Source organism: Streptomyces sp. MUM 2J (genome assembly GCF_022414535.1).
Lineage (GTDB): Bacteria > Actinomycetota > Actinomycetes > Streptomycetales > Streptomycetaceae > Streptomyces.
On the sequence record NZ_JADWYM010000018.1, the window covers coordinates 1 to 57671 of the forward strand.

At 71.3% G+C, this 57671-nt stretch carries 42 protein-coding genes and 1 CRISPR repeat array (1 of these 43 running past the window's edge); of the genes, 31 read left to right on the plus strand and 11 right to left on the minus strand.

Features of this window, described 5'->3' with window-relative positions:
• Window positions 1-179: 179 nt before the first annotated feature.
• On the minus strand, window positions 180-2888 hold the full coding sequence (locus I3F54_RS16640; RefSeq protein ID WP_240119570.1) for an AAA family ATPase: 2709 nt from the start codon (window positions 2886-2888) through the stop codon (window positions 180-182).
• Between the two features lie 750 nt (window positions 2889-3638).
• On the opposite strand from I3F54_RS16640, the gene I3F54_RS16645 reads away from it, so the two are divergent.
• The 7 genes from I3F54_RS16645 to I3F54_RS16675 all read left to right on the plus strand — a co-directional run bounded on the left by I3F54_RS16645 (window position 3639) and on the right by I3F54_RS16675 (window position 13341).
• Window positions 3639-4907, plus strand: coding sequence for a sensor histidine kinase (locus tag I3F54_RS16645; protein WP_240119571.1), 1269 nt, complete (start codon window positions 3639-3641; stop codon window positions 4905-4907).
• A 234-nt stretch (window positions 4908-5141) separates the two neighbouring features.
• Window positions 5142-7118, plus strand: coding sequence for a hypothetical protein (locus I3F54_RS16650; protein WP_240119572.1), 1977 nt, complete (start codon window positions 5142-5144; stop codon window positions 7116-7118).
• 33 nt (window positions 7119-7151) lie between these two features.
• Window positions 7152-8672: an ABC transporter substrate-binding protein gene (locus I3F54_RS16655; RefSeq protein WP_240119573.1), complete on the plus strand. Its 1521-nt coding sequence runs from the start codon at window positions 7152-7154 to the stop codon at window positions 8670-8672.
• Window positions 8673-9037: 365 nt separating this feature from the next.
• Complete coding sequence (locus I3F54_RS16660) at window positions 9038-10480, plus strand: AMP-binding protein (RefSeq protein ID WP_240119574.1); 1443 nt, start codon at window positions 9038-9040, stop codon at window positions 10478-10480.
• Window positions 10477-11268 (plus strand): SDR family oxidoreductase, encoded by a 792-nt coding sequence (locus tag I3F54_RS16665; RefSeq protein WP_240119575.1) that lies wholly within the window; start codon window positions 10477-10479, stop codon window positions 11266-11268. Before I3F54_RS16660 ends, I3F54_RS16665 begins: the two co-directional genes overlap by 4 nt.
• Before the next feature lie 207 nt (window positions 11269-11475).
• Entirely contained in the window at window positions 11476-12846 is a 1371-nt protein-coding gene (locus I3F54_RS16670; protein WP_240119576.1) for an NAD(P)-binding domain-containing protein, read from the plus strand.
• A 27-nt stretch (window positions 12847-12873) separates the two neighbouring features.
• Window positions 12874-13341 (plus strand): ArsI/CadI family heavy metal resistance metalloenzyme, encoded by a 468-nt coding sequence (locus I3F54_RS16675; protein WP_240119577.1) that lies wholly within the window; start codon window positions 12874-12876, stop codon window positions 13339-13341.
• A 174-nt stretch (window positions 13342-13515) separates the two neighbouring features.
• Here I3F54_RS16675 and I3F54_RS16680 read toward each other — a convergent pair whose 3' ends face one another.
• Window positions 13516-13950, minus strand: a complete 435-nt coding sequence (locus I3F54_RS16680) for a hypothetical protein (protein ID WP_240119578.1) — start codon at window positions 13948-13950, stop codon at window positions 13516-13518.
• A gap of 212 nt (window positions 13951-14162) precedes the next feature.
• Here I3F54_RS16680 and I3F54_RS16685 point away from each other — a divergent pair, with 212 nt between their 5' ends.
• Window positions 14163-15794: a helix-turn-helix domain-containing protein gene (locus tag I3F54_RS16685; RefSeq protein ID WP_240119579.1), complete on the plus strand. Its 1632-nt coding sequence runs from the start codon at window positions 14163-14165 to the stop codon at window positions 15792-15794.
• Window positions 15795-16048: 254 nt separating this feature from the next.
• Here the strand turns inward: I3F54_RS16685 and I3F54_RS16690 are convergent, their stop codons facing one another.
• Window positions 16049-17479 carry a nucleobase:cation symporter-2 family protein gene (locus tag I3F54_RS16690; protein ID WP_240119580.1) on the minus strand — a complete coding sequence of 477 codons (1431 nt, stop codon included), beginning with the start codon at window positions 17477-17479 and terminating at the stop codon, window positions 16049-16051.
• A 749-nt stretch (window positions 17480-18228) separates the two neighbouring features.
• On the opposite strand from I3F54_RS16690, the gene I3F54_RS16695 reads away from it, so the two are divergent.
• Window positions 18229-18870, plus strand: coding sequence for a cyclase (locus tag I3F54_RS16695; protein WP_240119581.1), 642 nt, complete (start codon window positions 18229-18231; stop codon window positions 18868-18870).
• Window positions 18871-19120: 250 nt separating this feature from the next.
• On the opposite strand, the gene I3F54_RS16700 is transcribed toward I3F54_RS16695, so the two are convergent.
• Window positions 19121-19603 (minus strand): ATP-binding protein, encoded by a 483-nt coding sequence (locus I3F54_RS16700; protein ID WP_240119582.1) that lies wholly within the window; start codon window positions 19601-19603, stop codon window positions 19121-19123.
• 146 nt (window positions 19604-19749) lie between these two features.
• Between I3F54_RS16700 and I3F54_RS16705 the strand changes: the two genes are divergently transcribed.
• The 4 genes from I3F54_RS16705 (at window position 19750) to I3F54_RS16720 (ending at window position 25577) form a co-directional block, all read left to right on the plus strand.
• Window positions 19750-20517, plus strand: coding sequence for an IclR family transcriptional regulator (locus tag I3F54_RS16705; RefSeq protein WP_240119583.1), 768 nt, complete (start codon window positions 19750-19752; stop codon window positions 20515-20517).
• Window positions 20518-20558: 41 nt separating this feature from the next.
• A complete protein-coding gene (gene glpK, locus I3F54_RS16710) occupies window positions 20559-22073 on the plus strand; it encodes a glycerol kinase GlpK (protein WP_240119584.1) in 1515 nt (504 codons plus the stop codon).
• A 504-nt stretch (window positions 22074-22577) separates the two neighbouring features.
• Window positions 22578-23516 (plus strand): TauD/TfdA family dioxygenase, encoded by a 939-nt coding sequence (locus tag I3F54_RS16715; RefSeq protein ID WP_240119585.1) that lies wholly within the window; start codon window positions 22578-22580, stop codon window positions 23514-23516.
• Window positions 23517-24098: 582 nt separating this feature from the next.
• Entirely contained in the window at window positions 24099-25577 is a 1479-nt protein-coding gene (locus I3F54_RS16720; protein ID WP_240119586.1) for an MmgE/PrpD family protein, read from the plus strand.
• A 341-nt stretch (window positions 25578-25918) separates the two neighbouring features.
• Here the strand turns inward: I3F54_RS16720 and I3F54_RS16725 are convergent, their stop codons facing one another.
• The gene (locus tag I3F54_RS16725) at window positions 25919-26518 is read right to left on the minus strand and encodes a TetR/AcrR family transcriptional regulator (RefSeq protein WP_240119587.1); all 600 of its coding nucleotides are present in this window, start codon (window positions 26516-26518) and stop codon (window positions 25919-25921) included.
• Window positions 26519-26659: 141 nt separating this feature from the next.
• Here I3F54_RS16725 and I3F54_RS16730 point away from each other — a divergent pair, with 141 nt between their 5' ends.
• From I3F54_RS16730 to I3F54_RS16745, 4 genes are all read left to right on the plus strand, one after another.
• Window positions 26660-28153 (plus strand): aldehyde dehydrogenase family protein, encoded by a 1494-nt coding sequence (locus tag I3F54_RS16730; RefSeq protein ID WP_240119588.1) that lies wholly within the window; start codon window positions 26660-26662, stop codon window positions 28151-28153.
• Complete coding sequence (gene betA / locus I3F54_RS16735) at window positions 28150-29799, plus strand: choline dehydrogenase (protein WP_240119589.1); 1650 nt, start codon at window positions 28150-28152, stop codon at window positions 29797-29799. Before I3F54_RS16730 ends, betA begins: the two co-directional genes overlap by 4 nt.
• Window positions 29800-30432: 633 nt before the next feature.
• Window positions 30433-32103 (plus strand): serine/threonine-protein kinase, encoded by a 1671-nt coding sequence (locus tag I3F54_RS16740; protein WP_240119590.1) that lies wholly within the window; start codon window positions 30433-30435, stop codon window positions 32101-32103.
• Window positions 32104-32438: 335 nt separating this feature from the next.
• Entirely contained in the window at window positions 32439-33179 is a 741-nt protein-coding gene (locus tag I3F54_RS16745) for a class I SAM-dependent methyltransferase (RefSeq protein WP_240119591.1), read from the plus strand.
• A 163-nt stretch (window positions 33180-33342) separates the two neighbouring features.
• On the opposite strand, the gene snpA is transcribed toward I3F54_RS16745, so the two are convergent.
• On the minus strand, window positions 33343-34041 hold the full coding sequence (gene snpA, locus I3F54_RS16750) for a snapalysin (protein WP_240119592.1): 699 nt from the start codon (window positions 34039-34041) through the stop codon (window positions 33343-33345).
• 222 nt (window positions 34042-34263) lie between these two features.
• On the opposite strand from snpA, the gene I3F54_RS16755 reads away from it, so the two are divergent.
• From I3F54_RS16755 to cas2e, 9 genes are all read left to right on the plus strand, one after another.
• Window positions 34264-35310 (plus strand): LysR family transcriptional regulator, encoded by a 1047-nt coding sequence (locus I3F54_RS16755; RefSeq protein ID WP_240119593.1) that lies wholly within the window; start codon window positions 34264-34266, stop codon window positions 35308-35310.
• Window positions 35311-36273: 963 nt separating this feature from the next.
• Entirely contained in the window at window positions 36274-39081 is a 2808-nt protein-coding gene (cas3, locus tag I3F54_RS16760) for a CRISPR-associated helicase Cas3' (protein WP_240119594.1), read from the plus strand.
• Entirely contained in the window at window positions 39065-40813 is a 1749-nt protein-coding gene (casA, locus tag I3F54_RS16765; protein WP_240119595.1) for a type I-E CRISPR-associated protein Cse1/CasA, read from the plus strand. The genes cas3 and casA overlap by 17 nt, the downstream gene beginning before the upstream one ends.
• A complete protein-coding gene (gene casB, locus I3F54_RS16770) occupies window positions 40810-41511 on the plus strand; it encodes a type I-E CRISPR-associated protein Cse2/CasB (protein ID WP_240119596.1) in 702 nt (233 codons plus the stop codon). The genes casA and casB overlap by 4 nt, the downstream gene beginning before the upstream one ends.
• Window positions 41508-42704, plus strand: a complete 1197-nt coding sequence (gene cas7e / locus I3F54_RS16775; RefSeq protein ID WP_240119597.1) for a type I-E CRISPR-associated protein Cas7/Cse4/CasC — start codon at window positions 41508-41510, stop codon at window positions 42702-42704. Before casB ends, cas7e begins: the two co-directional genes overlap by 4 nt.
• Window positions 42701-43441: a type I-E CRISPR-associated protein Cas5/CasD gene (cas5e, locus tag I3F54_RS16780; RefSeq protein ID WP_240119598.1), complete on the plus strand. Its 741-nt coding sequence runs from the start codon at window positions 42701-42703 to the stop codon at window positions 43439-43441. The genes cas7e and cas5e overlap by 4 nt, the downstream gene beginning before the upstream one ends.
• Complete coding sequence (gene cas6e / locus I3F54_RS16785; protein ID WP_240119599.1) at window positions 43441-44229, plus strand: type I-E CRISPR-associated protein Cas6/Cse3/CasE; 789 nt, start codon at window positions 43441-43443, stop codon at window positions 44227-44229. Before cas5e ends, cas6e begins: the two co-directional genes overlap by 1 nt.
• Window positions 44226-45194: a type I-E CRISPR-associated endonuclease Cas1e gene (cas1e, locus tag I3F54_RS16790; RefSeq protein ID WP_240119600.1), complete on the plus strand. Its 969-nt coding sequence runs from the start codon at window positions 44226-44228 to the stop codon at window positions 45192-45194. Before cas6e ends, cas1e begins: the two co-directional genes overlap by 4 nt.
• The gene (gene cas2e, locus I3F54_RS16795; protein ID WP_240119601.1) at window positions 45191-45553 is read left to right on the plus strand and encodes a type I-E CRISPR-associated endoribonuclease Cas2e; all 363 of its coding nucleotides are present in this window, start codon (window positions 45191-45193) and stop codon (window positions 45551-45553) included. The genes cas1e and cas2e overlap by 4 nt, the downstream gene beginning before the upstream one ends.
• Window positions 45554-45645: 92 nt before the next feature.
• Window positions 45646-48297: a CRISPR direct-repeat array (repeat unit 29 nt; unit sequence CTGCTCCCCGCGCCCGCGGGGATGGTCCC).
• Between the two features lie 345 nt (window positions 48298-48642).
• Here cas2e and I3F54_RS16800 read toward each other — a convergent pair.
• The 3 genes from I3F54_RS16800 to I3F54_RS16810 all read right to left on the minus strand — a co-directional run bounded on the left by I3F54_RS16800 (window position 48643) and on the right by I3F54_RS16810 (window position 50144).
• The gene (locus tag I3F54_RS16800) at window positions 48643-49170 is read right to left on the minus strand and encodes an RICIN domain-containing protein (RefSeq protein WP_240119602.1); all 528 of its coding nucleotides are present in this window, start codon (window positions 49168-49170) and stop codon (window positions 48643-48645) included.
• 55 nt (window positions 49171-49225) lie between these two features.
• Window positions 49226-49639 (minus strand): hypothetical protein, encoded by a 414-nt coding sequence (locus tag I3F54_RS16805; protein WP_240119603.1) that lies wholly within the window; start codon window positions 49637-49639, stop codon window positions 49226-49228.
• 103 nt (window positions 49640-49742) lie between these two features.
• Entirely contained in the window at window positions 49743-50144 is a 402-nt protein-coding gene (locus tag I3F54_RS16810; protein WP_240119604.1) for a hypothetical protein, read from the minus strand.
• A gap of 329 nt (window positions 50145-50473) precedes the next feature.
• Between I3F54_RS16810 and I3F54_RS16815 the strand changes: the two genes are divergently transcribed.
• From I3F54_RS16815 to I3F54_RS16825, 3 genes are all read left to right on the plus strand, one after another.
• The gene (locus I3F54_RS16815) at window positions 50474-53713 is read left to right on the plus strand and encodes a BTAD domain-containing putative transcriptional regulator (RefSeq protein WP_240119605.1); all 3240 of its coding nucleotides are present in this window, start codon (window positions 50474-50476) and stop codon (window positions 53711-53713) included.
• 148 nt (window positions 53714-53861) lie between these two features.
• A complete protein-coding gene (locus tag I3F54_RS16820) occupies window positions 53862-54545 on the plus strand; it encodes a M15 family metallopeptidase (protein WP_240119606.1) in 684 nt (227 codons plus the stop codon).
• A gap of 193 nt (window positions 54546-54738) precedes the next feature.
• Window positions 54739-55284 carry an RNA polymerase sigma factor gene (locus tag I3F54_RS16825; RefSeq protein WP_240119607.1) on the plus strand — a complete coding sequence of 182 codons (546 nt, stop codon included), beginning with the start codon at window positions 54739-54741 and terminating at the stop codon, window positions 55282-55284.
• 68 nt (window positions 55285-55352) lie between these two features.
• On the opposite strand, the gene I3F54_RS16830 is transcribed toward I3F54_RS16825, so the two are convergent.
• Both I3F54_RS16830 and I3F54_RS16835 read right to left on the minus strand, forming a co-directional pair.
• Window positions 55353-56051, minus strand: a complete 699-nt coding sequence (locus I3F54_RS16830; protein ID WP_240119608.1) for a hypothetical protein — start codon at window positions 56049-56051, stop codon at window positions 55353-55355.
• Window positions 56052-56088: 37 nt separating this feature from the next.
• The gene (locus I3F54_RS16835) at window positions 56089-56541 is read right to left on the minus strand and encodes a hypothetical protein (RefSeq protein WP_240119609.1); all 453 of its coding nucleotides are present in this window, start codon (window positions 56539-56541) and stop codon (window positions 56089-56091) included.
• Between I3F54_RS16835 and I3F54_RS16840 the strand changes: the two genes are divergently transcribed.
• Window positions 56540-56677: a hypothetical protein gene (locus tag I3F54_RS16840; protein WP_240119610.1), complete on the plus strand. Its 138-nt coding sequence runs from the start codon at window positions 56540-56542 to the stop codon at window positions 56675-56677. The genes I3F54_RS16835 and I3F54_RS16840 overlap by 2 nt on opposite strands.
• Window positions 56678-56751: 74 nt before the next feature.
• Window positions 56752-57671 carry the 5' portion of a C40 family peptidase gene (locus tag I3F54_RS16845; protein WP_240119611.1) on the plus strand. Its footprint extends 247 nt past the window's final position, so the window shows 920 of its 1167 coding nt (coding positions 1-920); it begins with the start codon at window positions 56752-56754; its stop codon lies off the right edge, out of view.

Sequence of the window (57671 nt, forward strand, 5' to 3'; positions counted from 1 at the left end):
CCACCGTCATGGACCTCATCCAGGCCAAACTCCCCACCCCGCCCACCGAGGACTGAGCCCGCAGGCGGCCGGCCGCCTCGGCGGCGCGGACGGCCCTTTGGCGGTGGTGGCCGGGATGCCGGGAGGCACGAAGGCGCCGGACGGTGATGAACGCCGTCCGGCACCGCGTGCCTCTGTGCTCAGGTGCCGAGGGCGTCGGCCAGTCCCGCGCGGCCGGTGATGCCCAGCTTCCGGTAGGTGCGGCTCAAGTGCATCTCCACGGTGCGCAGTTCCACGAACAGCTCCTCGGCGATCGCTCTGTTCGTCCGGCCCTGCGCGGCCAGGAGGGCGACGCGCCGCTCGGACTGGGTCAGCGCCGCCGCACTCTGAACACCCTTCGCGTCCTGGGACGCGGGGCGGTAGCCGCTGTCGAGCAGTTCCTCCTCGGCGTCCCGGACGATGGACGTCGCCCCGCACCGCCGGGCGACTTTCAGGGCCTGTTGCAGGTGGGTACGGGCCGCGTCCGGCGCCCCCGACCGGACGAGCAGCATGCCGCAGTCCAGGAGTGCCTGCGCGTAGGCGTATCGGCAGTTCGTCGTCTCCAGGAGCGCGACCGCCTCCCCCAGCAGCCGTGTGCCTTCGTCGCCGCCGGCGACGACTCCCGCCGTGCGCAGAGCGGAGCCGATGGTCTCGGGAACCCCCCAGGCGCGGGCCAGCCGGAGCTCCTCGTCGGCGAGCCGACGTGCGGGCTCGTGCTCGTCCAGCAGAGCGTGCGTCAACGCGGCCTCCGAGCGCCACGGCAGGACGGCCGGGTCTCCCATGCCGCGGGCGCAGGACCGTTCCCCGCTGTCCAGGAAGTCGGCGAGCGCCTGACGCAGCCGTCCCTGCGCACGTCGTACCCTGCCGCGTACCAGGGTCGTGAAGTCGTTCGCCCAGTGCGGTGCCAGGGCGCCGTTGAGCCCCTTGTGCTCCAGCAGTCGGTCGGCCTCGTCGGCGCGTCCCTGCCTGACCAGGGCATCGGCCCACATGGCCACGCTGTGGTTCGCCTGCGTCCGCGCGCCCACGCCGCGCAGTGCCTCCAACGCCGTGCGGGCGTCCCGGAGGCAGTCGTCCACGTTGCCGAGGCGGTGGTGGACTCCGGCCCTGAGCGTGTGGACGTATCCCCGGGCGAGTCCGGAGCCCTTGCCCCGCTGCCGCTCCATGCTGGCCTCGACACGGGAGAGGGCGAGTTCCGGACGGCCGGCGACCGCCAGGGCCAGCACCGCACCGGTGTACACGAAGGACGCGTCGCCCTTCGGCGCCACCCCGTGCGCCAGTGCCCGCTGCGCGTGGGTCACGGCGCGCCGTGCCGTGCCGCCGGCCATGATCTCCCGCAGGGCGAGCAGTGCTTCCAGAGCCTGCTCGGATGCGGTGCCCGGGGCCGGCCGGGCGCCGAGGTCCTGAAGGCGGTCCAGCACGGGGGCGTCGAACGAGCCCTGCGTGATCTGGGCGTAGACCAGGTCGACTTCGGCCCGCAGGGCGTGGTCGGGATCGAGTGGCCGGAGGTGATCGACGGCGTCGCGCAGTACCTCGATACCCTCGGGATACCGGTTGAGGGCGAAGAGGGTCGTGGCGAGCGACCGGGTGGCCTGTGCGTGGGTGCGGGGCGGGAGCCTCAGCTGGAGGCTGCAGCGCAGGCTGCGGACGGCGGTGCGGGCACACCGCTCCAGTTCGGCTTCCCCGAGCGAGATGAGGACCGACGCGCGGACGTCGTCCTGCAGCGGCTCGCGCAGCACCCGTCGCAGGCAGGCGATGCTGCTGTCGCCGTCGTGTCCCTTGACCGCTTCGGCGGCCCGCAGCAATGCGTCGGTGACCCACTGCTCTCCCTGGCAGCCGCGCAGCAGATGCGGGGTGAGCGAGTCCCAGGGCGCACCGGTGTCCAGCAGGAAGCGAGCGGCCCGGGTGTGCAGCTCCCTGCGCATGCTGGGCGGCACCGCGTCGGCGACAGCGGTGGTCAACGCGGGGGCGGGGAAGCGCGGCCCCTGCGGGGTGTGCACCAGGATGCCGAGGCGGTCCAGTGTGTGCACGGCGTCTTCGACGGTGCCCTCGTCCAGGGCGGTCGCCCGGGCGAGGAGGCGCAGGGAGGGCTGGCCGGACAGGACCGCGACGGCGAGAGCGGTGCTGCGGACCTCCTCGCCGTGCGTGGCGATGTCGGCCAGCACGGCCCGCCCCAGTTCCCGGGGTACGTGTTCCGAGACACGGGCAGCTGTGAGACCGCCGGGAGCGGTTCCGGAGGCCCGCACGGAGCCCAGGACGCCCTGCACGACGGAGGGGATTCCCGCGGTGGCTTCCCAACAGGCGCGAACGAAGGCGGGCTCCGGATCGGTGCCCAGCTCGCGCTCCGCCATGGCGCGCACCTCGTCCACGCCGAACGGGGTGAGGGTCAGATGGTGGTCGAAGCGGGGGAGCAGTTCCCCGATCACCTCGCGTCCCGGGGCGGCGCCGGCGTTCGGTACCAGTGCGGCGATGACGGCGGGCCGCGACCCCGCTGGGCGCAGCAGGAGACGGCCCAGCAGCCGCAACGAGGCACCGTCTGCGACGTGGAGGTCGTCGATCACCAGGACGCCCGGTCCCTCGCCGGGGGAGCAGAGGCGTTCCTCGGCCCGCACCAGGTTCTCCGCGTCCGTGAGGACGACGGAGCCGTCCCAGGAGGCGAACATGCGGCGGATCAGGTCGAACTCACGGTCCGCCGGGTCACCTGCCGCACGCAGTACCCGCGCCTTGTGACCCGCCGCTCCTTCTGCGAAAGCGCGAAGGAGCGCCGACTTTCCGAACCCCCTGTTGCCCCGCACAAGCACCCTATTGCCGTGAGCGGGCGAGGATATGAGTTCATCCAGGGCCGTGAGCTCCTGCTGTCTTCCAGTCAACACGGTGGTCCATTATGGAGGGTTCATCGGCGCCCTTGGCACGGGCCCGGCCCGTCGGAGTGTCGTGGAACCGAAGTGTTGCGATGCTTCGGTGGGCCTGCGGTGTCCACAGCCCCGTATTCGTGGTGGAATCCATCTGCCGCAGCGGCGGCCCGATGGACAGGGAATCTCGCACCGGCACCGACTGTCACCAGGGCTGTACTGTCCGTTGGCCCAGGTGCCGGTGAAACACATACGGGGGCTACAGGTGAGCGAGAGAAATGCCACCGCATATTGCGTCGGAGCGTGGACTCTTGCGGGGTCGGTGATATTCACCGGATTGGTGATGGGAGGCGTGTACGGCTCCGAAGCCCTGCTGTCCCTCGCTATTCCGGCCGCAGGCTCAGTCGTTGGCGCCTGCATGGTCACACGCAGTTTCAGGCAGTGAATTCACCGCATGGGCACCACGCGACAGCGCTTCGCATTCTGCACGGGCCCGACGCCGACACGGACGGCGCCGGAGGCCGGCCTGACGGAGCGTCGGGTGGACACGGTGTGCACTTGCCGCACCATCGGTGCGACGCTCCGTCCGTTGCCCGCGGCAGCCGATGCCCGGCATGGTGCTGACATGCGCGATACGGCCGAACACGACGCGGGGACGCGTCACCGCATCCGGCGCGGGCCGCGGCCCCGCAGGAGCCCGTCCGAACACCATGAGCCCGCCCAACGGCAGGATGCGATCGTGGGCCGATGGCGCGGTCTCCTGGACGTCACATGAAACCTCCCGCCGCGGCCAGGCGACCACGATTCACCACCGGGCGCGCCCCCCAGAAGATCACCACCACGGACGCGATCCTGTCGGCCCTGGCGGTCGGCTATGCCCTGGTGGTCTACTTCGCCGTCGACACGGACCCGGACGCACCCGGCGCACGGCCGATCACGGACTGGCTCTTCATCTCCTGGGTGAGCGCCGACGTCGTGGCCGGAGCGGCGATCCTGACACGGCGCAGATGGCCCGTCCTCCTGGCGCTGGCCACCACGGCGGCGCGCTTCGTCACCGGATCCGTCATGACCGTCCCCATCGTCTTCTACACACTCGTTTCGCAGCGCCGCTACGCGTGGGCCACGGCCGCTGCGGCAGCCGTGTGCGCCACCTTCGTCCTCGACTTCATGGACATGATGTTCTATGACCCCGGCATCGGCCCGGCCCTGGCAGCCGTCCGCGGATTCGAGGAGATCGGGGTACGGCAAATGGTGCCGTTCGTCATCGTTCCCGCGTTGGTGGCGGTCACCGTGCGGGAGCACCGGCAGCGCATCGACAGCCTTCACACGCACGCGGCACAACTGCGGCGCGAGCAGGAACTCGTCGCCCAGAACGCCGTACTGACCGAACGGGCCCGGATCGCCCGGGAGATGCACGACTCGGTCACCCACTACGTCGGATTGATCATCCTGAGGGCCGGAGCCCTGGAGGTGACCGCCGCCCGCGAGCCGGCCACCGGCGAGGCCGCGCAGCTCATAGGCGAACTGGGCCGCCGCGCGATGCAGGAGCTGCGGGACCTGCTGCAGGTGCTGCGCACCGGTGCCACGGGGCCGCACCCGGCACTGAGCCGGGTGGGGGAGGAACCCTTCGAACCGGACCTGGCCCGGCTGCTGGGCACCGCCCAGGAAGCCGGGATGCGCGTGTCCTGGAGTGTGGACCCACGCATCGAGCAGTGCGATCCGCCCCTCCGCCAAGGTCTCTACCGCATCGTCCAGGAGGCCCTGTCCAACGCCGGCCGCCACGCGCCCGGCGCCGAGGTCGATGTCGCGGCGACCACGGAGGGGGAGGTCCTGAAGCTGACGGTGCGCAACGGCCGCGCCGAGCGGGCGGACGCCGCGCACGGGCCGGCGACCGGCAGCGGGGGACTGGGCCTCAAGGGCATGCGCGAGCGGGCGCAGAGGCTGGGGGGAGAGGTGACGGCCAGGAGCACACCGCAGGGAGACTTCCTGGTGCAGGCGCTCATACCGCTGCGGCGTCTCTCCGGCGCCGGCCAGCCCTGACGCCGCCGTCCGCCCACGGCCGCCGTAACGCCGTGGGCGGACGGCGGCCGGTCGCCGTTCCCGCGCTGTGGCCTGCCCCGGTGACGGATGCGGGGCGCGCGGTCACCGAGGGCGTCGTCGGCCGCGCCCGGATCACGATTGGGAAATGTGGGCACCTGTCACGCGGCGATTCCCTATGGTGACTACGCGTTGCCCGGGCAACGCTCGGTAAGTGTGCGTGCGCAGGGGGGAAGCATGGAAAGAGAGGGGCAGCCGGCCCTCGTACGGTCCGCGGCGGTTCGGGGGGTGCACACGCTGGTGCAGCCGTCGTACCCGCTCCCGCCCGGCCGCCGCAGGCCCATGGTCTTCGTCGAGGGGGGACACGGCACCGGGAAGACGACACTGGTGGACTCCATCGTGTCCCAGGTCAACCAGTACGTGCCCTACGGGCGGGTCGACTTCACCGAGCCCGAGCGCGACGACCTGCCCCAGACCCTCTCCGTCCTGGCACGGCAGCTTGCCTGGTACCGGCCGCGCTACCGCAGACTGCGCTTCCCCCGGCTGCTGATCGGGCTGCTCGTCATGAAGCAGGATCTGAGCGAGTTCGACTTCGAGCGAGCCAGGTCCGAGGTGTCCCAGCTCCTGCAGCAACGGCGCGGCGGCGGCTGGCCGCAGCAGTTCCTGATGGAGATGACCGGCAACCCCGCCGAGGTCGATATCCCCATGGGGTTCGCCACCCTCGCCTTGCAGATACCGCTCAACGCCCTGGTCAACCTCGCGGGTTTCACCTTCCCCGGCCGTGCCCAGCGGTGGTACGGGCACCGGGACCGGGAACTGGTGGACGACCCGATCGACACGCTGCTGGAACTCAACACCTGGGCCCGCGACGCCGAGGCCGACCCGACCAGGGAACCCGGACGATCAGCACGTGGCCGCGTGGACGCGCTGCTGTGCGAAGCGTTTCTGGCCGACCTGCGGGACTGCCCGCGGCGCGTCCACGCACTCCCCACCCCCCTGTTGTTGCTGGACAACGCCGACGCCGCCGCCGGACTGGCCTTTCTGGGCCGGCTGTTGCAGGCCCGCCCCGCACTGCGGCCCCAGGAGCGCCCCGAGCCGCTGACCGTGGTCGCCACCGGAAGGAGCGAGCTGCCCGACATGGCCGAGACCACGACGGCACCGCTGGAGGACCTGCTCGGTGCCGCTCCGGAGAGGCGGGGCGGGGACTCCCCGGCGTGGCTGAGCTACCGGCTCCCGCTGCTGACCCTTGCCGAGGTGCAGACACTGCTGAGCCGGCCGACCGGCCGCGGGGGCGCCGACCGGCGGCTGGCCCGGCTCGTGCACGAGTTCACGGGCGGGCACCCTCAGGCAGTCGGCCTGCTGGCACAGGTCGCGGGACGCCGGGGACCCACGGCCCGCAGTGTCGCCGAACTCCTCGCCCGTCCGGTCACCGAGAACCATGGTGAACCAGCCCCTCCAGGCGCAGGTGGCACCCCGGCGGCGGGCCGGGAGCCGGCAGCCGGAGAGTATCTGCTGCGCCGCCTGCTGCCCGTCGACGAGGCACAGATCGACGCCCATGCCACCTGCTCGGCGGCACGGAGCGAGGAGGACCGGCTGTGGCTGAGCCACCAGAGCGACCTCGTGAACACGGCCTGGGGCGAGACCATCCGCCGGGACGACAGCTGGGACCAGTCCGGCGGCACGAGCCCCGCGGTGCTGCGGCGGCTGCTGCTCCGCGACCTCGCCGCACGCCCCCCGGCGCACCACGCCGACTGGTCGACGGTGCACGACCGGTTGCGGGGTCGCTGCCGACGCAACGGAGACAAGGCGGGCGAGCTGTACCATCGCCTGGCCATGGACGACCTCTCCACGGTCGCCCTGGAACTCGCCCGTCTCCTGCCCGACATGGCGGGCGACTCCTGGCTGGAACTGCTGCAGACGGTGGCGCGATCCCCGTTCCGGGCGGCAGAACACCAGGACCTGAGCCCCAATGACCAGTTCCACGAGCAGGTCAGGGACATACGCGTCACCGCGCCGGACGACACCGTCGCCGAGACCACGCGCCTGCTCGCAGCCCTGCGCATCGTCAGCGACCCCTCGGGCGGCGTGGAACGGAGATTTCTCTATGCCCAGATATCGATCACCCTGGACCAGCTCGCACCTCAGAGCCCGGACGGACTCGTGGCACTGTCACAAGCCGCGGCCGAGTACAGCGCGCAACCGCCGCTGTGGTAACGACGCCGACATCCGAGGAACGCAGGAGCGCACATGTCTGATCTCGTGGGCGGAGCAAGCTTCAAGCCCCGGCCCCGGCGCTACAGGAAGCCGCTCCTGCTCAGTGCCGGAGTCGTCCTCGTGGTACTCGCCGCCTGGCTGATCGTCGCGCTCCCGGACCGCCTCGACTGCGGCGGTTCGCAGCTGACGCGGCACGGCGGCGAATGCGTCGGGGTCACCGACGGTTCCTTCGTCTTCGTGCCGGACGGCGCCGATGACCTGGGGAAGAGGTTCCGGGACATCCAAAAGCTGATCAAGAAGGAGAACGACCGCGTCGCGTCGGAGGAGAAGAACTACGTCAAGGTGGGACTCCTCTCGACCCTGACGCCGACGGACACCGGCCCGCAGTCACCTCGACGCGTACTGCACTCCCTGGAAGGCGCGTACACCGCCCAGATGAGGGCCAACCACACCCAGGAACTCGGCGACCGCGCCCCGCAGGTCCAACTGCTCCTGGCCAACGCGGGCAGCCGCTACGAACACTGGGAACCAGCGGTCGACCAACTGATCTCCATGACCGACGACAGTGCCCCTCTGGTCGCCGTGGTCGGACTCAGCATCAGCACCACGGACACCCAGGCCGCCGCGAAGCGGCTGTCCGAGCACCGGATACCGATCATCGCTTCGTCGGCGAGTGCCGACGGCCTGAACGCGAGCACGATTCCCGGGCTGATCCGTGTCACGGGGAGCAACACCGACTTCGTCAGCGCACTGCGTCACTACGTACGGGACCACGACAACCTGAGCAAGGCCATCCTGGTGGCGGACGACGACCCCCCCGACCTGTACGTCGCCACCCTGACCGACGCCTTCGAGAAGTTGATGAAGCGCGAACTGGGCTCCAGGCCCGTCCAGCCCTTCCACGGCACCACCATCGAGGAGGACGCCCCGCCCGCTCTGGTCGACACCGCGGTGCGCAACATCTGCCAGGCCCATGTCGACATGGTGCTCTTCTCGGGCCGTACCGGCGACCTGGACAAGTTCGTCGAGGCGCTCCACCACCGCACCTGCCGCCCGGATCCGATCTCCGTGCTGTTCGTGGAGACCGGGCCGGCCATCGCGAAGGACGAATGGGCGCGTCTGGGACAGGACGGCATCACCGTCGTCCAGGCGTCGGCCATGGATCCGGCATGGACGCGGGACTCCGGTACGGGACCCGGCGCTCCGAGGGGTTTCCACGATTTCTACGAGCAGTACCGCACCAGGATCCGGTACGCGGACGACGTGGAGGACGCGTTGCAGGACGGCTACGCCGTGGCGAACCACGATGCGCTGGTGACCGCCGTACGGGCCATCCGCATCAGCTACTCCGAGGACCCCGAGCAGCCCATGAACCAGGTTCGGGTCCGCAACGCCCTCTTCCTGCTGAACCTCGACAATGAAGTGGAAGCAGCCAGCGGCACGCTCAGCTTCGCCTCCGGCCGCAACGGCGATCCGGGAAAGAAACCCATCCCGGTCATCGAGACGCCCCCCGGACCCGACCGCCCCAGCCTCTACACCACCCCGGAGCTGTGACGAGCACGCATGACCGCGGGGCCGTCGCCGCCTCGCAGTCCGAACCGTCCGCGCACGGGACGCCCGGCGTACCTTCGGCCTGGGACTCTGCGAAAGTCCCCCTGAACGGGTGAAACAACGCGTCCTGATTTGTGCCGACTTAACGCTGATACACAGAATGTGGCGCGTGATGATCACGACGATGACGAGTGCCAGGTGCTGACGCACCAGGACACGGAGGCGGGTCCGGGCCGTCGATTGCCCGGAGTGCCGACCGGAGCCTGGACCACCCGAGCCATGTGCACGGCTGTGGAGTCGGGGCTCGTGGACACGGAGGTTCCGGCCGCGCGCCCCGTCGGGACGACCGGAGAAGCCGGGGGAGAGGAGTGATCCCGCAGCTGACGCCCTACGTCCTGGCCGCAGGCGCCCAACGGGGCGATTCCGACGCGGTGTTCGAGGCCGACTCCGGACGCCGCATCAGTCATCGCGAACTCGGTGACGCCGTGCGCCGGACCGCGGCAGACCTTCTGGGACGGGGGGTGCGGCAGGGTGACGCCGTGGGGTTGCGCCTGTCGAACGGCGTCGACTTCGTGGTCGCGTTGCACGCCGTGCTGACGACGGGCGGCAGCGTCGTCCCTGTGAACCCGGTCCACACGGCCGGTGAAGCGCAACGGCAGCTGGAACGCGCCGGAGCCGACTGGCTCATCGACGCCGTGGGCGGCAACGGTACGCGGGCCGCACCGCTGAAACGGCTGACCGCCCCGCCTTCCGGCACACCCGCCGCTCCCCCTCGGGCCGCCGAGACCGGGGCCTGCCCGCCCGCGCGGGAGGCGAGCGCTCCCCCTCGGGAAGCCGGAACGGCCGTGCTCGCCTCTTCCAGCGGGACGACCGGCTTGCCGAAGACGGTCCGCCTCAGCCACGGCAACATGATCGCCGCCCTGGCCGCCGGCACGGCCGCCCTACCGCTGGCCCCGGATGACCGGGTGCTCGCCGTTCTGCCCTTCGCCCACGCCTACGGCCTCCAGGCGGTGCTCCATCACACCCTGCGCTGCGGCGGCACGGTCGTCACCCTGGCGAGGTACCGGCCGGAACCGGCGCTGCGGGCGATGGCGGAGCACGGCGTAACCCGGCTCTTCGTCGTACCGCCCCAACTGCGCACCCTGTGCGCCGGGCAACGGGACGCCCCGGTGAACCTGGACCGGTTGCGCGCCGTCGTCACCGGAGGCGCTCCCGTCCCGCCCGGCCTGGTCGCCGATGCCCGTCGGGTTCTCGGTGCCCCGGTGCTGATGGGGTACGGCCTCACCGAGACGTCCGGGTACGTCGCGGTCGCCGCCGGCGAGGACACAACGGAGCCGGGGCGGACGGCACGGGTCGTCCCAGGCGTGGAGCACCGGGTGGTCCGCGGGGAGTTGTGGGTGCGCGGTCCCCAGATCGCGCGCGACGCCGTCGACGCGGACGGCTGGCTGCACACCGGAGACCTGGTGTCCCTGGAGCACGGCGCGCTGCGTGTCACCGGCCGGTGCAAAGAGCTGATCAAGGTCAACGGATACCAGGTGGCCCCGGCGGAACTGGAGGAGCTGATGCAGCGGCACCCAGCGGTCGCCGACGCCGCCGTGGCCGCGGTCCCCGACCCGGCCACGGGCGAGGCACCCGTGGCCTACGTCGTGCTGCGCGCCCCGGCGGCGGACGCGGAACTCGCCGCCTTCGTCAACGCCCAGGTCGCGCCGTACAAGCGCGTCCAGACTGTGCACCGGGTCGAGGTCATTCCCCGCACCGCCTCCGGGAAGATCGTCCGCAGGCTGCTCACCGTGCCGGCGGAGCCCCGGTGACCGCCGCGGTCCACACGGCGCTGGTGACGGGCGGCAGCCGCGGTCTGGGGTTCGCCGTCGCACGCAGGCTGGCGCAAGACGGCGTACGCGTGGGTCTGGTGGCGCGTTCGGAGAGCGGCGTCCATGACGCCGTCACCGCACTGCGCCGCGCCGGCTGCACGGTGTACGGCCGGGCCGCCGACGTCACGCGGGCCGACGTCCTGCGGACGGCGCTGGACGAGCTGCGCGACGAACTCGGCACAGTGGACCTGCTGGTCAACAACGCCGGAGTCGAGGGGCCGTTCGGGCCGCTGTGGGAGTGCGACCCCGACGCGTGGTGGGCGGCGATGGACACCAACGTGCGCGGTGTGCTGCTGGCCACCCACGCGCTGCTGCCGGTCATGCTGGCCCGGCGCACCGGACGGATCGTCAACCTGGTCAGCCACGCGGGGGTGCACCGCTGGCCGCACGTGTCGGCGTACTCCGTGTCCAAGGCCGCCGTCATCAAACTCACCGAGAACCTCGGACAGGAACTGCGCGGCACCGGCGTCCACACCGCGTCCCTGCACCCCGGCATCGTCCTCACCGGATTCACGGACGCCGTCCTCACCGGGGAGGCCGACCCGGCGACATGGCGCGGCCGGGCCCACCTGTGGCTGCGCGGGCAGATCGAGGCCGGTCGAGGCGTGCCGCCCGAGGCCGCCGCCGACGCCGTCTCCGTGCTGGCCCGGCGGCTCACCGAGACCTTGTCCGGTGCCTACTTCACCCCCGAAACGGTCGCCCGCCTCGCGAACGACGGAGCCCCATGACCCCCCGCCCCGCCGCACCCACGGCCATCCCCATACCGCGCGACGATCGGGATCTGCGTCACCGGAGCCCCGGCTCGCCTGGGCGGAGCGCGCCGCCTCACTCCCTCCGGCTCGGAATCGATGGACGTCTATGTTGACGCCTGTCGATACAGGTGTCATGCTGGCACCTGCAAGAGATCGACAAATGTCGAAACAAAGGGGAACCTCGTGAACGCGCTCTCCGCGGACCAGCTGCCCGTCGTGGTCGTCGGCGCCGGTCCCGTCGGCCTGGCTGCCGCCGCCCATCTCGTTGAGCGCGGCATCGAGCCCCTGGTCCTGGAGGCCGGCCCGGCGGCGGGCAGCGCCGTACGAGACTGGTCGCACGTCCGCCTGTTCTCGACCTGGGGTGAGGTCATCGACCCGGCCGCCGAGAAACTCCTCGCCCCGACCGGCTGGGTCCGCCCCGACACATCTGCCTACCCGACCGGCGGCGACTGGGCCGAGCGCTATCTGCAGCCGCTCGCCGACGCTCTGGGCGACAAGGTCCGCTACGGCGCCGTGGTGACCGGCGTGGCCCGTGCCGGACGCGACCGCGTCGTCGACTCCGGCCGCGACGAGCAGCCCTTCACCGTCCACACCGGGTCCGCCGACGGCCGTGAGGAGCGGATCACCGCTCGCGCCGTGATCGACGCCTCCGGCACCTGGTCCGTCCCGGGCCCGATGGGCGCCGACGGCCTGCCCGCCCTCGGAGAGAAGCCGGCCGCAGCCCGTGTCTCCTACCGTGTTCCCGACTTCAACGACCCGGCCGTACGCACCCGTCACGCGGGTAGGCGCACCGCCGTGGTGGGCTCGGGCGCCTCGGCCTTCACCGCCCTCGCCCTCCTCGCCGACCTGGCGAAGGAGGCGGACGGCACACACGCGGTGTGGATCCTGCGCCGGGGCATCGGCGCGGGCACGTACGGCGGCGGCGAGGCCGACCAACTGCCCGCGCGCGGTGCGCTGGGCCTGCGTGCCAAGGGGGCCGTGGAGGCGGGCCACGCGAGCGCGGTCACCGGCTTCCGCACCCGGGCCGTGGAACGCCACGACGACGACCGGCTCGTCCTGGTCGCGGAGGACGGCCGCCGCACCGACAGGATCGACGAGGTCATCGTGCTGACCGGTTTCCGCCCCGACCTGTCCTTCCTCTCCGAGGTCCGCCTCGGCCTCGACGAGCGCCTGCAGGCGCCGGCCGCCCTCGCCCCGCTGATCGACCCGAACGTCCACTCCTGCGGCACGGTCTCCCCACACGGTGTCAACGAGCTCTCCCACCCCGAGCCGGGCCTCTACCTGGTCGGCATGAAGTCCTACGGCCGCGCCCCGACCTTCCTCGCGATGACCGGCTACGAGCAGGTCCGCTCGATCACCGCCGCGATCGCGGGCGACCAGGAGGCCGCCGAGCGCGTCGAACTCACCCTCCCGGAGACAGGGGTGTGCGGCGGCGCGGGCCTCTTCGACGCGCCGGAGAACACCGGGCAGTCCGGCAGCGGCTGCTGCGCCGCCCCCACCGCACTCCGGATCGGCCACCCTGGTGCTCCGGCCAGTACCTCCGGCGGCTGCTGAACTCCCCACCACCCAAGGAGGTTCGCCGTGAAGTCCCGTGTACAACTCGCACTGCGTGTCCCCGACCTCGCCGCTTCCGTCGCCTTCTACACGAAGCTGTTCGGCACCGAGCCCGCCAAACTCCGCAGCGGCTACGCCAACTTCACCATCGCCGAGCCGCCGCTCAAGCTCGTCCTCATCGAAGGCACCGCAGGGGAGGCCACCCGCATGGACCACCTCGGCGTCGAGGTCGAGAGCACCGACGCCGTCCGGGCCGCCGCCACCCGCCTGGGCGAGGCCGGCCTGGCCACCGACGTGGAGAACGACACCGCCTGCTGCTACGCCCTCCAGGACAAGGTCTGGGTGCACGGCCCCGGCCAGGAACCCTGGGAGGTGTACGTGGTCAAGGCCGACTCCGACACCCCGACCAGACAGCAGGGCAGCACCTGCTGCGCCACCCCGGCCCAGGCCGACACCGGCTCGCAGGAGCGGGGCACTGCGGGCGGCTGCTGCTGATACCGCCGGTGACCGGCCTCCACGTATGTGGGGCCGTGACCGACCGGACACCGGTCACAGCCCCGCGCTGCTCTGCCCGCCCGTTGCGCCACCACGCCTACCTGCGCTGGCGCAACGCCGATGAACGCGGCCGTGATGCCGCCGACGGGTTCCTTCGCCCTGTTCGTCAGCGGTTCAGCTGGTCCAGTCGATGTGCACGTCGGTGACGCTGGAGAACTTCCACCATCCGTTCCCCGTGTGGGTCCACTTCTTCGGGATGCCGCTGTAGGCGCCCCAGTAGACGGTGCCCCAGGGGATGTAGAAGGCGTCGATGTCCTTGTGCTGCGGTGTTCCGTAGACGCTGTGCGGCTTGGCGTAGGCGATGGAGTCGGAGCGGCAGTGGCCGGACGTCTGGTAGGCCTGGTCCGGTCCGGACCCGACCCAGTTCAGACAGACCTTCACGTTGTGCGTCGTGTTGTTGTAGAGCGTTCCGCAGATGACGACGAACCGGCAGCCGCTCAGGGGGCGGACCTGGCCGGCGGGCGACGCCTGCGCGGGAGTGCTCGCGAGCACCGTGGTGAGCAGGGCGCCGGCACCGATCACGGTGCCGAGTGTGGTACGCAGGTGCATGACTGGCCTCTCGTACTCGGCCGCGCCGCCCGCGGGGTGGCGCGGATGTCCCGTGTGCCGTCGGATCACGGCGCGTCGAGCGTGCCGGTCTGTGAACTGCCGGGCAAGGCTTTCGCGTCCCTGACAAGGAGAGGGATGAAACGCACGTTCTGACGTGCCACGACACAGCGCGCTGGGACGCCGGAGCGGGATGGCCACAGGGGGAACCAGGGATGCCGGACCTGGCCGGACGTTTGCACGAGCTCAAGCAACGCAGCGGTCTCAGTTACGCCGGACTCGCCACCCGCTGCGGTATCAGTGCTTCCGCTGTGCACCGCTATTGCCGGGGCCAAGTGCTGCCGGACAGCTACGGGATGGTGGAGCGCATCGCCCGGGTGTGCGGGGCCGGACGGGACGAGTTGGCCGAGTTGTACCGGCTGTGGGAGCACGCCGACGCCGCCCGGTCCACGGCACGCGGCGATGCCGTCCCCGAACGGGTGATCGGTGACGCCGTCGCCGACACCGAGCCTGCCGCGCGAAGGGCGTCACCCCGTCAGCGGCTCCGCGTCGTGCGATGGCTCGGGGCCGTCGGCTGCCTGCTCGCCGTCGTGATGGTCGGTGCGACCGCGTCGTCCCCCGTCCGGCACAACGCTGCCCGGCCCGAGCAGAACGTGCCCGGGCCCGCCTGGTCGCAGTATCCGGCTGCGGTGCCCGGCTCGTTCTACGGGGTGACCGTGAACAGCGGCAGTGGGGCGATGCCGACGTTCCGTGTGGGGGCGGTTCGGCTGTGGGACAGCGGGTCCCGCTGGGCATTGGTCGAACCGGAGCGCGGCCGGTACGACTGGAGCGTCCTCGACCGCCTGGTCGACGGGGCCCGGCAGGTGCACCTCCCGGTCCTGTACACGTTCGGGGGTACGCCGTCCTGGGCCGCCCCCGACGCACCGCCGGGCCCGTACACCGACGGGTCGCGCGCTGCCCCGCCCGACGCCGTGGACGACTGGGTCCGCTTCGTCCGGGCCGTCGCCACCAGGTATGCGGGTCGTATCACGGCCTACGAACTGTGGGTGCTGGCCCCCTCCCCGCACTTCTTCACCGGCGACGCCGCGACGCTCGCGCGGATGACCCAGCGGGCCAGTGCCGTAATCCGGCGGGCCGATCCGCGGGCCACGGTGGTGTGCCCGTCCATCGGCAAACTGTGGGAGCCTCCTTCGCGTCGCTTCCTGCGCGACTTCGCAGCGGCCGGCGGCTACCAGTACTGTGACGCCGCTGGTGTGAAGCTGTATCCACGCCACGAGGGCGACACCCCGGAGACCTTCGTCGGTCTCGGCCACGTGATCGACCGGACCTTCCACGAGGCCGGAGTGCATCCGCCCCTGTGGGACACCGGAACCACCTACCGCATCCCCGAGGACCGCCCCCTCGACCAGGCCCACGCCATCGCCTACGCGGCACGCTTCTACCTGATCGGCATGTACCTGCGCTACGAGCGCATGTACTTCTACAACTGGGGTGGCACGAAGATCCCACTCGTCCTCCAGGCAGTGGGGGGCGGACCGACCGCCGCCGCCCGCGCCGTGGACAGGCTTCAGCGATGGCTGACCGGCGCCCGCATCACGTCGTGCGGCCACGGGCATCAGGACGGCCTCCCCGGACAGGTCTGGGAGTGCCGGTACCTGCTCGCCGCGCCCCATGGCGGCGGGCCGGTCCCGGCCGTCATCCGCTGGACCGAGTCGGGGACCGCGGCCATGCCCGCCGACCGCGGCGCGCGCACGGTCCGGTCCCTGGACGGCACCTCCGGCCCGGCGCCGCGCACACTGCGGATCACCGAGCAGCCCGTACTGATCACTCTGTCCTCTGCCGGCTGAGCGCCGCGAAGGGCACCGGACGGACAGCGGGGCGCGGTCGGCGGGAAGCGCTTCCACGACGAGGCGTGGACGACGCGTGTCGTGAACTGCGCTGCCGACCCGGCGAACCCGTGCGGTCGGACACTGGTCGCGGCATCCCTGAGACGGGGCACGAGGTCGGCGCCCCTGGCCGGGGGGAGCAGTCGCACGCCGACGGCGGTGCCCCCGTCCGGGCTGCGGCCCGGACGGGGGATCCCTTGGGAGGTGGCGGGGGGTCAGGCGGTCGGCGTGGAGACGGCTTCGGCCGCGGCCTGTCCCGAGTCGGTCGGGGTGACTGTCACGGGCTCCTCGTCCCTGGCCAGCCCGTTGAAGATCAGGTTCAGCACGATGGCGGCCGTCGCACCGAGCGTGACACCGCTGTTCAGCAGGGAGGAGAGGTCGGCGTTCATATGCTTCTCGAAGAGCACCGGGACCGTGGCCGGCAGGAGGGCGAAGGCCAGGGACACCCCCACGACCAGCGCGTTCCTCTCCTCTCTGAGGTCGACCTTGGACAGCGTCTGGATGCCGGCCAGGGCGACCATCGCGAACATCACGGTCGCCGCTCCGCCGAGCACCGCGTTCGGTATCGAGGCGACGACGGCGGCGGCCTTGGGCAGCAACCCCAGGACGATCATGAAAACACCGGCGGCGACCACGACGAACCGGCTCTTGACCCTGGTCATCCGCACCAGCCCGACGTTCTCCGCGAACGCCACGTACGGGAAGGAGTTGAGGACGCCGCCCAGGGCTGTGGCCGCACCGTCGGCGCGCAGGGCACGCGCCACGGTTTCGCTGTCGACCTTCTTGTCGACGATGCCGCCGACCGCGTAGGTGTCGCCGGTCGTCTCGACCATGGTGATCAGCATGACGATGAGCATGAGGAGGATCGGAAACCACTGGAACTTCGGCATACCGAAGTGGAACGGCGTCGTGACCCCGATCCAGTCCGCGCTGCTCACATCCCCGAAACGCACGTCCCCGAGGAGGTAGGCCGCGACGGTGCCGCCGACCAGGCCGAGCAGGATCGCGATGCTGGAGAGGAACTGCCTGCCGACCCTCATCAGAACGAGGATGAAGAGCATCGTGCCACCGGCGTAGGCGAAGTTCTTCGGGTCACCGAAATCCGGGCTGCCGAGCCCTCCGGCGGCGTCGTTCAGGCCCACCGGGACCAGTACGATGCCGAGAACCGTGATGACCGTGCCCGTCACCACAGGCGGGAACAGCCGCATCACCGCCCCGAACGCCCTGGCGGGCAGCCAGGCGAAGGCGAAGGTCGCCAGACCTGCCGTGATGACGGCTCCGTAGACCACCAGCAGGGCTGCGGTACCGCCCCCGGCACCGAGCCCGATGGCGATCATCGGCGACACGGCGGTGAAGGTCACGCCCTGGATCAGGGGCAGCCGTGCGCCGATCCGGCCGATCCCCCATGCCTGGATGATGGACGCGATTCCGCAGGTGAACAAGTCCGCGTTGATCAGGTAGACCAGTTGTTCCGTGCTGAGCTTCAGCGCACCGCCCACGATGATCGGGACGATCACCGCGCCCGCGTAGAACGCCAGCACGTGCTGGAATCCGTAGAGTGCGAGCCTGGTGGCCGGAAGGACCTCATCGACCGGGTGGGTGCTCCGTTCTCCGCGACCGGAGAGCAGGGCTGCGACACGTGCCATCTCTGCCTTGCCTTTCAAGAGGTAGGTGATCGAGAAGGGCCCGGCCATCCCTGATCCGTCAGTGTCGTCGGCGGCCTCAGGGCTGTCCGTGGCGGTTCACGTCGTCGAAGTCTCACTGGTGACGGCAGCGGCATCTCGTCGTGTGGCCGAAATAAAACCCCCGTGAGCTGTGCCACGAACATTGGCTACATGCACAAAATGTCGCCCCCGATGCCGCGACGTTTCGCATGTTCGTCCAAGACCCTGGGGCGGACCAGGTGCGGAAACGGGCCGCCGAGGCCGGGAACCGCCGGTCCGCCCGGCGCGGAACCGCTGGTCCGCGCGGCCTGCAGGGCCGGATTCCGGGGCGGCGCGTCAGCCGGCAGGGTCCGGGGGTGCGGCGGGCGACCTGCTCCGGGGCCCCCTCGCCGGCGCTGCCGGGCCGGCCCCTTCCCGCCCCGTCCGGCTCACCGCCCGTTCGCCCGGAGATGACCGGTACGTGGCCACGCCATGCAGGTGCCTTGCGCGGTGACCAGGGGCGCCGTCCGGCAATCGCGACACGTCCCTTTACATCACGGCAGAGGCATGCTGACATGCACACGTAAAGGCATTCGGGAGTGCGGGCGGGTTCACCGCCCGTCTGCCACACGCTCAAGCAGCCCACGCCGCAGACCCCGTGCACTCCGCGACCCGTACCTGCGCCGCCGGACAGGCAGGCGCGTTCCACGGACGACTCCGCACCGTTCCGCGCACCTGCGAGGAGGATGGACATGAGACCCGTATCCGCGCTGACTCGTCTTCCCGTGGCGGCCGCCGGCTGCCTGGCCCTCGTCGGGCTGGCCGCTGCACCCTCGGCCGCGGCAGAGACGCCCCTCACCTTCGACTGCCAGGCGAAGCCGCCGATCGTCTCGGCGCAGACCTTCGACCTCGGCGCTGGGGTCGAGGCCACGGCACCCGACAGCGTGCCGTCCGGCAGCGCCTTCAGCGTCGCTCTCGCCCCCGCGCCGCTGACCGTGCCGGGCTCGGTGAACGGCTACACGGTCAAGGCGATCAAGGACATCAAGCTCAGGGCCGTCATGCCGACCAACGCGACCTTGACCGACGAGAGCCTGTCCGGAGGATCCGGGACCGGTTCGGGCACCCCCAGCGTCGCCGTCAGTGGGGGCGAGATCGTCATGACCGTCCCCGGCCCGATCAGCGGCGGCAGCACCTTCACGCTCCCCACCCTGACACTGGACCTTGTCGCAGGCGCCCCTGGCGGCACGGTCACCACCCGGATCGCGGGCACCTCCTACGACAACCCCGGTCTCACGTTCACGGCCCGGGTGCCCATCCTCTTCTTCACCGCGGACGTACCGACGTCGTGCTTCTCCTCGCCCAGCCCCGTGCTGAGTTCCACGGCCGTCAGCTGACACAGGCCTGCCCGGCGGCGCGAGGCATCGCGACGGCCGGGCAGACCCGAGCCGCCAAGGCCACCGGTAGATCGCCCCGAACGCCACCCCTGACCGTCGCCGGACCGAGGGCGGGCGTCCCCGATCGCCGGAACCGGCCCTGCTCGCCGTGGTGATCGCCGATGCGGTCGGGCAACCACTCACGCCGGGTGTGGTCTCGGCCCGACGGCCGCCGGCACGGCGCCGTGTGCGGGCCGTCCCCGGCCGGCGGTCAGCTCACGACCACTTCCGCCCACCGGCTGGTCCCCCCGAAGTGCTCCCGGACGCCGCACCGGTCCGACAGCGCCATGACGATGTCGATACCCCGGCCGTGCTCGTCCGGGGCGGACTCGGATGCCGGCCGTCCAGCCGCCGGCGCAGGTCCCATGTCGGTCACCTCGACGCGCAGTACGGTGCTGCGCCCGTGCCCCAGGAGGCGCGACAGCCGCAGCGTCGCCGGGGGCAGCGCGTGGACGACCGCGTTGGTGAGCAGTTCCGAGGCCAGCAGGAGCACGTCGTCGACGACGTCCGCACAGAGGTGCCAGCCGGTGAGGGCCGCGCGTACGCGTCGGCGGACGGCCGGGACGGCCACGGCGGCGTGCGGCAGCGGAATGACGTGTTCGGCCTCCTCTTCGGCTTCCTCGCAAAGCGCCGCTTCCTCGCGAGGAGCCGCTTCCTCGTCGGGAAGCACAGTGCCGACCTGCGTCACTGTCATGTGCCCTCCTCCGGGTCGCGCTGCCGGCCAGCAGAAGACCGGGCGTGATGGCACGCTACGGAGCACGTCGCGACCGGTCAATGAACAGCGGTCGGCATTACCGAACGCCGGTCCCCGAATCGGCACGCCGGTCGTACGATCGAGTCATGGTCGGCCCTGTGCAGTCCATAGAAAGGGCAGCCGCGATCCTGCGTCTGCTCGCCGCCGGTCCGCGCCGCCTGGCACTGGGCGAGGTGGCGTCCTCACTCGGGCTGGCCAAGGGCACCGCTCACGGGATCCTGCGCACGCTGCAGCACGTGGACTTCGTCGAGCAGGACGCGGCGACCGGGAAGTACCAGCTGGGGGCCGCTCTGCTCCACCTCGGCACCAGCTACCTGGACGTCAACGAACTACGGTCGCGCTCCCTCAACTGGGCCGACGCCCTGGCCGCCCGCAGCGGGGAGGCCGTCCGCCTGGGCACGCCCCTGGAGGGCAAGGTGCTCATCGTGCACCACGTCTTCCGGCCGGACGACACGCTCCAGACCCTGGACGTGGGCGCACTGCTGCCGCTGCACGCCTCCTCACTCGGCAAGGTCCTGCTGGCCTTCGGAGCCGCGCCGATCGAGCCCCTGCTGACGGCCGGACTGGAGGCGTACACCCGGCACACCCTGGTGCTCCCGGAGGACCTCAACCGGGCACTCGGCGAGATCCGAGAGCTCGGCTGGGGGGCCGAGGCACAGGAAATGAGCATGGGTGACGCCGGAATCGCCGCACCGATCCGGGCCCACGGCGGCCTCGTGGTGGGCGCGATCGGGGTGTCCGGACCCATCGAACGGATCTGTGACACCCAAGGCCGGCCCCAACCGCCCCTGATCACCTTGCTCCGGGAGGCCGCACGGGCGATCTCCAGAGACCTGGGCGCGGCCCGCTGGTAGGTCCCGGCGGCTCCGCCAAGCATCGGAAGGCAGGTTCGATCATGGTTGCACGGTATGTGATGTCCATCGACCAGGGCACCACCTCCACCCGATGCATCCTGTTCGACCACCGAGGACGGCTGGTGTCCGTCGCCCAGCGCGAACACCGCCAGTACTTCCCCCGGCCGGGCTGGGTCGAGCACGACGCCGTCGAGATCTGGCGCAACCTCCAGCGCGTGGTGCCCGAGGCGCTGTCCGACGTCGGCATAGACGCCCGGCAGATCGCCGCCGTCGGGATCGCCAACCAGCGGGAGACGACCGTGCTCTGGGACCGGCGGACCGGCGTTCCGCTGGGCAGGGCCATCGTCTGGCAGGACACCCGCACCGCTGAACTGGTCGACGACCTCAGAAACCGGCCCGGGGACGAGTTCTTCCTCGAACGCTGCTGTCTTCCCCCCTCGACCTACTTCTCCGCGCCGCGGATCCGCTGGCTGTTCGACCACGTCGACGGGCTGGAACAGCGCGCCCGGGACGGCGAGGTGCTGTTCGGCACGATGGAGAGCTGGCTGATCTGGAATCTCACCGGCGGAACGGACGACGGCCTGCACATGACCGACGCGACCAACGCCAGCCGCACCATGCTGATCGACATGCGGACGCTGGCCTGGGACGCGGAGCTGATGGAGTTCTTCGGCGTACCGCGCCAGATGCTGCCGGAGATCCGGCCCTCCGCCGAGGACTACGGCGAGGCACGCTCACTGCTGCCCGGCGTACGGATCACGGCCGCCCTCGGTGATCAGCAGGCAGCCCTGTTCGGGCAGACCTGCTTCTCGCCCGGCGCGGCGAAGTGCACCTACGGGACCGGCAGCTTCCTGCTGATGAACACCGGTACCGACGTCGTCAGGTCCCGGCACGGGCTGCTCACCACCGTCGCCTACAAGATCGCGGACCAGCCCGCCGTCTACGCTCTGGAGGGCCCGATCGCCGTCACCGGTTCGCTGGTCCAGTGGTTCCGGGACCGTCTGGGGCTGATCAACAGCGCCCCCGAGATCGAGACCCTGGCGCGCACGGTCGAGGACAACGGCGGTTGCTACATCGTCCCGGCGTTCTCCGGTCTGTTCGCGCCCCACTGGCGCAGCGACGCCCGCGGCGTCATCGTCGGCCTCACCTCGTACATCACCGCGGGCCACCTGGCCCGAGCCGTCCTGGAGGCCACCGGCTGGCAGACGCGGGAGGTCGTCGACGCCATGAACGCCGATTCCGCGCTGGCCCTGAAACAGCTCAAGGTCGATGGGGGCATGACATCCGACAACCTGCTCATGCAGTTCCTGGCCGACGTCCTCGGCGTTCCGGTCGTGCGGCCCCTGGTCGCCGAGACGGTCTCTCTCGGCGCGGCCTACGCCGCCGGCCTCGCGGTCGGCTACTGGCCGGATCTGGAGGTCCTGCGCCGCAACTGGCACCGGGCCGCCCAGTGGCTGCCGGCCATGGACCCGGAACGGCGGGAGCAGGAATACGACAACTGGAAGCGAGCCGTGGAGCGGTCCCTCGGGTGGATCCAGTCACCCAGACGCTTCTGAAACGGCCGGCTTCGGCCCCCGGCGGTGGTCGCCGACTGCACCCACCCCACTGCGGCGACCGGTACCTCGCCTGCGAGGGCCGGGACTTCTCCTGCGGTCAGGGTCTCCACGCCCCCAGGGGAAGGCCGCCCTCTCGCCCTCGCCGTCGCGGTTTGACAGGGCACGAGGAGCACTCACAGAATCGTCCGCATGACTGGGTACCGGTTCGAGACGACGGGGGCGCTGCGCGTCCCGGATCGAACCGGCTGCGAGCGCTCCGGCCGATAGCCCGGCCGCCGCCGAGCCGTGTGCTCGCCGCGCGCCGCGCCCCAAGCCGAGCCGGTCCTCCTCCTTCTCCCTGCCTGACGCGCCTTTGCGGCTGATGGTCTGGATGGTTCCCGGGACTCACCGCACCGCATCACCGGACTCCTCCGTTCGCGGCATGCGAGGGCGTGCGCGTTGACCAACGGTCGCCAACCGTCGTCTGCCACCTGTCGGTGGAACGCCTACGAGAAGAGGGAGTCGATGACTGCCGTGAATGCCGGGTCTCCGCTCACCCTGCGGGAAGCCCGAACACCTGAGGACGGGATGTACGAGGGGGCGCGCATCCTGCGTCGCCTCGCCGAGGGGAGCGAGGAGCGCCCGTACGAGCACTTCGAGGTCGTTCCGCAGGGGCCCACGATCGGGGCCGAGATCCGGGGCATCAGCCTCGCGCGGCCGTTGGGTGACGTGGTGCGCGAGGAGCTGAACCGCGCGCTGCTGGAGTGGAAGGTGCTCTTCTTCCGGGACCAGCGGCTGACCTCCGCGCAGCAGCGCGACTTCGCCCGGCAGTGGGGGGAGTTGGAGACCAACCCGCTGCTCGCCCGGGGCGCCAGCGACGATGTGGTGCGCTTCGACAAGAGCGGGGGTGCCACGCCCACCTTCGAGAACGTCTGGCACGCCGATGTGACCTTCCGGGAACGGCCCGCGCTCGGCGCGGTGCTACAGCTGCACGAGGTACCGCCGTTCAGCGGGGACACCATGTGGGCGGACATGGCCGCCGCCTACGACAACCTGCCGCAGGCGGTGAAGGACCGCATCGACGGGGCCACCGCCGTGCACGACTTCATCCCCGGCTTCGCCCGCTTCTACCCGCCGGAGCGACTCGCACCGTTCCAGGCCGCGTTTCCGCCCGTGGAGCATCCGGTGGTGCGGGTCCACCCGGAGACGGGGCGACGGTTGCTCTTCGTCAACGCATCGTTCACCACCCGGATCACCGGCATGGAGCGTGCGGAGAGCGACCGGCTGCTGCGCTACCTCACGCAACAGGCGCATGTGCCGGAGTACCAGGTGCGGTTCCGGTGGAGAGCAGGCGATGTCGCGTTCTGGGACAACCGTGCCACCCAGCACTACGCGGTGAACGACTACGCGCCGCACCGCCGGGTGGCGGAGCGCGTCGCCATCGCGGGCGACCGGCCTATGTGACCCCCGCACCGTGCCTCTCCGCAACAAACCCGCTCCCCGGACCCGGACCCCGACCCGGGCCCGGGGCCGGGGAGCCCGGGCCCGGGCTCCCCTGACGGACGCGCCGGAGGTCCCGGTCGTCCCTCGCATGGCGCGACGGGCCCGGCCACCCGGCGATCGGCGACCTGGTGGCCCTGGCCCACGAAGCGGTCAGCCCGCAGTCCCCGTGATGCTTGGCCGGGTCTGCCCGCCGGCGGCGTGTCCGTTGACCGGGTGTGGTCTACCGGTCGCAGCAGTGCTGCTGCGCTGGGCGGGCCCCGGCCCTGCAACACGCCTGGTGTCGCCCGGGTCGGTGTCGTAGGAGAGCACCGTGACCCGGCCCGCACGGGACGCTGCCGCATCCCTCGACCGGAACGGAGACCCCTGGCCGCCCGGATCACAGGGAGCACCGGCCGATCCCGGCAGCGAGCGGCCGACGGAGGGAAACCCGCGAGCAGGACGGAGCGCCTCGTCCTCCTGGCCCCTTCCACGTTCCGACAATGAGGACGCCCGTCGCATCCGTGCACGGGCCATAGGCCACCCTGCGAGACGAGGTCGTCACCCGTGTCCCTCAAGTCCGCCTCCTCCGCCGACGGCCCCACCCCCGGTTCCCGGGGTGGGCCGACCGATCCGGACGGGCCGACCGGAAAGCTGGCGAACTGGCTGGCCGCCACCACCCTCGACGACGTACCGGATCCGGTGCGTGACAGGGCCAAGCACCTGCTGCTGGACGGGGTCGCGTGCGCCCTCGTAGGCGCGAAACTGCCTGCCTCGCGGATCGCCGTCGAGGCGCTCGCCGCTCTCGACGGCGCGGGCGACTCCGTGATCACCGGGTGGGGAGGACTCACCACCGGACCGCTGACGGCGGCGATGCTCAACTCCGGGTTCATCCAGGGCTTCGAGCTGGACGACTACCACCCCTTCGGCCCGTTGCACAGCAACGCCGTCGTCCTGCCCGCGCTGCTGGCCGCGGCCGGGCACCGTCCGGAGACGACGGGCGCGCGATTCCTGCTCGCCGCGGTCCTCGGCTACGAGGTCGGTCCCCGGGTGGGCATGGCACTGCACGGAGCGGACATCATGATCCGCGGATGGCACTCCGGCACCGTCTTCGGTCCGCCCGCCGCGGCCGCGGCTGCGGGAACCCTGTACCACCTGGATGCCGTCGGGTTCGAGGACGCGCTCGGCATGGCGTGCACCCAGGCGGGCGGGCTGATGGCCGTGCAGTTCGAGTCCATGGTCAAGCGCATGCACCACGGCTTCGCGGCCCGCAACGGCCTGGTCGCCGCCGTTCTCGCCGCCTCCGGGTACACCGGGATCAAACGGGTCTTCGAACGGGAGTACGGGGGGTTCCTCACCGTCTTCGGCCAGGGACAGCTCCCCGACCCGTCCCGGATCGCGGGGACCCTGGACGAGATCTGGGAGACGGAACGCATCGCGGTCAAACCCTACGCGGCCTGTGGGGGCCTGCACGCGGCGATGGACGCCGCGCTGCAACTGCGCGGGGAGCTGCAGCTGTCCCCAGAGGACATCGAGAAGATCGCGGGCATCCGCATCGACCTCGCCCGGGGGATGTACGAGAAGTGCGGCTGGACACCGAGCCGGCCGCTGGAGCCGATCGGTGCGCAGATGAACGCCGCGTACGCCGTGGCGGTCGCCCTCGTCGACGGGGCCGGACTGTTCGACCAGTTCACCAGGGAACGCGCCGGCCGCGAGGACGTGTGGCGGCTGATCGGGCGCACCGAGACCCGCCACGACCCCGTGTACGACGAGGGCGGCCTGGAGCAGCAGCTGACCACGCGCCTACGGCTGACGCTCGGCGACGGGACGGTACACGAGACCGTGGTGGTCCAGCCGCGTGGCGTCGGCGAGAACCGGCTCAGCAACGCGGAGATCGTCGAGAAGTACCGCGCCCTCACCCGGCGGGCGATCGATCCTGCGAGAAGCCAGGCCCTGGAGGAGGCCGTTCTGGGCCTCGACACGCTGCCCGACATCGGCGTACTGACCGCCCTGCTGCAGCCGCCCGTGCGGTCACCGGGTGCCTGACCGCCCGGCACCGCGACGCCCGCCGCGTCGCTCACGGCTTCCCGGCGCGTGCGCTTGCTGAAGGCACGGCCCCTCTGCAACCGCGCTCCGGATTGAATGACGGAGAACACCGCACCCGAAGCGCACGGGCAACCGTGTCCCGGCGGCAGGCAGGCGGGTGAGGAACGAGCGCCGGTGAGCGGTCAGAGAGCCGGACGAGGGTTCGGGTACTTGCCGATCCGGGCGCGGGACCCCCGGGCCCGCGAAGCCACCTCCTCGCCGTACCCCATCGACGAACGCGCACGACCGCTCCGCGGCCCCCTGCGCCGTGCTCCAGCCGAATCCGGTCCAGGGCGGGTCGCTCAGTGAGGTGGTGCGTCGTGGGTCGTTCTGCCGTGCAGCGCACGTGAGATGAGGGCTTCGATGTCCGTGCGGGCGGGGGGTTCGCTGGTGAGGACGGCTTGTATGAGCAGGCCGCACAGCAGGGCGCCCGCCATCCTGCCGGTCAGCGGGTCGGTGAGTCGGCCCAGCACCTCGGCCACGGCGTTGTCCCAGTTGACGGCGGCCTGGCGCAGGTGAGGGCGGATCAGCGCGAGGGCGTAGAGGTTGTTCTCGGCCATGGTGTCCTGGCGTTTCTCGCCGACCGAGCGGACCACGAAGTCGGCCAGTTCGGTGGCGAGGTCGGCGTCCGGCGGCAGCGCCTCGGCCCAGGCGCGCAGGGCGGCGACGCTGCGTGCGGCTGCCTCGGCGAGGGCGGCGGAGACCAGGTCGTCCAGCGTTCTGAAGTGGTAGGTCGTGGAGCCGAGCGGTACCCCGGCGGCCGCCGCGACCTTGCGATGGGTGAGCGCGTCGATGCCCTGCTCGGTGACGACGGTGATGGCCGCCCGCGCGATGCGGTCGCGCCGGTCGGGGTCGGTCGGTCCTCGCTGCCTCCGCTTCGTACCGGGCTGGCTGGTTGCCATGATCGCGGACTTCCCCTCTGACCTCGTCTGATGCACGGGCCAACGGTATCGTGCCGCCAATGTGGACTCCCGTACACATCTTGTGTACGGTTGTACGCATTCATGCTTCCCCCGCACCTTTGAAGTGAAGGAATCCGCTGGATGAAGGACCTGTTCATCGACGGACAGTGGGTTGCGTCGGCGGGGGCCCGACCGGGCCGGGCCGTACTCAACCCCTACGACGCCAGTGAGCTGGCCACCGTCACCGAAGCCGATCCGGCGGACGTCGACGCCGCCGTGACCGCGGCACGCAAGGCGTTCGACGGCGGGCCGTGGCGTACGACCTCCGCGCGCGAGCGCGGTGAGCGCTTGCGGAAGCTGAGCGAGCTGCTCGTCCGCGACCGCGAGGAACTCGCCAGGACCGAGAGCCTGGACACCGGCAAGACCCTCGCCGAGGGGCGCACCGACGTCGACGACATCGTGGCGGTCTTCCGCTACTACGCCAACCTCGCCGACGCCGACGCGGGCCGTGTGGTCGACACCGGCAATCCCCATGCGATCAGCCGTGTCGTCCACGAACCGGTCGGGGTGTGCGCGCTCATCGCGCCGTGGAACTACCCGCTGCTCCAGATGTCGTGGAAGCTCGCTCCCGCGCTCGCCGCCGGCAACACCACGGTCGTCAAACCGAGCGAGGTCACCCCGCTCGCCACGCTCCACCTGGTGAAGCTCCTCGAAGAGGCCGGGTTCCCCGCCGGTGTGGTCAACCTGGTGCTCGGCGGCGGGCCGACGGTCGGCTCCGCCATGGTCTCCCACCCGGGCGTCGACCTCGTCTCCTTCACCGGTGGCCTGGCGACCGGACAGAAGATCATGGCGGCGGCCGCGGCCGGCGTGAAGCGGGTCGCCCTCGAACTCGGCGGCAACAACCCGAACGTCGTCTTCGCCGACGCCGACTTCGACACCGCTGTCGACTACGCCCTGTCCGCGGCGTTCTTCCACTCCGGGCAGGTGTGCTCGGCCGGGTCACGGCTGATCGTGCAGGACACCATCCACGACGCGTTCGTCGCCGAGCTGGCCCGCCGGGCCGACGCCATCCGGCTCGGCAGCGGGCTCGACGACGGCACCGAGTGCGGCCCCCTGGTCTCCGCCGAGCACCGGGACAAGGTCGAGCGCTACATCGCACAGGCGCTCGCCGAAGGCGCCCGCCTGGTCGCCGGCGGCCACCGTCCGCACGAACCCGGCCTGCAGAACGGCTACTTCCTGCGTCCCACCGTCTTCGCCGACTGCGACGCGAGCCTGACGGTCGTCCGCGAAGAGGTCTTCGGCCCGGTCCTCACCGTCGAGCGGTTCGAGGACGAGGACGAGGCCGTCCGGCTGGCCAACGACACCGAGTACGGGCTGGCCGGAGCGGTGTGGACCGGCGACGCCTCGGTCGCCCAGCGGGTCGCGGGCGCACTGCGCCACGGCACCGTGTGGATCAACGACTACCACCCCTACCTCCCGCAGGCGGAGTGGGGCGGATTCGGCAAGTCCGGTATCGGCCGCGAACTCGGGCCGTCCGGGCTGGACGAATACCGCGAGACCAAGCACATCTACCACAACATCAAGCCGGAGCCCATGCGCTGGTTCGCCGGGCCTGCAGCAGGAGGAGAGCAGTGAGTCGCGAGCGTTACGACTACATCATCGTCGGTGGAGGTTCGGCCGGATGCGTGCTGGCCAACCGGCTCTCCGCCGATCCGTCGAACAAGGTCCTCCTCCTCGAAGCGGGCCGTCCCGACTGGATCTGGGACATCTTCATCCACATGCCCGCCGCGCTGACGATGGTGATCGGCAACCGCTTCTACGACTGGAAGTACGAGTCGGAGCCCGAGCCCCACATGGGCGGACGCCGTGTCTACCACGGCCGGGGCAAGGTGCTCGGCGGGTCGAGCTCGATCAACGGCATGATCTTCCAGCGCGGCAACCCCCTGGACCTGGAGCGCTGGGCCTCCGATCCCGGCATGGAGAGCTGGGACTACGCGCACTGCCTGCCCTACTTCAAGCGCATGGAGCACTGCGCCGCAGGAGCGGACGAGTGGCGCGGCGAGGGCGGCCCGCTCTGGCTCGAGCGCGGCGACTCCGACAACCCGCTCTTCGGGGCCTTCCTCGACGCTGCCAAGCAGGCCGGCTATCCGCTGACCTCCGACGTCAACGGCTACCAGCAGGAGGGGTTCGCCCGCTTCGACCGCAACATCCGCGACGGCCGCCGCTGGTCGTCTGCGCGCGGCTACTACCACCCGGTCAAGAAGCGCCCCAACCTCACCCTGCGCACCCTCGCCCATGTGAACCGGGTCCTCTTCGACGGCACCCGAGCGGTCGGCGTCGAGTACCGCAGGCCGGGCGGCCCGGCCCGGCAGGTCCACGGCGGCGAGGTCATCCTCTCCGGCGGCGCGATCAACACCCCGCAGCTCCTGCAGCTCTCCGGCGTCGGCAACCCCGACGACCTCACCCCGCTCGGGATCGACATGGTGCACGCCCTTCCGGGCGTCGGCGCCAACCTCCAGGACCACCTTGAGGTGTACGTCCAGCACGCCTGCACCCAGCCGATCTCGTTCAACCCGGCGCTGAAGCTGCACAACCGCCCCAAGATCGGCATGCAGTGGATCTTCGGCCGCAAGGGTCCCGCCGCGACCAACCACTTCGAGGCGGGCGGGTTCGTACGGGGCAACGACACCGTCGACTACCCGAACCTGATGTTCCACTTCCTTCCCATCGCCGTGCGCTACGACGGGACCCCCGTCAACGCCGAACACGGCTACCAGGTCCACATCGGACCCATGTACTCCGATGTGCGGGGCAGCGTGAAGATCAAGTCGGCTGACCCGAAGCAGCATCCGGCGCTGCGCTTCAACTACCTCTCCACCCCCAACGACCGCAAGGAGTGGATCGAGGCGATCCACGTGGCCCGGGAGATCCTCGCCCAGCCGGCGTTCGCCGACTTCAGCGGCGGGGAAATCTCCCCCGGTCCGGACGTCCGCACCGACCAGGAGATCCTCGACTGGGTGGCGCGCGACGCGGAGACCGCCTACCACCCCTCCTGCACGGCGCGCATGGGCGTCGACGACATGTCCGTCGTGGACCCGACGTCGATGAAGGTGCACGGCGTCGAAGGGCTGCGTGTCGTCGACGCCTCCGCCATGCCGTACCTCACCAACGGCAACATCTACGCACCCGTGATGATGCTCGCGGAGAAGGCCTCCGACCTCATCCTCGGCAACACCCCCCTCGCCCCGGCGACAGCGCGGTTCCACCAGCACCGCGCCTGAGCGGGCCGGGGGAGGGGGCGGGGCACTCCTCCGCCCCGTCCGCCGTCCGCTTCGTCAGGTGACGGCCGGAGAGACAGCGGCGTGCCGCCCCGGCGCCGAGTGCGCGCACTGAGCGCACCCGGCGCCGGGGCGTGTCTCATCGAGGAGCCGGTGCTGGCAGCAGGAGTGCTCAGGCAGACGGAGCCGGCGGTCGACCTGCGCCCGCCCCCGGCCCGCGGTGTCCGCGGGGGGAGACCCCGACCCGGGAGTTCTCCATGCGTCCCGCCAGGAACAGCCGCTCCCACCGGTTCGACGACGGATCGGATCGTGGCCCGATCCGCGCCGGTGGTGCGGGCGCCGGTGTTGTCGGCGACCTGGTCCCACGGCATTGCGGGGAGCCTGCGGTCACCCACCGGATCCAGGACGGCATGCCGGCCCGCCGTGGTGTGATCTGCGGCTCCCGACCGCGGAGACCGCGCTGGGCCGCGGGCACACCGGCCGTCCTCCGGTGCTGGTGATCAGGTCCGGGTGCCCGTCGGCGATCGCCGCGCGGATGCTGCCGTCGAGGTGGTCGTGTGGCTGGGCTACAGTCTCGGCACCCGTTCCGGGCCGGGCGTGCCGGCTCCGGGGGATTCACACTGGAGGAGGCGGCGCATGCGCCCCGGACAATTCGAGCTGCCCGGCTACGACGTCCAGGAGGTCCTGGGACAGGGCGGGTTCGCCACGGTGTACCGGGCGCGTCAGCTGATGGTGGACAGGGAGGTCGCGCTCAAGGTGGACAGCAGGAGGCTGTCCACCCAGCGCGACCGTCAGCGGTTCATGCGCGAGGTCACCTCGGCCGGGCGGCTGTCCGGGCATCCGCATGTGGTCGCCGTGTACGACGCCGGTGTGCTCGACGACAACCGCCCGTACATCGTGCTGGAGCTGTGTCCCGGCGGTTCGTTGGGCGAGCGGCTGCTCCGCGACGGACCGCTGCCGGTCAAGGAGGCCCGCGACATCGGTGTGGGCATCGCCGACGCGGTGGCAGCCGCGCACGCCGCCGGGGTGCTGCACCGCGACATCAAGCCGGGCAACATCATGGTCAACCAGTACGGCGCGGTGGCGCTGACCGACTTCGGGCTCGCCGCCATGCCACGCCCGGACCAGGAACTGTCCGTGACCAGGGATGCGCTGACTCCGGCGTACGCACCGCCCGAGGCGTTCCGCATGGCGGAGCCGTCGACCGCCGGGGACGTGTACTCGCTCGCAGCGACCGTGTACGCCCTGTTGCTGGGGCGCCCGCCCCACTTCCCGGCGGACGGCCGTCAACTCGGCCTTGCCGAACTCATCGTGCGGCACAGCTGGCCCTATCCGGCCCTGCCCGCCGTACCGGCAGCCCTCAACGAGGTGCTCAGGCAGGCCCTGTCGGCGGACCCGGTGCACCGGCTGCCCCACGCCGGAGCGCTGCGGGACGGTCTCGCCGCGGTCGACCTCGACACCGTGGATCTCGGCCGCTTCGGACCGGCACCCGGCATGACCACCACCGGCGGCCCCGCCCACCGGGGGTACCGGGACATCCCCGCGCCGCCCCACACCCCGACTCAGGACACGACCCCGTTGCCCGAGTCCCTGGGGAACCCCCTCCTGGCCGGGACGGCTCCGGGACACCCGGGCGAGGCACCCGGGACCAGGGAGACGCCCACGGGAACAGTCGACCGAGAACGCAAACGGTGGCGCCCCCGGCTGATCGCCGTGCTGGCGGCGGTGGCCGTCTCGGTCACGGTGTCGATCACCGTGGTGGTCTCCCAGACCGGGCAGACCGGGCAGACCGGCCGGGGCGCGGGCTCCACCTCGAACGCCGCGCCCTCATCGCCGGGAACAGCCGGAGGAAGCAGTTCGCCCTCCTCGCCCGGCTTCGGGGTGCCGACCACCACCGAGAACTGCCCCGCCACGGATGTGGAGGGTGTGGGCGGCCGGTGTGTGACCAGCCCCGAGTGCTGGAGCGGCATTCTCGACGTATCGGGGATCGTCACCGTCAGCCGTGCGGACTGCCATGTGAAGCACGTGTGGGAGACGTTCGCCATCGCCTCCCTGCCCGCGGACGGCATGACGAACAACGCACGGGACCTCATCAAGCACCCCGATGTCCGGGCACTGTGCTCCCAGCAGGTCATGGCCGGTTCCAGGTCCCCGCACGGCGCGGATATCGCCGCCGACTGGCAGATCACGGTGATTCCGCCGAGCGCTGCGCAATGGGACGACGGGCTCCGTGTCTTCCGCTGTGTCGCCGCGGCCGGCACGGAGGACGGGCAGGTGACCGGCAGCTATTTCGGCACCCGCGGCTGAGCGGGCCACCCACCCGCCCCCGGCGGACCGCCGCCCATGCCACGGAAGCCACACGAGGGCGTCCACCACGAGCGGAACCGGTGACGCCGTCCCGCAACTGTCCAACCTGCACGGCGACATCGCCACCCAGACCCCCTCGTGGACAGGACCACCCCGGTGGTCGACACCCCGCAGCCGCAGCCGCAGCCGCAGCCGCAGGTCGCGACCTCGCGGCCGCTCGGGCGGTGCAGCCCCTGAAGGCCTGTACCGGCCCCGCCCCGAACCGTGTGAGCGGAGCGGGTGGAGAAGGCAGATGCGTCGACAGCGCCCCTCGGTACCCGGCAGAGTGGCCGCCCGTGACGAGCAGTGAGCTGTGGACCCGTGCGACCGCCGACCGCTACGACGCAGAGGAGACCGAGATGTCCTCAGCCGCCGTCCTCGGACCGACTCTCGCCTTCCTCGCCGAACTCGCCGGAGACGGCCGGGCACTGGAGTTCGCCATCGGGACCGGACGAGTGGGCGTCCCACTCCGGGAACGCGGCGTGCCGGTGGTGGGCATCGAGCTGTCCGAGCACATGGCGGCGGTGCTGCGGCGCAAGATCGACGAGGACACGCTCCCGGTGGTCATCGGGGACATGGCCACCACCGTCGTTCCCGGCGGGTTCACCCTGGTCTACCTCGTCTACAACACCATCACGAACCTGCTCACGCAGGACGAGCAGGTCGAGTGTTTCCGCAACGCCGCACGTCATCTGGAGCCCGGCGGCCGATTCGTCATCGAGCTGGGCGTGCCGCCGCTGCGGTTCCTGCCGGCCGGCCAGGTCGCGGTGGCGTTCGACGTCTCCGAGCGGCATCTCGGCTTCGACACCTTCGACCTCGTCGACCAGGTTCTCGTCTCGCACCACTTCACCCGCGACGGCGACGACGGCCGCTACCGCCGCGGCGACTCCCGGCACCGCTACGCCTGGCCGGCAGAACTCGACCTGATGGCACGGATGGCCGGGCTCGAGAGGGAACGTCGTGTCGCGGACTGGGACGGGGCGCCGTTCACCCAGGACTCCACGAAGCACGTCTCCGTGTGGCGCAAGCCAACCTGAGGTCGGCCACCTGTGGACCTTCACCTCCCTCAGCGCTTCCGCGGGCGTGGCCGCTCCCGTGCCGTTCACACGACATCCGTACGGACCACGGCCGGGGCCGCGGTCCGTACGGGAGAGGGCGGACCGGGAGGTGCCGGAGGCAGGCCCGCCCCGTTCACCGAGGTCAGCCGGTCTTGCTCAGCTGCGCGACGGCCTTGGCGAGGCCGTTCACCCAGAGTCGGTCGACCCGTGCGCGCTCCGTGGAGTTCGGGTACGGGTTGGTGCAGGACGGACCGGGGCCGCCGCCGGACATCAGCTCGCTGCACGGGCCGCTGTAGTGGTCGGGGAGACCCAGCACATGACCGGTCTCGTGGGCGGCGACCCGGGTCGAGTCGTACCGCCGGTTCTGTGCGTAGTCCAGGAAGATGTAGCCGCGGCCGTGGCCGTTGGTCGACGCGTACGATCCGCGTGGATCGTTGCCCTCGTAGTAGGCGAAGTCCGCACTGCCCGAGGTCGCCCGGAGCTTGACGTTCGACACGGAGCTGTTCCAGATGGAGACGGCGCTCGATATCTGGGAGCGGAAGCTCGGTGCCCGGGAGGCGTTGTAGTAGACGGTCACCACGTTCAGGGAGGGCTGGCCGGCCTGCCGCTTCGCCACCGACTTCAGAACGGCGTCCAAGAACGCCTTGTCGCCGGTGTTCCCAGCCGTGCCGACGTAGCTGGCGGCCGAGGCGTGGGCGGCCGGGGCCTCGGCGGCGATCCGGGCACTCGCCGGGGAGGCAGTGCCGAGCGCGCCGGAGGCCAGGCCCAGGCCGAGGGTGACGGCGAGGGCCAGAAGTCTCCTGGAGTTCTTCGGCCTGTTGGGCATGAGGAACGAAGCCATGTGGGGGGCTCCTTCTCGTCCTGTGGGGTTGAACGATCGGTTGCCTCTGAGTCTCCTTCAGCCCAATGGGTCTGCGGATGATGCCAGTTGGAGATAGCGCGGTGCTATCGGCGGCCAACTCGACCAGTGGCGTCGACCGGCGGTTCGACTCGACCGACTCGTCCACATTCGCTGAAAGTTGAACATCTGGTGTACCGATCCGTCCCGCCCTACGCTCCTTTCATGGAGCTGGAGGTGAGGCACCTGCGCGTTCTCTGTGCCATCGCCGACACCGGCAGCCTGCACAAGGCGGCACGGCAACTCGGCTTGGCGCAGCCCTCATTGAGCACGCAGTTGCAACGCATCGAAAACGCGCTGGGTGCCCAGCTCTTCGTGCGCGCCCGGACCGGCTGCCGGCCGACCCCCCTGGGACTCGCAGTGCTGAGCCGCGCCAGGCCTCTGGTGGCGGAGTTCGCGGCGATCGTCACCGAGACCAGGACGGCAGCCGCCCGCGCCGCCGCGGGGTTCCAACTGCGCATCGGTGCCACCGCGAGCCGGGCCATTCCCGGCTGGCTGCGTCTGCTGCGGGCGCAAGAGCCGCGGATCGAACCCACCCTGCAGATGAACGTCTCTGCCAACATCCTGCTCGGCATGGTCGCCGCAGGACTGCTCGACATCGCCTTCGTACACGAGGTCGAGGGCAGCCCGCTGCGCATTCCGCCCGGGATCAGCCTGCGTGTTCTCGTCGAGCGCGAACCGCAGTTCGTCATGCTCGCGGCGGACCACCCGGCGACGGCCCGGCGGCAGATTCCCCTCGCCGACCTGGCCGACGACCGCTGGATGGTCGACGCCACCGTCGACGGGGAGTGGGACGCCCTGTGCCGGACGCTGCGGGCGGCCGGTCTGGAGTCGGAGATGCTGCACGGCGACTACCTCACCGCGTACTCGCTGGCCGCCACCGGCGAGGTGGTCACGGTGGTTCAGCCCACCGCGCACCCTCGTCCCGACCTCGCGATCCGCCCTCTGGAGGGCGACCCGATCGGCGTACGCCTTCTGCTCGCGGCCCGTACGGAGGCCGAACTGGACGACGTCTACCCCGAGTTGGAGCAGTCCTACTGGTCGGTGGCCCGCGATGCCGAAGCCTACCGGGAGTGGCTGGAGCGGGCCCGCCGGCCACTCACACCGCTCGACGGAGCTGCCGAGCCGCCGCTCGGCCGACGAAGACCGAACCGCTCCGCCCAGGCGCCCCCGCGACCGGCGACTCCCAGTTCCTGCAGTTCCTGCCGCTGATCCCGGGACCGATGTCCGAGCAGAACCACACCCCCACCTCGCGGGCAGCGCTCGGCGACCCGGAGCGACCACGGGATCGTGCCGATTCCGGTAACCGACTCCCAAACAGGTGGGCCTGGGGAAGGGAAGACGCTGTCACATTGGCTCGCCCTGGGGTGATCTTGATGTTGAGGTTGATCCCGGGGAGCGGACACCGGTTGCATTCAGCGAGTGACGCAGTACCTGACGCGATCAGGCGCGATTCGAACTCGACCGGTGTGAGGCAGGCGAGCGGGCCCAGGCCGTCCTCGATGGTCGTGGCGTCCAGACCCAGGCCCGCGCGGCCCAGCGGCGGCGTTCGAGGAGCGAGTGCCGGAAGTAGTAGCTCCCGCTGCGGAGTGTGCGGACAGCGAGTTCCACGGAGCCAGCGAGGGTGGGCCACTCGGACTGGCGCGGGCGATTGCCGTTGCGGTGGTTGAGGCGCTTCCCCGGACGCACCCCATCCCCGCGGGTGCGGGGAGCAGCCGAGAAAGGCGTCCGTGTCGGCGAAGTAGACAGGACCATCCCCGCGGGTGCGGGGAGCAGTCTCCGTTGATGGCGCGGGCGACAGCGAGGGCGGGACCATCCCCGCGGGTGCGGGGAGCAGACTGCCTGACCTGCCAGCTCTTGGACCTGAGGACGTGATTTCGGCCTCTTTCGTCGACTCCGACAAATAGGGCGTAGGGTGTGTTTGGCCCCCGCTGCTGCGTGTCGGTGGGGTGCGGGCAAGCAGGTCATCTTAAGCCTTGAGGCTGTCGTCTTCCTGTCGACGTTTCTGTTTTGCTCATTCTGGTGTACTCAACTGGCGTTTGCCTGTATCAAACCTTCATGAGCAACGGGGAGAGTGCCCGTCACGGCATGCTGGGCCGGCTCGGGGGAGCGGCGCGGTCAGTGTGGGCGAAGCATGACCGTGACTCCGATGGCTGGTTGCCATTGTGGCGGCACATGGAGGACAGCGCTGCGGTGGCCGGGCTGTTGTGGGACCGGTGGATGCCTGTGGGGGTGCGGAAGCTGATGGCCAAGGCGCTGCCGCGCGGTGAGTCTGATGCCCGCGCGCTCGCCGTATGGCTCGCCGGAGTCCACGACATCGGCAAAGCAACCCCTGCGTTCGCCTGTCAGGTCGATCAGCTGGCCGACGCGATGCGTGACCGAGGGCTGGAGATGCGCTCGGCGCGGGCGATGGGGCCAGACCGCCGCGTCGCGCCGCACGGTCTGGCGGGGCAGGTGCTACTGGGGGAGTGGCTGGAGGAAGCGCACGGGTGGGCGTCCGCCTGGACCGGACAGTTCACGGTCGCTGTGGGTGGGCACCATGGTGCGCCGCCCGAACACGGGCAGATCAAGACCATCTACGAACATGAGGAGTTGCTGCGTACTCCGGGTCCGAGCAATCCACTGTGGCGGCAGGTGCAGACCGAGCTGCTCGACGCCTGCGCAGAACGTTTCGGTGTGAGGGAACGGCTGGGCCCGTGGCGGACGGTGAAGCTACCGCAGCCGGTGCAGGTGCTGCTCACCGCGCTGGTCATCGTCTCTGACTGGATCGCGAGCAATCCGGATCTCTTCCCGTACTTTCCCGACGGTACATCCCGCAGTGCCCAGGAGCGTCTTGCCGCGGCCTGGAGCGGACTGGACCTGCCGGAGCCCTGGCGGGCCGAAGAGCCGGTACACAGTGCCCAGGAGTTGTTCGCCTCCCGGTTCGCACTGCCTGCGGGGGCGACGGTGCGCCCGGTCCAGGTGGCGGCGGTGGAGTTGGCCAGGGAACTGCAGGCGCCTGGTCTGATGATCGTCGAGGCGCCGATGGGCGAGGGCAAGACGGAGGCGGCGCTTGCCGTGGCCGAGATCTTCGCGGCACGTTCGGGCGCGGGAGGAGTGTTCTTCGCACTGCCCACCATGGCCACCGGTAATGCCATGTTCCCTCGCCTGCTCGACTGGCTGGACAGGCTGCCGGGGGTGGCCGGCTCACGCCACTCCGTGCACCTGGCCCATTCCAAGGCGGCCCTCAACGAGGACTTCGCCGGGCTGATGGCCCGCGCAGGACGGGTTGCGGCCGTCGATGTGGATGGGCCGGTGCCCTCGTCCCGGCAGGAGCCGAGCCACCAGAGGTATGCGGGTGCCGAACTGGTGGCGCATGCCTGGCTGCGTGGCCGCAAGAGGGCCATGCTGGCCTCATTCGTCGTGGGCACCATCGACCAGTTACTGTTCGCCGGGCTGAAAAGCCGGCACCTGGCGCTGCGGCACCTGGCCGTGGCCGGGAAGGTCGTCGTCATCGACGAGGTGCACGCCTATGACACGTACATGAGCGTGTACCTGGACCGGGTGCTGTCCTGGCTGGGTGCGTACCGGGTTCCGGTGGTGGTGCTGTCCGCGACCCTACCCGCTTCACGGAGAGGTGACCTGGTCGAGGCGTACGCGGGCCGGGCCGATGCGGTCGCCGCCGAGCCGGCGGCCGCGCCGGACGCGTACCCGCTACTGACGGCCGTTGCTCCGGTCGGCGTTCCACTGGTCCGCCACCCGCAGGCATCGGCCCGGTCGACCACGGTACAGGTGGAGCGTCTCGCCGACGATGTGGGCGCCCTCGTCGGGCGGCTGGAGAACGAACTGGCCGATGGCGGGTGCGCCTTGGTGATACGGAACACCGTCAAGCGGGTGCTGGAGACGGCTCGTGCCCTACGCGACGCGTTCGGCGCCGAGCACGTGACCGTCGCCCATTCGTGCTTCGTCGACCTTGACAGAGCGGACAAGGACCGCACACTGCTGCGACTCTTCGGACCCCCGAAGCAGCCGGGCGACAGGCCCGGGGGCCGGCACATCGTGGTGGCCAGTCAGGTCGCCGAGCAGTCCCTGGACGTCGACTTCGACCTGCTGGTCAGCGACCTGTGTCCCGTCGATCTACTCCTGCAGCGCATGGGCCGCCTGCACCGCCACCGGCGCGGGTACGCCCAGAACGGGCGCCCCGAGCGCCTACGGAACGCACGCTGCCTGCTGACGGGAACCGACTGGACTGCGGACGTGCCGGCCCCGGTGCGAGGGTCGGTCGCCGTGTACGGGCTGCACGCCCTGCTGAGGTCGGCAGCCGTGCTTCTTCCCCACCTTGACGGCGAGTCCGGGCTACCGGTCAAGCTCCCGGCGGACATCAGCCCTCTCGTGCAGAGCGCGTACGGGCAGAGGCCGATGGGCCCGGCCCACTGGCAGGGCGCCCTGCAGCAAGCTCTCGAGCAGTTCGAGCGGCACCGCTACGACCAGGCCGAGCGCGCTGCCGTGTTCCGCCTGGGGAATGTCGGAAAACCGGGACGGCCGTTGTTCGGCTGGGTCGCCGCCGGCGTGGGAGACACGGACGACACTCCCACCGGGCGTGCCCAGGTGCGGGATAGTCGGGACAGCCTGGAAGTTGTCGTCGTGCAGCGGCGCGGCGACGGAAGCCTCGCCACCCTGCCGTGGCTCAAGCCCGACAGCAAGCAGCGGCAGCGCGGGGGTATCGAGCTGCCCCAGGACGCGACACCGACACGGTTCGCGGCCCGTACGGCCGCGAGCTGCGGACTGCGGCTCCCGCTGCAGTTCTCCGGCGAGACCATGGACCGGGCCATCGACGAGCTGGAACGGCTGTATCTGCCCAGCTGGCAGGGCAAGGACAGCCCTTGGCTGTCCGACCAGCTCATTCTCACCCTCGACGAGGACTGTCACACCCACCTGGCAGGCTTCCTTCTCCGCTACAGCCCCAGCGACGGCCTTGAGGTGACCCGTGACGCCGACGACTGAACTTGACAGTGCCGGGGCGGGCGAGGCGTCGTCCTTCGACCTGACATGCCGGCCGTGGATCGGTGTGCTGCGGCGCGACGGTTTCCAGGACGAGCTGTCGCTTCGCCAGCTCTTTGCTCAGGCCGGCGAACTGCGGTGCGTCGTGAGCGAACTGGCCACCCAGGAGTTCGCCCTGGTCCGTCTCCTCCTGGCCATCGTCCACGATGCCCTGGACGGTCCGGACGACATCGAGGCGTGGGCGGAGTTGTGGGAGGACCCCGACTGCTTCACCCCCGTCCAGGCATACCTGGACAAGCACCGCGACCGGTTCGACCTTCTCCATCCGCTCACCCCGTTCCTGCAGAGCGCCGGGCTGCGCACCGTGAAGGACGAGGTCTTCTCCCTCAACCGGATCGTGGCCGATGTGCCTGCCGGGGAGCGGTTCTTCAGCGCGCGGATGCCGGATGTGGACCGGCTGACCTTCGCAGAGGCCGCCCGCTGGGTCGTCCACGTGCATGCTTACGACACGTCCGGGATCAAGACCGGCATGGTAGGCGACGACCGGGTCAAGGGCGGCAAGGTGTACCCGTTGGGCACCGGCTGGGCGGGCGGGCTGGGCGGGATTTTCGTGGAGGGTGACTCGCTGCGCGAGACCCTGCTGCTCAATCTGGTGGCGGCGGACACCGAAGGCATCGACTTCCCTGCCGATGACCGGCCGGCCTGGCGCCGTGAGCCCTGTCGGTCTGGCTCCGACGGACGTGGTGTGACCGGTCTGCGTGATCTGTACACCTGGCAGTCGCGGCGCGTACGCCTGCACCACGACGCGGACGCTGTGACTGGTGTCGTCCTCGGGTACGGAGATCCGCTCGCCTTTCGGAACATGCACCGTCGCGAGCCGATGACCCCGTGGCGGCGCAGCCCGGCGCAGGAGAAGAAACTGGGGCAGTCGCCTGTGTATCTGCCCCTTGAACATGATCCGGCTCGCTCTGCCTGGCGGGGCATCGCCGCGCTTGTCGCCGACCGGCTGGAGAACCAGGGCGGCGCTGAGGCCGCTGCACGGATCCGGCCGAGGATCCTCGAGTGGATCGCCTGTCTGGTGACCGAGGGCCTGGTGTCCCGGCATTTCCTTGTCCGTGCCCGGGTGGTGGGCGTGCGCTACGGGACCCAGCAGTCCGTGGTCGACGAGGTCGCCGATGACCGTCTGACGATGCCGGTCGTCCTGCTCCACCGGCAGGACCGTACGTATGCCCGGCAGGCGATCGCCGGGGCCGAGGACGCCGACCGGGCCGTGCGGATCCTGGGAGACCTCGCGGCCGACCTGGCCCGGGCGACCGGGACCGAGCAGGAGGGGGCGCGGTCTGCGGCCCACGCCGGGGGATTCGACGCGCTGGAGCAGCCTTACCGTGACTGGCTGTCCGCGATGGCGCACGCCCCTGACCCCTTCGAGCACCGGCAGGCGTGGCACCGTCAGACGCGGCAGACGGTCGGCCGCCTCGGCGACCACCTCATCACCGCCGCGGGCGACGCGGCCTGGCAGGGGCGGACCTGCACCGACAACAAGGGCGGCACCTACTGGCTGAACGCGGGCCTGGCCGATCTGTGGTTCCGGGGGCGTCTGGCCCGGACACTCGGCGGCTTTGACCCGCCGGGCTCCGGCGGCAGCGGCACAGGGCCCGCCCCTTCGACGGATAACGGTCCCATCGCTCCGCCGGAATCCGACCATGCCGTGACCGATCCGAAGGCGCATACATGACCATCCCGTCCCCGGCCCCGTCCCATTCCGTATCGGTTCTGCCTGCCGCAGTAATCCCGGTGCACCAGCGGGTCGCGCAGCTCACCGCCGCGCACATCGCCCCCTGGCAGGAGGGCTACCTCAAGGACCGGCCCCAGGCCGTGGCCGCTCTCGCCCGCCTGCGCCGCGGCGCGGGCCGTGAGGCGGGCGAGGCGCCCGACCTGTGGAACCTGATCGTCACCGACCCGCTCCACACGCCGGCCGAGGAGACGCGGCCGCTGAGCGAGCCGGAACTGGTCCGCGCCGAGAACGCGCTGCACGCGGCCGTCACTTTGTGGGCCTTCCACCAGCAGTCCCGCGGCGTGCCCATGCACCGCCGTCACAGCCGGGAGCGGCCGACCGGCCTGGGCGCGGCGGTCCGGCGCCTGATGCCGGTCGACGGCGTCGACGACCCCGTCCGCAAGCGCCTCGTCCGCGCGGGAACCGCCCCTGACCTGGTCACCCTCACCCAGCGGCTGCGCGACCTCGTTGCCCTGCTGCGCCGCGAGGACATCCCGCTCGACTACGCCCTACTCGGCGGCCAGTTCTACCTCTGGCAGTGGCCCGACGGCCCCGCCGCCGTCCGCCGTAGGTGGGGCCGCTCCTTCCACGAGCAGCGGCGAACCCGCGCCACCCCCGACGAGAACACCACCCCGCACACCGACAAGGACGACTCGTGAACCGCATCTTCCTGGACGTGCACGCCCTGCAGACCGTCCCGCCGAGCAACCTCAACCGGGACGACACGGGCGCTCCCAAGACGGCAGTCTACGGCGGAGTCCCCCGCGCCCGGGTCTCCAGCCAGGCATGGAAGCGGGCCGTGCGCACCTACTTCAGGGACGAGCACCTGCTCGACCCCGGTGAGCTGGGTGTGCGGACCAAGAAGGTGGTGGAGCTACTGGCGGACCGGATCACCGCGTTCGCCCCGGCCGTCGAGCGCGCGACGGCGCTCAGCCTCGCCGACGAAACGGTCAAGGCCGCAGGCTTCAAGACCGAGGTCCCCAAACGCAAGGCCGACCAGGCGAAGAAGGACGGCAGCCTCACCCCCGTCCCCGAGAGCAAGTACCTGCTCTTCCTCAGCTCCCGGCAGCTCGACGGCCTGGCCCGCCTCGCCCTCGAAGGAGCCGTCGACATCACGGCATTCCTGAAGACCAAGGAGAACAAGGCCCGCGCCAAGGAACTCGCGGACACCCGCCACTCCGTGGACATCGCCCTCTTCGGCCGCATGGTCGCCGACGTCGCCGACATCAACGTCGACGCCGCCGTGCAGGTCGCGCACGCCCTCAGCGTCCACCGGGTCGATACCGAATCCGACTACTACACCGCTGTCGACGACAAGAACACCGACGAGGAGACAGGCGCCGGAATGATCGGCACCGTCGACTTCAACTCCGCGACCCTCTACCGCTACGCCGCCCTCGGCGTGCACCAGCTCGCGGCCAACCTCGGCCAGGGCCTGCGCGAGGACGAACCGCGTACCGAGCCGGTACGCCGCGCCGTCGAGGCGTTCGTGCACGCCTTCGCCGCATCCCTTCCCACCGGGAAGATCAACACCTTCGGTCACCACACCGAGCCCGACGCCGTGATCGTCAAACTCCGCACCACCCGGCCGATCAGCTACGTCGCCGCCTTCGAGGACCCTGTCCGCAGCGACGGCGGCGGACACCTGCGCGAAGCAGCCGACCGGCTCGCCGCCTATGCCAGCGACGTCGAGCGTGCCTACGGAGACCCCGACACCACCCTCACCTGGGTCCTACGCGTCGGCCCTGCCACGCAGAGACTTGCCGAACTCGGCACTGAGAGCGACGCGCTGCGCGAACTCGTCGCCGCTGTCGGCCAGGCCGTCGCGGAACACCTGGAGAAGCCCGCATGACCGGCACCAGCGTGCTCGCCCTTCGCCTGGCCGGCCCTCTGCAGTCCTGGGGAGCCTCCTCCCGCTTCACCCGCCGCACCACCGAATCGGCGCCCACGAAGAGCGGAGTCGTCGGCCTGCTCGCCGCGGCGGCCGGCATCGAACGCGGCGACGACGCGCGCCTGGCCCCCTTGGCACAACTCAGATTCGGTGTCCGCATCGACCAGCCCGGCACCCGCATACGAGACTTCCACACCGCCCACCACGGCGTCACCGGCACCTCCATGCCGCTGTCCGAGCGGTTCTACCTCGCCGACGCCGTCTTCCTCGCCGCCGTAGAGGGCGACCACACCCTGCTCACGGGCCTGCACGACGCCCTGCGTGCCCCGGCCTACCCGCCCTGCCTCGGACGGCGCTCCTGCCCGCCCTCCGAGCCGGTCGACCTCGGACTGCATCAGGACGCCCGCCTGCAAGACGTACTGGAGAGCACGTCCTGGCAGGCCTCCGCCTGGTACCGCAGGCGACGCCCGGCCCCGAAGACCCTGACCGTGCTGCGTGAGCCCGACGCCGACGAGTCCGCACAGACGGCCGACGTCCTGCGCGACCAGCCGATCAGCTACAACGCCGCACGCCGCCAGCACGCACTGCGCAGTGTCGTCACCCACCCCGTGACCACCCCGGTCCCTGCCGGGGGCGGCCCGCAGGGCGTGCACGAACCGTTCGCCGCCCTGGATGCCCTGGAGGACGAGAACGCCTGATGTTCATCTCCCGCTTTCGCGTCAACACGGCCCGGCCCGGCGCCCGCCGCCTCCTGTCCTCGCCCCAGGCCATGCACGCGGCCGTCATGTCGTCGTTCCCTCACATCCTGCCCTCCGACAGCCCGGCACCGGGTGCACCGCGAGTGCTGTGGCGACTGGACCAAGGGGCCCGTGCAGAGGTCCTGCTGTACATCGTCAGCCCCGACCACCCAGACCTGACCCACATGGTCGAACAGGCCGGATGGCCAGCCGTCGTCGGCCCCGGGAACCCCGGCTGGCAGACCCGGCCCTACGCCCCGCTCCTCGACCGGCTGACCGCCGGCGACCACTGGGCATTCCGCCTGACCGCCAACCCCGTGCACACCATCCGCCGCAAAGAGGGGGAACCCCGCAAGATCACCGCTCACCTCACGCCCGTCCACCAGATGGGCTGGCTGCTCGACGACGAACGCCAAGAACGTCTGGGCTTCCGCGTCTGCGAGAAGCCGTCCCACCGGCGCCTCCTGCCCGAGGGCACCACCCACCACCAGCGGCCCCACCCCGGCGACCGATACGAACTGTCCGTACGGGACACACGCTCCCTCTCCTTCGGTAAATCCCCCGGCGTCAACGGCCGCACAGACAAGCCGGTCACGGTCGTCGCCGTCACGTTCGAAGGACGGCTGGAGGCCACCGACCCGGACGCCCTCCGCCGCACTCTCACCCAGGGCATCGGCCGCGCCCGAGCGTACGGGTGCGGCCTCCTCACGCTGGCCCCCATCACCCAACCCGCCCGGCAGACACCATGAGCGCGGTCTCCAAGCGGTCAGCGCTCAGCCCGCGACAGCTCACCCGAAGCGACGAGCGCCTCTCCTTCATCTACCTGGAACGCTGCACGATCCATCGCGACGCCAACGCCATCACCGCCCAGGACGCCCAAGGCACCACCCACATCCCCTCCGCGACCATCGGCACCCTCCTCCTCGGCCCCGGAACACGCGTCACCCACCAGGCCATGAGCGTGCTGGGCGAGACCGGCGCAGCGGTCTGCTGGGTCGGTGAACATGGCGTGCGCTACTACGCCTCGGGCCGCGCCCTCAGCCGCTCCTCCGCCCTTATGGAGGCCCAGGCCCGGCTGTGGTCCAGCCCCCGCAGCCGCCTCGCCGTGGCGCGCAAGATGTACCAGCTGCGCTTCCCGGACGAAGACCCGGCCGGTCTCACCCGGCACGAACTCCTCGGCCGCGAGGGCAGACGGGTCAAGGACTGCTACCGAGCCGAAGCCGCCCGAACCGGCGTCCCCTGGCGGGGCCGCCGCTACATCCCCGGCGACTTCACCAGCGGTGACGCCATCAACCAGGCCGTCACCGCCGCCGCGCAGTGCATGTACGGCATTGCCCACGCCGTCGTCACCTCTCTTGGATGCAGCCCGGCCCTCGGCTTCATCCACTCAGGTCACGAACTGTCCTTCGTCCTGGACGTAGCCGACCTCTACAAGACGGACATCGGCATCCCCCTCGCTTTCGATGTCGCCGCGCAGGACGAGGAGGACGTCGGCCCCCGCACCCGCCGCGCCCTGCGGGACCGTATCAACGAAACCTCCCTGCTGAACGGCTGCGTCGACGACATCAAACGCCTCCTGCTGCCGGGGGCAACCGGATCCTCCGAATCCCGGGGAGACCGGGACGTCGTCACGCTCCAGAGCGACCACGACCACCAGGTCGCCTCCGGCGTGAACCACGACGGACCCGAGCACTACGGAGACGAACTCTGGTGACCGTCATCGTCCTCACCAACTGCCCGGCCGGCCTGCGCGGCTTCCTCACGCGCTGGTTGCTGGAAGTCTCCGCAGGCGTATTCGTGGGCAATCCCTCGGCCCGCATCCGCGACCTGCTCTGGGAAGAGGTCCAGCAATACGCGGACCAAGGCCGCGCCCTGTTGGCCCACACCTCGAACAACGAACAGGGCTACACCTTCCACACCCACGACCACGCCTGGCATCCGGTTGACCACGAGGGACTCACGCTGATCCGTCGCCCCGATCCAAGAACATCCGCTCCCGCACCGACCCCCCAGAACGGCCTACCACCTGGATGGAGCAGAGCCGCCAAACGGCGACGCTTCGGGAGGGGCTAATGCGCGTCGAGTTCTCTATATCCCATTTAGCCGAATCGGCGAAAGTGCTTGGAAACCGACTCCGGAGCCGGTAAAGCCGCAGGTCATCGAGTCTGCTCCCCGCGCCCGCGGGGATGGTCCCATCCTCTACACGCACGAACCGGTGCTCGCCGACTGCTCCCCGCGCCCGCGGGGATGGTCCCCCGCATCTCAACCTGGAGCAGGCCATCGCTGTCTGCTCCCCGCGCCCGCGGGGATGGTCCCCTTGGAACGGTGCTCAGAGGCGCGGATCATCGCTGCTCCCCGCGCCCGCGGGGATGGTCCCCGGTGGGAACGCCTGGAGGGGCACATCCTGCCCTGCTCCCCGCGCCCGCGGGGATGGTCCCCACATCGTGCGGTCCGGGCTGTGGCGGCAGAACTGCTCCCCGCGCCCGCGGGGATGGTCCCCCGGGGCCGCCTTCCGCCTTGCAGCGATCCGCCTGCTCCCCGCGCCCGCGGGGATGGTCCCCCGGCCACCCAGATCCGGTGGGGCCTGTCCTACTGCTCCCCGCGCCCGCGGGGATGGTCCCTCTCCGGATAGGTGATGCCGTTCGATGTCTGCCTGCTCCCCGCGCCCGCGGGGATGGTCCCTCCGCGACATGGCGGAGGCGTCGATGACCGTCCTGCTCCCCGCGCCCGCGGGGATGGTCCCCGGTCGTCTTCGGTGAGCCGGGCGAGGCGCTCCTGCTCCCCGCGCCCGCGGGGATGGTCCCCAGAGAGGTATCTGCCGTAAGTCTGTCCGAAACTGCTCCCCGCGCCCGCGGGGATGGTCCCTGCACCGCCGGCACTTCGACGCCGATCGCGACCTGCTCCCCGCGCCCGCGGGGATGGTCCCACACACATAAGGGTGCTGACACATAGGGGCAACTGCTCCCCGCGCCCGCGGGGATGGTCCCACCCCGGCCGGCCTGTGCGAGGCGTGCGCCCGCTGCTCCCCGCGCCCGCGGGGATGGTCCCGACGAGCTCCACAAGTTCGTCGCCAAGTGCGGCTGCTCCCCGCGCCCGCGGGGATGGTCCCCAGTCCATGAACGGCTCACCCCCACCGTCGAACTGCTCCCCGCGCCCGCGGGGATGGTCCCGAAGACACCCAACACCAAGGTCGTGACTCCAGCTGCTCCCCGCGCCCGCGGGGATGGTCCCCCGAGCGTCACCGCGGACGGCGTGATCGGCAGCTGCTCCCCGCGCCCGCGGGGATGGTCCCTACGATCCGGGCAGCGCGCAGATCCTCGCCCTCTGCTCCCCGCGCCCACGGGGATGGTCCCACCCAGGCGGGGTCGCCGCGGTCGGTGCGGTACTGCTCCCCGCGCCCGCGGGGATGGTCCCTACGTCCCGAACGCCTCGGTGACGGATTCCTCCTGCTCCCCGCGCCCGCGGGGATGGTCCCTCCATGGTCGACTTCGCGCAGAAGGGCAAGGCCTGCTCCCCGCGCCCGCGGGGATGGTCCCTCGCCCGACCGCGGCGACGACTCCGCCTGCAACTGCTCCCCGCGCCCGCGGGGATGGTCCCTCAAGCAGATCGGGTTCCCGTTCGAGTGGCTGCTGCTCCCCGCGCCCGCGGGGATGGTCCCTGGGAGTTCAGGAACAGGACCTTGCGGTTGTACTGCTCCCCGCGCCCGCGGGGATGGTCCCTCCATGGTCGACTTCGCGCAGAAGGGCAAGGCCTGCTCCCCGCGCCCGCGGGGATGGTCCCTCGCCCGACCGCGGCGACGACTCCGCCTGCAACTGCTCCCCGCGCCCGCGGGGATGGTCCCTCAAGCAGATCGGGTTCCCGTTCGAGTGGCTGCTGCTCCCCGCGCCCGCGGGGATGGTCCCTGGGAGTTCAGGAACAGGACCTTGCGGTTGTACTGCTCCCCGCGCCCGCGGGGATGGTCCCTCCATGGTCGACTTCGCGCAGAAGGGCAAGGCCTGCTCCCCGCGCCCGCGGGGATGGTCCCTCGTCGGACCCGTTGAGCTGGAGCCGCAACAGCTGCTCCCCGCGCCCGCGGGGATGGTCCCGTCCTCGGCGACGATGACGACAAGGAGGGCTGCTGCTCCCCGCGCCCGCGGGGATGGTCCCAGCCAGCTCCCGGAGCCGTGGAACGCCCCGGTCTGCTCCCCGCGCCCGCGGGGATGGTCCCCTCATTCAGGGCGGCGATCCGGTCGGAGTCCCCTGCTCCCCGCGCCCGCGGGGATGGTCCCCCCACTTGATGTGGACCTGGCCGTCGGTGACGCTGCTCCCCGCGCCCGCGGGGATGGTCCCTCGATCGGGTGCGTCGGTCTGCTGCAGATCAACTGCTCCCCGCGCCCGCGGGGATGGTCCCAACACCGTCGCCTGTATCTGGTGCGGCCTCCTCTGCTCCCCGCGCCCGCGGGGATGGTCCCCACACCGGCGGGCTGACGTCGTCGTCCCGGATCTGCTCCCCGCGCCCGCGGGGATGGTCCCTCGACGATGGCGAACACGGTCCGGCCGGGCTTCTGCTCCCCGCGCCCGCGGGGATGGTCCCGCCAGGACGTAGATCACGAGTCGCCCCCGAAGCTGCTCCCCGCGCCCGCGGGGATGGTCCCGCCATTCCCACCCTGAAGCTGACGCTCGATGGCTGCTCCCCGCGCCCGCGGGGATGGTCCCTCGAACTGCTTGTCGAACGCGGTCTGCACCGCCTGCTCCCCGCGCCTGCGGGGATGGTCCCTGGCGTCGACGAACGCCGAGGTCATCCTCCGCCTGCTCCCCGCGCCCCCGTGCTGGTGAGCTGATCCCGGACGCCGAAGGACGTCGAGCTCGCCGCACAACCCCAGCAACCCCAGACCCCCGAAACCCGACCGGAGTGCCTTGACGAAAGACATAGGTGCGCCGTGAAGCGCGAGTTGTTCGAGTGGCGATGAAAGGACGCCACCGCCGCTCTGTCGCAGCGGGGCGGTTGAAGCTGAGGGCAGCCCGACCCGGGAGGTGCCGGGAAGGGTGGCAAGCGGCCCTGACAAAGCCGGGACGTATCACCCCGCAGGTACCTCCCCAAGGGCGACACTCGCTAGCCGACGGACCTGCGCCGGCCGGGCTCCCCTGTGACCCCGCCGGCGCCGGTGCCGCCCGGCGCGTGGTCAGCGCCAGGTCTGGTTGCGGTTGTAGGAGCAGGCCAGCATGCGCAGGCCGTACTCGCTGTCGTCGAGGCAGAGACCGGTGGCCTGGTTCTCGAAGCTCACCTGGTCACCCCGCTTGTACACCCACCAGCTCTGCTGCTCGGACGAGTCGCAGGACCGGGTGTCCGGGTGGGCGCCGGCGCCGACACCGCCGTAGATGCAGCGGCCCGTGGAGACGTTGCGGAACTGGCGCGTGCCGTCCTCCTGCCAGACCCGTACGCTCCAGTTCTGGAAGTCGCTGCTGTTGCAGCCGAAGCCCCGGAAGCCGTACGGGAAGCTGTCGTCGAGGCAGCCGCCCGTCGCCATGTTGCCGTAGTGCTCGACCGCCGCCGCCGAAACGGGGCTCACCGGGGCGACCCGGCTCCCGCCGGGCGACGGATCTCCGGCGTTGGCGACGCCGGCGAGAGCCGTGCTCAGACAGGCGGCGGAGGCGAGGGCGACGACCGCCCGGCGCAGCCGCCGTCCGGACGTCAGGTCCTGCACGTTCATGATGTTCCCTTTCCATGTGGTGCGGTCGTGTGGTTGCCGGTGCGTACCCCGCTGCCTACGGGTACTCGCAGTACACGGGGCCGGAGTTGGACTCGACCCGCACGCCGGGCACCGGGCCGTCGTTGGAGCCGCCGCTGACGTACACGGCGCTCACCCAGCCCAGCCAGCGTTGCGGCGTGATGATCTCGACCCAGTAGTGGTTGTAGTAGGGGCCGTCGGCGACGCGGTCGCCCCACCGCTGGCAGAACGCCTCCACGGTGACGTTGGTGAGCCTTTCCTGCGAGGCCAGTGCGCAGGTGGTGCTCGCGCACTGACGCACCCGCACCTGGCTGGCCCAGATGTGGACGGGTGAGGTCGTGATGTCGGCCTGGGCGGGAGCCGACATCAGGCCCAGCACGGCGGTCAGGCCGAGCAGCGTGGCGCACAGCGCCCTCAAGGAGAACTGACGGGCTGTGGACTTCGAGGACACAGCGGGTGCCCCTCTCGGTGTGGTTGGAGGATGGTGACGCGTCGTCCGGGAGACGGCGTCCACGGACCCCTCGTATGAGCGTCGGCGCCGCCGTCCTCCGGGGTCAGCGGCAGAAGGACTCGGTGGACAGACCCGGCACCGGCCGGTCGTTGTCTCCGCCGCGCACGTACACCGCGCTGATCCAGCCGATCGGGCCGCCCGCGTTCACCTGCACCCACCAGTTGTTGCGGTAGGGGCCATCCACCACCTCGGTGCCCTGGCGCTGGCAGAACGCCGTCACCCACCGCTTGCCGATCTGCGCGCCCTGGATCGGCGGGCAGGCCGCGGAGACCTCCGGGCAGTCCCGTACGTTCACACCGGTCGCCCACACGTACAACCGGGCGTCCGATGTGGTCGCCTGGGCCGCCGTGGGGAGCAGCAGGGGAAGTGCCGCGGCCGCCGCGAGTGCGCCGGCGGGGACCGTGCGCCGCAGTGAACGCGCCGCCGCGCGCAGGGTGTTGCTCATCGTCGACTCCTTGCTCGGTGACTGCCTGTCACAGGGCGGACGGCGCGTGCTCCCCACCTGTATGAGCGCCACTCGTACGCAGTCATACGAGGGGGGCATCCGGTGCGTCCCCCGGATGTCCCCCCACCCCGGCCGGGGTACACCGGAACCGGCCAACACCAGCTCGCGTCGAAAGGAAGGCGGGAGCGGTCCCGCCCGTGCCCTGGACGGGACCCGTACCACCGGACCGCTCGAAACCGGACAGCGGTCCGGCGATCCGTGACGCCCGCACCCGGCCTGCGGATATCGTTGTCAGGCCTTATGCACGGATCGACGCTTGCCGGGGAACGATGATCGAAGTGCGGCTGCTGGGGCCGGTCGAGGTATGGGACGACGGGACCCGAAGTCTGCCCCTGGGCGGATCGAGACCCGTGGCGCTGCTGTCGGCGCTCGTCGTGCACCTGGGTGAAGTCCTGTCCACCGCACGGCTGGTGGACCTCGTCTGGGAGGACCGCGCCCCCGCGACCGCGGGCGCGCTGGTCGCCTCGCACGTCGCAGCCGCCCGTCGTGCCCTGGCGCCGGCCGGCGCCGCCTCCGCGATCCTCACTCGGGCCCCCGGCTACCTCGCCGACCTCCCCGCCGACCGGGTCGACGCCCGCCGTTTCGAACGGCTGCTGTCGGCCGGACGGCGTGCCGCGGACGCGGGATGCGAAACCGAGGCGCTCGACCTGCTCAGCGACGCCCTCTCCCTGTGGCGCGGGCAGGGCGCGCTGGAAGGCGTCACCCAGTCCTTCGCCCGGATCGAGGCGGCCCGGTTGGAGGAACTGCGGCTCGTCGCGCAGGAGCGCCTCTACGCCCTGCGGCTGAAAATGGGGCACGACGGCGAGGTCGTCGCCCCGCTCCTCTCCCACGTCGCCGCCCATCCGCTGCGCGAACGGCCGCGCGCCCAGCTGATGACCGCCCTGTTCCGGGTCGGCCGGGCACCCGACGCGCTGCGGGTCTTCCAGGAGGGCCGCGACCTACTCCGCGCCGACCTCGGCCTCGACCCCGGACCCGAACTGCGCGCACTCCACCTCGCCGTGCTGCGCAACGACCCCGAGCTGGCGGCGGGACGACCCGGGGCGGCCGCAGCCTCCGAGCCCGGGGCGGCCGCAGCTTCCACGTCCGGCGCGCCCGGTCCCGTACCCGGCCGTGCGTCCGCCGACCGGCAGGTCCCCGCGCCCGCCGGTCCGGGCATCCCGGCGCCCGCGCCCCCGGCGGCCCCGGCCGGCCCCGGCGCGTCCACGACTGCCGGCCGGGTGCTCCGCCCGCCCTCCCACCTCCCGCCGGACGTCGCCGACTTCGTCGGCCGGACCCGCCAGGTCGCCTGGACCACCGCACTCCTCGACCGGGCTCGCGACGCCGCCAGGACCGCCCCGCTCATCGCGGTCATCTCCGGCCGCCCCGGCATGGGCAAGACCGCGCTCGCCGTCCACGCCGCCCACCGCGCGGCGCACCTCTTCCCCGACGGCCGCCTCTTCCTCGACCTGCGCACCTCCGACAGCACCCCGCTGACCACCGCCGACGCCCTCGCCCGGCTGCTGCGAGCGCTCGGCGTCGACCCCGAGCCCGTCTCCGGAACCGACGACCTGATCGGCCTCTACCGGACCCACCTCGCCGACCGCCGCATCCTGTTGATCCTGGACAACGCTCCCAGCGAGGCCCGGCTGCGGCCCCTGCTACCGCCCGGACCCGGCTCGGCCGTGCTGATCACCAGCCGGCGGCGGCTGACCGCGCTGGAGGGCGCGGTCCGCCTCGACCTGTCGGTGCCGGACCCCGGCGAGGCACTGCACCTGCTGTCCACGGTCGCGGGCCGCACCGCCACGCATCCCGGACCGGGAGACCTCGCCGAGATCGTTTCCCTGTGCGGCCAGCTCCCGCTCGCCCTGCGGATCGCGGGCGCCCGGCTCGCCGCGCGACCGCACTGGGGCCCCGGGCAGCTCGCCGGCCGGCTGCGCGACGAACGCCGCCGCCTCAACGAACTCCGGGTCGGCGACCTGGAGGTGCGCACCAGCCTCGAACTGGGCTACGCCGAACTGGACCCGCCCGAACGCCGGGCGCTGCGCCGCCTCGCGCTGATGGACCTGCCCGACTTCGCCGCCTGGATCGCCGCGCCGCTCCTCGGCATCGGCACCGAGGAGGCGGAGGAGGCCGTCGAACGGCTCGTCGACTGCCACCTCATCGAGGTGCTCGGAATTGACGTCACCGGCGAGAACCGGTATCGGATCCACGACCTCGTCAGGGAACACGCCCGCGAGCACTGCCTGACCGAGGAAAGCCCCGCCGAACGCGAGGACGCCGTGAAGCGGTTGGTGGCCTGCTGGCTCACCCTCTCCGACCGAGCTGCCGCCCGGGGACCCGGCGGGGTCTCCTGGCTGATGCCGCAGCCCGACCCGGAGTGCCCCCTCGACCCCGAGGTCCAGGACCGGCTGCTGTCCCGGCCCACCGCCTGGTTCGCCGCCGAACAGAACTGCCTGGTCTCAGCCGTTCACCACTGTGCCACCCAGGGCATGACCCGAGCCGCGCGCGAACTGGCGGGCGCCCTGATAGCCAGTTCCGCCGCCCTGTACAACCAGTTCGACGTCTGGGCGCAGACCCACACCGTCGCCCTGGACGCGGTGCGCCGCCAGGGGGACGGGGAGGGCGAGGCGTGGCTCCTCGTCGGCCTCGGCCAACTGCGCTACGAGCAGGACAGGTTCGAGGAGGCGTACGCCTTCATGGAGCGCGCGCGAAGGCTGTTCGACGAGCAGACGCAGACCACGGGCGACGCCGGTGAGCCATCGAGCCGCGCCGCGCGTGACGCGCTGCGGGGCAGCGCCACCGCCTTGGTCGGCATCGGCACCATCCGCCGCGAGCAGGCCCGGTTCGGCGAGGCGTCCGAAGCGCTCACCGCCGCCCTGGAGCGGTACGGCACGCTCGGCGACGACGCGGGCCTGGCCCGTACCCAGTACGGGATCGGCTACGTCCACCGCGAGCAGGGGCGCGGCGACCAGGCCCGGGAGGCGCTGACCCGGTCCCTGGAGTTGTTCCGGCGGGTCGGCGACCAGCAGGGCGAAGCCCTCACCCTGCGTTCGATCGCCCTGTGCGACCGGGCCCGCGGCGCGCTGTCCGACGCCACGGAGCTGCTCGTCGAGGCGCTGCGCATCTTCACCTCCCTCGGCGACTCCTTCGGCCTCATGTACACCGAACAGGCCCTGGCGAAAGTAGAGTTGAGGCAGGGCCTGCTGGACCGGGCGGACGAGCGGCTCGTCCGCTGCCTGGAGGTGGCCCGGGAACGGCAGGACCGCTTCGGCGAAGCTCTCGTCCTGCGCACCCGGGGCGAGTGGCACCTCGCGGGGGGAGACCCGGACGCCGCGGAAGCCCCGCTGCGGGAGGCGATCGCCCTCTGGGAACGGCTCGCCCTGCCGCTCTGGCGCGCCCGTACCTTGCGTGACCTGGCCGAGGTGCACGCGGCGCACGCCGACCACCCGGCCGCCGAGGAGGCCCGCCGCCAGGCACACGCGGCCTTCCGGGCCCTCGGCAGCAGGGAGGCGTGGGAGGAACGCGGCTGAACGGTGCCGGGCGGGGGCTCCGCGCGGAACTCGGCCCGACCGCACCGAACCCTGCCCTGCTCCCCGGCGTCGAGCTTCGCCGGGGAGCGGCCGGGCGCTTGCAGAGCATCTGCAGAGGTTTTGCAGAGGTACCCGGAACCATCGGTACGTGACCGACATCATCACTCTCTCCGACCCGCGCGTGGCGGCCGTCCCGCTGGACGACTGCGCCGAACCGCTCGTCGATATCCGGGGCATGCCGGAACTGCTGCTCGACGGGCGGAAGGCCGACGGCCTCGGCGCCTACGCCCGGACCCGGTCCGGCGTCCTCGACAGGCTTCTCCGGGCCCAGCATGCGCTCCCCCCGGGGACGCGGTTCCTGGTGGTCGAGGCATACCGGCCGCCAGGGCTCCAACGTGACCACTTCGAGGCGTACTCGGCGACCCTGCGGGCCGCGCACCCCGAGGCGTCCCCGGCCCGGATCCGCGAACTGGCCAGCGCCTACATCTCGCCGCCCGAGGTCGCCCCGCACGTCAGCGGCGGCGCGATCGACCTGACCCTGTGCACCGAGGACGGCGCCGAACTGCCCCTGGGCACCGAGGTCAACGCGACCCCGGAGGAGAGCGACAACGCGTGCCGCACGAACGCGCCGAACATCGACGCCACCGCCCGTGCCCACCGTGAGGTCATGTGGCGGGCACTGACGTCCGCCGGATTCGTCAACTACCCCACGGAGTGGTGGCACTGGTCCTACGGGGACCGGTACTGGGCTCTGCTGTCCGGGCAGTGGGCCGCCCGCTACGGCCCCGTGGAACTGCCGGACGGGACGGAAACCTCCGCTACACCGGCCTGACCTGACCTGATCTGACCTGACACCCACACCGACCGCACCACACCGACTGGGTCTTTGTCGCATCACTCCGTACGGATCCGTCCGTACGGACTACGTCCGCACGACCGGCCGGCGCACCGGGCCCCGGCCGGACACAGCACCAGCCCGCGTCCACCCGACCAGCGGCACCGCGGGCACATGGGGGAAACGTCCGATGAGCTTCACCAAGCCCTGCGACACCGTCGTCGACCGTCGACTCGACGGCATGAACTCGGCCGAGTTCGACGCCGTCTTCACCGAGGTCATGCCCCGGCTGCGCCGGCGGCTGCTGACCCTGACCGGAAATCCGCACGATGCGGACGACCTGCTCCAGGACACCTACATGCGGCTCTCCCGCCGGGCCAGGGGGCGTACTCTCGGCCCCCAGCAGCATCCGTACGCCTACGCCTCGGCGACCGCGCTCAACCTGCTGCGGGACTCATGGCAGCGGCCGTCCCGCCGGGAGACGGCCACCGACCGGCTGCCCGAACCCGGCTGGGACGGCGGAGTCGAGCGCTGCGAGGCCCGGTGCGCGGCGCTGGCGCTGCTCGCCCTGCTGTCGCCGAAGGAGGCTGCCGCGGTGATCCTGGTGGACCTGGAGGGGCTCAGCCACGACGCGGCGGGGGAGCGGCTGGGCGCACACCGGGGGACCGTGCAGCGCAACCGGATGCGCGGACTCGCCAAGATGCGGGCCGCGCTGGACGACACCGGGCCCCGCTGACGCGGCGCGGGAGGAGGAAAGAGGGGGGTGGGGCACTCGGCCCCACCCCCCTGCTCCGTACGTCCGTCTCAACACTTCGCGTCGGCCGGCAGCCCCGCGTACTCGTTCCCCTTCAGGTAGACCGCGCTGGCCCATCCCTCGGTGAAGCCGATCCATACGTCGTTGGTATAGCCGTGGTCCCGGATGGTCTCGCCATGTGTCCAGCACAGAGCGTCCGAACGCGTCTCCCCGGCCCGGATCTTGTCGAAGGCGCGGGACGAAGTGTTGGGAGCGCTGCGGATGTTGACCGTCTCGTACGCCGTGACGCTGTACGGCCCGAGCGCGCGTCCGCTCCTCGCGGCGACCGGCGCGCCGGCCCCGCTCACGCCGCTCATGCCGGGGCAGTCCGGGACGCCGGGCAGCCGGTTGTCCGGGTAGGCGACGTAGTAGCTGGCCATCCAACCCGTAGCCGTACCGCTGTTGATCATCAGCCAGTACGGGTTCCCGCCCACGGTCTGCCCGGGGCCCTGACAGTAGACGTAGAACTGCGTGCCCGGCTGGAGGCGTTCGCGCACGTCGGGGCAGTTGGCGACGGACGGGTGGCGTCCGCAGGTGTTCGGATCGGCGTCGCTGACCCGGACGTTCACGTTGGTGGCCCAGGTGTGGTAGTACCGGCCTGCCTGGGCGGCGTGCGCCGTCACGGGCAGGGCGGCGGAGAGGGAGAGGGCGGCGACGGCGATGCCGGCAGACGCGGCGACGGAGCGACGGAAGGACGGAAAGCGGGGCACGGCGGTCTCCTGACGTGGAGGGCTGGACGCGGACGGGTCAGACGCAGCTGTCGGGGCCCGGGACACCGGGAACGGGCTGGTTGTTGGCGCCGCCGCGCACGTACACGGCGCTGATCCAGCCGACCTGGCCGTGCGCGGCGACCTCGACCCAGTAGGCGTTCTCGTAGGGCCCGTCAACGACGCGGTCGCCGAGGGCCTGGCAGTAGGCGGCGACGTACTCGCGCCCCAGGCGAACGCCGGTGGGCCGGCAGGGGTCGGTCACCCGCGGGCACGGCCGCAGGTTCACGCCGGTCGCCCAGACGTACGCCTCGTAGGCGGAAGGGGCGGAAGGGGCGGAAGGGGCGGAAGGGGCGGCGGGTGTCGCGGCGGCGGTGGGGGTGCCGAGCAGGGTGCCGGCCAGCGCCGCGGCGGGTGCGCAGGCGGCCAGTCGGCCGCGCCGGGCGGAGCGGGGTCGGGTCGGGGCGGTCGTAGGGGGCCTGGAGGAAGCCATGTCACGTCCCTCGGTCGGCGGGCAGGGAGCCGTCCGCCGGAAGGGCGCGACCGGACGCACCGGGCACGGCGGGGGCATCCGGGAGACGGTGGAAGGGCGGACCGGATATGAGCGCCCCGTCGCCCAGTGGATGTGACGTACATCACTCAGGGTGAGGCATATCGGCGCACGCCCGGTGCGGTCCCCGGGATGACACACCGTCAACGGAGGATGTGCACCGTGAACACCACCATCAGGACGCGCCACGTCGCCGGCCGCTCGCTGGCCGCCGTTGCCGCGCTCGCCCTCTCCGCCGCCCTGCCCGTGACGGCGCACGCCGCGTCGGCCGCCCCCGCGTCCACGCGGGCCGACTGCGACGTCCTCGCCCCGGGGGCGTCGGCCACCGCCGAGGCCGCCGTCCGCGCCGCGTGCGGCCAGATCGGCGTCTGGTACAGCTGGGGCGGCGGCCACGGCGCCACCCCCGGCCCGACCTACGGCTACTACGACGGCTCCGACCCCGACAGCCTCCACGACAACGAGCGCAGAGGTTTCGACTGCTCCGGCCTGACCCGCTACGCCTACGCCCAGGCGACCGGCCGCGACCTGCTCAACGGCACGTCCGACGACCAGTTCCACACCTCGCACGCGGCGGCGCGGATCTCCGCCGCACGGGGCTCGGCGCCCCTCCTCCCCGGCGACCTGATGTTCTGGGGCAGCGGCCACATCCACCACGTCGCCATCTACATCGGTGCCGGACAGATGGTGGAGGCCTACGAGTCGGGCACCCACATCCGGGTGGCCCCGGTCCGTACCGGCGGCGACTACGCGGGCGCCGTCCGCATCGACGGCTCCGGCACGGTGCCGCCCCCGCCGGCCAACGGCGGCACCACCTTCGAGACCTGGGGCACCCGGGTGCGCACCCACTCCTCGCCCAGCGTCAACGCGTCCGTCGTGGACACCTTCCCCGGCCCCACCCAGGTGTCGGTGAGGTGCCAGAAGCACGCCGAGACGGTGACCGCCGACGGCTACACCAACGACATCTGGTCCCAGCTGTCCAACGGCTCCTGGCTGACGAACATCTACATCAAGGGCCCGGCGTCGCTGCCCGGCGTCCCGGACTGCGGCGGCAACTCCACCCCGCCGCCGAGCGG

Bases quoted from the DNA above. Each gene is read 5' to 3' on its own strand.
- I3F54_RS16685 (WP_240119579.1), top strand. From the start codon at position 14,163: ATGCCGGACCTGGCCGGACGTTTGCACGAGCTCAAGCAACGCAGCGGT.
- I3F54_RS16800 (WP_240119602.1), bottom strand. From the start codon at position 49,170: ATGAACGTGCAGGACCTGACGTCCGGACGGCGGCTGCGCCGGGCGGTC.
- casB (WP_240119596.1), top strand. From the start codon at position 40,810: ATGACCATCCCGTCCCCGGCCCCGTCCCATTCCGTATCGGTTCTGCCT.
- I3F54_RS16815 (WP_240119605.1), top strand. From the start codon at position 50,474: ATGATCGAAGTGCGGCTGCTGGGGCCGGTCGAGGTATGGGACGACGGG.
- I3F54_RS16650 (WP_240119572.1), top strand. From the start codon at position 5,142: ATGGAAAGAGAGGGGCAGCCGGCCCTCGTACGGTCCGCGGCGGTTCGG.
- cas3 (WP_240119594.1), top strand. From the start codon at position 36,274: ATGGAGGACAGCGCTGCGGTGGCCGGGCTGTTGTGGGACCGGTGGATG.
- I3F54_RS16695 (WP_240119581.1), top strand. From the start codon at position 18,229: ATGAGACCCGTATCCGCGCTGACTCGTCTTCCCGTGGCGGCCGCCGGC.
- I3F54_RS16725 (WP_240119587.1), bottom strand. From the start codon at position 26,518: ATGGCAACCAGCCAGCCCGGTACGAAGCGGAGGCAGCGAGGACCGACC.
- I3F54_RS16730 (WP_240119588.1), top strand. From the start codon at position 26,660: ATGAAGGACCTGTTCATCGACGGACAGTGGGTTGCGTCGGCGGGGGCC.
- I3F54_RS16755 (WP_240119593.1), top strand. From the start codon at position 34,264: ATGGAGCTGGAGGTGAGGCACCTGCGCGTTCTCTGTGCCATCGCCGAC.
- I3F54_RS16690 (WP_240119580.1), bottom strand. From the start codon at position 17,479: ATGGCACGTGTCGCAGCCCTGCTCTCCGGTCGCGGAGAACGGAGCACC.
- I3F54_RS16700 (WP_240119582.1), bottom strand. From the start codon at position 19,603: ATGACAGTGACGCAGGTCGGCACTGTGCTTCCCGACGAGGAAGCGGCT.
- glpK (WP_240119584.1), top strand. From the start codon at position 20,559: ATGGTTGCACGGTATGTGATGTCCATCGACCAGGGCACCACCTCCACC.
- snpA (WP_240119592.1), bottom strand. From the start codon at position 34,041: ATGGCTTCGTTCCTCATGCCCAACAGGCCGAAGAACTCCAGGAGACTT.
- I3F54_RS16645 (WP_240119571.1), top strand. From the start codon at position 3,639: ATGAAACCTCCCGCCGCGGCCAGGCGACCACGATTCACCACCGGGCGC.
- I3F54_RS16655 (WP_240119573.1), top strand. From the start codon at position 7,152: ATGTCTGATCTCGTGGGCGGAGCAAGCTTCAAGCCCCGGCCCCGGCGC.
- cas5e (WP_240119598.1), top strand. From the start codon at position 42,701: ATGACCGGCACCAGCGTGCTCGCCCTTCGCCTGGCCGGCCCTCTGCAG.
- cas1e (WP_240119600.1), top strand. From the start codon at position 44,226: ATGAGCGCGGTCTCCAAGCGGTCAGCGCTCAGCCCGCGACAGCTCACC.
- I3F54_RS16810 (WP_240119604.1), bottom strand. From the start codon at position 50,144: ATGAGCAACACCCTGCGCGCGGCGGCGCGTTCACTGCGGCGCACGGTC.
- I3F54_RS16680 (WP_240119578.1), bottom strand. From the start codon at position 13,950: ATGCACCTGCGTACCACACTCGGCACCGTGATCGGTGCCGGCGCCCTG.
- I3F54_RS16835 (WP_240119609.1), bottom strand. From the start codon at position 56,541: ATGGCTTCCTCCAGGCCCCCTACGACCGCCCCGACCCGACCCCGCTCC.
- cas6e (WP_240119599.1), top strand. From the start codon at position 43,441: ATGTTCATCTCCCGCTTTCGCGTCAACACGGCCCGGCCCGGCGCCCGC.
- I3F54_RS16705 (WP_240119583.1), top strand. From the start codon at position 19,750: ATGGTCGGCCCTGTGCAGTCCATAGAAAGGGCAGCCGCGATCCTGCGT.
- I3F54_RS16740 (WP_240119590.1), top strand. From the start codon at position 30,433: ATGCGCCCCGGACAATTCGAGCTGCCCGGCTACGACGTCCAGGAGGTC.
- I3F54_RS16715 (WP_240119585.1), top strand. From the start codon at position 22,578: ATGACTGCCGTGAATGCCGGGTCTCCGCTCACCCTGCGGGAAGCCCGA.
- I3F54_RS16840 (WP_240119610.1), top strand. From the start codon at position 56,540: ATGTCACGTCCCTCGGTCGGCGGGCAGGGAGCCGTCCGCCGGAAGGGC.
- I3F54_RS16825 (WP_240119607.1), top strand. From the start codon at position 54,739: ATGAGCTTCACCAAGCCCTGCGACACCGTCGTCGACCGTCGACTCGAC.